The organism is Candidatus Nitrosocosmicus agrestis (assembly GCF_008389435.1).
Classification (GTDB): domain Archaea; phylum Thermoproteota; class Nitrososphaeria; order Nitrososphaerales; family Nitrososphaeraceae; genus Nitrosocosmicus; species Nitrosocosmicus agrestis.
The window spans coordinates 1-57671 of record NZ_VUYS01000004.1 but is presented as its reverse complement, the minus strand read 5'-3'; the positions used below and the strand labels follow the sequence as shown (position 1 = coordinate 57671).

Annotated in this window: 55 protein-coding genes and 1 pseudogene; 37 read left to right on the top strand and 19 right to left on the bottom strand. The window is 33.8% G+C overall.

Translation table 11 applies throughout. The annotated features are described in order from the left end of the window. Positions 1-453: 453 nt before the first annotated feature. From F1Z66_RS03050 to F1Z66_RS16370, 8 genes are all read left to right on the top strand, one after another. Positions 454-1086, top strand: coding sequence for a histidine phosphatase family protein (locus tag F1Z66_RS03050; RefSeq protein ID WP_149862136.1), 633 nt, complete (start codon positions 454-456; stop codon positions 1084-1086). A 124-nt stretch (positions 1087-1210) separates the two neighbouring features. Further along, positions 1211-1486 carry a heme transporter CcmC gene (locus F1Z66_RS03045; protein ID WP_149862135.1) on the top strand — a complete coding sequence of 92 codons (276 nt, stop codon included), beginning with the start codon at positions 1211-1213 and terminating at the stop codon, positions 1484-1486. Further along, positions 1486-2445 carry a cupredoxin domain-containing protein gene (locus F1Z66_RS03040; RefSeq protein ID WP_149862134.1) on the top strand — a complete coding sequence of 320 codons (960 nt, stop codon included), beginning with the start codon at positions 1486-1488 and terminating at the stop codon, positions 2443-2445. The genes F1Z66_RS03045 and F1Z66_RS03040 overlap by 1 nt, the downstream gene beginning before the upstream one ends. A 188-nt stretch (positions 2446-2633) precedes the next feature. After that, a complete protein-coding gene (locus F1Z66_RS03035; protein ID WP_149862133.1) occupies positions 2634-4166 on the top strand; it encodes a cytochrome c oxidase subunit I in 1533 nt (510 codons plus the stop codon). Continuing rightward, entirely contained in the window at positions 4135-4662 is a 528-nt protein-coding gene (locus F1Z66_RS03030; RefSeq protein ID WP_149862132.1) for a cupredoxin domain-containing protein, read from the top strand. The genes F1Z66_RS03035 and F1Z66_RS03030 overlap by 32 nt, the downstream gene beginning before the upstream one ends. A 38-nt stretch (positions 4663-4700) precedes the next feature. Beyond that, positions 4701-5204: a COX15/CtaA family protein gene (locus F1Z66_RS03025; RefSeq protein WP_201448604.1), complete on the top strand. Its 504-nt coding sequence runs from the start codon at positions 4701-4703 to the stop codon at positions 5202-5204. A gap of 97 nt (positions 5205-5301) precedes the next feature. Then, positions 5302-5895, top strand: a complete 594-nt coding sequence (locus tag F1Z66_RS03020) for a hypothetical protein (RefSeq protein ID WP_195907457.1) — start codon at positions 5302-5304, stop codon at positions 5893-5895. 908 nt (positions 5896-6803) lie between these two features. Then, positions 6804-6986 (top strand): DUF167 domain-containing protein, encoded by a 183-nt coding sequence (locus F1Z66_RS16370; protein ID WP_201448603.1) that lies wholly within the window; start codon positions 6804-6806, stop codon positions 6984-6986. A 144-nt stretch (positions 6987-7130) separates the two neighbouring features. Here the strand turns inward: F1Z66_RS16370 and F1Z66_RS03010 are convergent, their stop codons facing one another. Further along, the gene (locus F1Z66_RS03010) at positions 7131-8072 is read right to left on the bottom strand and encodes a D-2-hydroxyacid dehydrogenase (RefSeq protein WP_149862129.1); all 942 of its coding nucleotides are present in this window, start codon (positions 8070-8072) and stop codon (positions 7131-7133) included. 178 nt (positions 8073-8250) lie between these two features. Between F1Z66_RS03010 and sufB the strand changes: the two genes are divergently transcribed. From sufB to F1Z66_RS02995, 3 genes are all read left to right on the top strand, one after another. Beyond that, positions 8251-9651, top strand: coding sequence for a Fe-S cluster assembly protein SufB (gene sufB / locus F1Z66_RS03005; RefSeq protein WP_149862128.1), 1401 nt, complete (start codon positions 8251-8253; stop codon positions 9649-9651). Between the two features lie 49 nt (positions 9652-9700). Then, the gene (locus F1Z66_RS03000) at positions 9701-11209 is read left to right on the top strand and encodes a SufB/SufD family protein (RefSeq protein ID WP_149862127.1); all 1509 of its coding nucleotides are present in this window, start codon (positions 9701-9703) and stop codon (positions 11207-11209) included. Between the two features lie 89 nt (positions 11210-11298). Continuing rightward, a complete protein-coding gene (locus F1Z66_RS02995) occupies positions 11299-11622 on the top strand; it encodes a Rieske 2Fe-2S domain-containing protein (protein WP_149862126.1) in 324 nt (107 codons plus the stop codon). Between the two features lie 82 nt (positions 11623-11704). On the opposite strand, the gene F1Z66_RS02990 is transcribed toward F1Z66_RS02995, so the two are convergent. From F1Z66_RS02990 to F1Z66_RS02975, 4 genes are read right to left on the bottom strand one after another with little or no spacing between them, the layout of a single operon-like run. Next, complete coding sequence (locus F1Z66_RS02990; protein ID WP_149862125.1) at positions 11705-12562, bottom strand: uroporphyrinogen-III synthase; 858 nt, start codon at positions 12560-12562, stop codon at positions 11705-11707. A gap of 44 nt (positions 12563-12606) precedes the next feature. Continuing rightward, positions 12607-13374, bottom strand: a complete 768-nt coding sequence (gene cobA / locus F1Z66_RS02985; RefSeq protein ID WP_149862124.1) for a uroporphyrinogen-III C-methyltransferase — start codon at positions 13372-13374, stop codon at positions 12607-12609. Beyond that, positions 13371-14327 (bottom strand): hydroxymethylbilane synthase, encoded by a 957-nt coding sequence (gene hemC / locus F1Z66_RS02980; protein WP_255437883.1) that lies wholly within the window; start codon positions 14325-14327, stop codon positions 13371-13373. The genes cobA and hemC overlap by 4 nt, the downstream gene beginning before the upstream one ends. A gap of 7 nt (positions 14328-14334) precedes the next feature. After that, positions 14335-15633: an aspartate aminotransferase family protein gene (locus F1Z66_RS02975; protein WP_149862122.1), complete on the bottom strand. Its 1299-nt coding sequence runs from the start codon at positions 15631-15633 to the stop codon at positions 14335-14337. A 660-nt stretch (positions 15634-16293) separates the two neighbouring features. On the opposite strand from F1Z66_RS02975, the gene F1Z66_RS02970 reads away from it, so the two are divergent. Beyond that, entirely contained in the window at positions 16294-16893 is a 600-nt protein-coding gene (locus tag F1Z66_RS02970) for a hypothetical protein (protein ID WP_149862121.1), read from the top strand. Positions 16894-17002: 109 nt separating this feature from the next. Beyond that, positions 17003-17917, top strand: coding sequence for a 6-bladed beta-propeller (locus F1Z66_RS02965; RefSeq protein WP_159357530.1), 915 nt, complete (start codon positions 17003-17005; stop codon positions 17915-17917). Between the two features lie 54 nt (positions 17918-17971). Here the strand turns inward: F1Z66_RS02965 and hemB are convergent, their stop codons facing one another. Genes hemB through F1Z66_RS02950 form a run of 3 tightly spaced genes read right to left on the bottom strand, consistent with a single transcriptional unit; the run spans position 17972 to position 21019 of the window. Then, on the bottom strand, positions 17972-19060 hold the full coding sequence (gene hemB, locus F1Z66_RS02960; RefSeq protein WP_230207424.1) for a porphobilinogen synthase: 1089 nt from the start codon (positions 19058-19060) through the stop codon (positions 17972-17974). Next, complete coding sequence (hemA, locus tag F1Z66_RS02955) at positions 19047-20333, bottom strand: glutamyl-tRNA reductase (protein WP_149862119.1); 1287 nt, start codon at positions 20331-20333, stop codon at positions 19047-19049. Before hemA ends, hemB begins: the two co-directional genes overlap by 14 nt. Next, positions 20330-21019, bottom strand: a complete 690-nt coding sequence (locus F1Z66_RS02950) for a precorrin-2 dehydrogenase/sirohydrochlorin ferrochelatase family protein (RefSeq protein WP_149862118.1) — start codon at positions 21017-21019, stop codon at positions 20330-20332. The genes hemA and F1Z66_RS02950 overlap by 4 nt, the downstream gene beginning before the upstream one ends. Positions 21020-21186: 167 nt before the next feature. Here F1Z66_RS02950 and radA point away from each other — a divergent pair, with 167 nt between their 5' ends. The 6 genes from radA (at position 21187) to F1Z66_RS02920 (ending at position 25414) form a co-directional block, all read left to right on the top strand. Beyond that, entirely contained in the window at positions 21187-22212 is a 1026-nt protein-coding gene (gene radA / locus F1Z66_RS02945; RefSeq protein WP_230207423.1) for a DNA repair and recombination protein RadA, read from the top strand. A 68-nt stretch (positions 22213-22280) separates the two neighbouring features. Further along, positions 22281-22565: a 50S ribosomal protein L21 gene (locus F1Z66_RS02940; RefSeq protein WP_149862117.1), complete on the top strand. Its 285-nt coding sequence runs from the start codon at positions 22281-22283 to the stop codon at positions 22563-22565. A 19-nt stretch (positions 22566-22584) separates the two neighbouring features. Then, positions 22585-22956, top strand: coding sequence for an RNA polymerase Rpb4 (locus F1Z66_RS02935; RefSeq protein WP_149862116.1), 372 nt, complete (start codon positions 22585-22587; stop codon positions 22954-22956). Between the two features lie 44 nt (positions 22957-23000). After that, on the top strand, positions 23001-23603 hold the full coding sequence (locus tag F1Z66_RS02930) for a DUF655 domain-containing protein (protein WP_230207422.1): 603 nt from the start codon (positions 23001-23003) through the stop codon (positions 23601-23603). Positions 23604-23669: 66 nt separating this feature from the next. Then, positions 23670-24446, top strand: a complete 777-nt coding sequence (locus F1Z66_RS02925; protein WP_149862115.1) for a ribosomal RNA small subunit methyltransferase A — start codon at positions 23670-23672, stop codon at positions 24444-24446. Between the two features lie 650 nt (positions 24447-25096). After that, positions 25097-25414: a hypothetical protein gene (locus tag F1Z66_RS02920; RefSeq protein ID WP_195907456.1), complete on the top strand. Its 318-nt coding sequence runs from the start codon at positions 25097-25099 to the stop codon at positions 25412-25414. Positions 25415-25542: 128 nt separating this feature from the next. On the opposite strand, the gene F1Z66_RS02915 is transcribed toward F1Z66_RS02920, so the two are convergent. Further along, positions 25543-26022, bottom strand: coding sequence for a universal stress protein (locus tag F1Z66_RS02915; protein WP_149862113.1), 480 nt, complete (start codon positions 26020-26022; stop codon positions 25543-25545). A 230-nt stretch (positions 26023-26252) separates the two neighbouring features. Here F1Z66_RS02915 and F1Z66_RS02910 point away from each other — a divergent pair, with 230 nt between their 5' ends. After that, positions 26253-27224: a hypothetical protein gene (locus tag F1Z66_RS02910; RefSeq protein WP_149862112.1), complete on the top strand. Its 972-nt coding sequence runs from the start codon at positions 26253-26255 to the stop codon at positions 27222-27224. Between the two features lie 552 nt (positions 27225-27776). Next, positions 27777-28337 carry a cupin domain-containing protein gene (locus F1Z66_RS02905; protein ID WP_159357529.1) on the top strand — a complete coding sequence of 187 codons (561 nt, stop codon included), beginning with the start codon at positions 27777-27779 and terminating at the stop codon, positions 28335-28337. A 112-nt stretch (positions 28338-28449) separates the two neighbouring features. Here the strand turns inward: F1Z66_RS02905 and F1Z66_RS02900 are convergent, their stop codons facing one another. Together F1Z66_RS02900 and F1Z66_RS02895 are read right to left on the bottom strand one after the other, a co-directional pair. Beyond that, the gene (locus F1Z66_RS02900; protein ID WP_149862110.1) at positions 28450-29775 is read right to left on the bottom strand and encodes a hypothetical protein; all 1326 of its coding nucleotides are present in this window, start codon (positions 29773-29775) and stop codon (positions 28450-28452) included. A gap of 107 nt (positions 29776-29882) precedes the next feature. Continuing rightward, positions 29883-30683: an enoyl-CoA hydratase/isomerase family protein gene (locus F1Z66_RS02895; protein ID WP_149862109.1), complete on the bottom strand. Its 801-nt coding sequence runs from the start codon at positions 30681-30683 to the stop codon at positions 29883-29885. Positions 30684-30808: 125 nt separating this feature from the next. Between F1Z66_RS02895 and F1Z66_RS02890 the strand changes: the two genes are divergently transcribed. The 8 genes from F1Z66_RS02890 (at position 30809) to F1Z66_RS02855 (ending at position 38870) form a co-directional block, all read left to right on the top strand. Next, entirely contained in the window at positions 30809-31195 is a 387-nt protein-coding gene (locus F1Z66_RS02890) for a PPOX class F420-dependent oxidoreductase (protein ID WP_230207421.1), read from the top strand. 185 nt (positions 31196-31380) lie between these two features. Next, positions 31381-31749 (top strand): translation initiation factor, encoded by a 369-nt coding sequence (locus F1Z66_RS02885; protein ID WP_159357528.1) that lies wholly within the window; start codon positions 31381-31383, stop codon positions 31747-31749. A 182-nt stretch (positions 31750-31931) separates the two neighbouring features. After that, on the top strand, positions 31932-32918 hold the full coding sequence (locus tag F1Z66_RS02880; protein ID WP_149862107.1) for a phosphosulfolactate synthase: 987 nt from the start codon (positions 31932-31934) through the stop codon (positions 32916-32918). Positions 32919-33072: 154 nt separating this feature from the next. Further along, entirely contained in the window at positions 33073-33384 is a 312-nt protein-coding gene (locus F1Z66_RS16365; protein ID WP_149862106.1) for a VOC family protein, read from the top strand. Between the two features lie 60 nt (positions 33385-33444). Then, on the top strand, positions 33445-33936 hold the full coding sequence (locus F1Z66_RS02870; RefSeq protein WP_149862105.1) for an SRPBCC family protein: 492 nt from the start codon (positions 33445-33447) through the stop codon (positions 33934-33936). Between the two features lie 260 nt (positions 33937-34196). Continuing rightward, complete coding sequence (locus tag F1Z66_RS02865; RefSeq protein ID WP_195907455.1) at positions 34197-35102, top strand: CAP domain-containing protein; 906 nt, start codon at positions 34197-34199, stop codon at positions 35100-35102. A gap of 500 nt (positions 35103-35602) precedes the next feature. Next, positions 35603-36280, top strand: coding sequence for a uracil-DNA glycosylase (locus F1Z66_RS02860; protein WP_230207420.1), 678 nt, complete (start codon positions 35603-35605; stop codon positions 36278-36280). A gap of 277 nt (positions 36281-36557) precedes the next feature. Beyond that, positions 36558-38870, top strand: a complete 2313-nt coding sequence (locus F1Z66_RS02855; protein ID WP_149862103.1) for a sensor histidine kinase — start codon at positions 36558-36560, stop codon at positions 38868-38870. A gap of 88 nt (positions 38871-38958) precedes the next feature. Here the strand turns inward: F1Z66_RS02855 and ahr are convergent, their stop codons facing one another. After that, positions 38959-39966: an NADPH-dependent aldehyde reductase Ahr gene (gene ahr, locus F1Z66_RS02850; protein ID WP_149862102.1), complete on the bottom strand. Its 1008-nt coding sequence runs from the start codon at positions 39964-39966 to the stop codon at positions 38959-38961. 219 nt (positions 39967-40185) lie between these two features. On the opposite strand from ahr, the gene F1Z66_RS02845 reads away from it, so the two are divergent. The 3 genes from F1Z66_RS02845 (at position 40186) to F1Z66_RS02835 (ending at position 42719) form a co-directional block, all read left to right on the top strand. After that, entirely contained in the window at positions 40186-40833 is a 648-nt protein-coding gene (locus F1Z66_RS02845; RefSeq protein WP_149862101.1) for a DJ-1/PfpI family protein, read from the top strand. 106 nt (positions 40834-40939) lie between these two features. After that, a complete protein-coding gene (gene htpX, locus F1Z66_RS02840) occupies positions 40940-41836 on the top strand; it encodes a zinc metalloprotease HtpX (protein WP_149862100.1) in 897 nt (298 codons plus the stop codon). A 115-nt stretch (positions 41837-41951) separates the two neighbouring features. Then, complete coding sequence (locus F1Z66_RS02835) at positions 41952-42719, top strand: AAA family ATPase (RefSeq protein ID WP_149862099.1); 768 nt, start codon at positions 41952-41954, stop codon at positions 42717-42719. Positions 42720-42865: 146 nt separating this feature from the next. Here F1Z66_RS02835 and F1Z66_RS02830 read toward each other — a convergent pair whose 3' ends face one another. Beyond that, a complete protein-coding gene (locus F1Z66_RS02830; RefSeq protein WP_149862098.1) occupies positions 42866-45103 on the bottom strand; it encodes a CDC48 family AAA ATPase in 2238 nt (745 codons plus the stop codon). A gap of 508 nt (positions 45104-45611) precedes the next feature. Here F1Z66_RS02830 and F1Z66_RS02825 point away from each other — a divergent pair. From F1Z66_RS02825 to glnA, 3 genes are all read left to right on the top strand, one after another. Next, entirely contained in the window at positions 45612-45851 is a 240-nt protein-coding gene (locus tag F1Z66_RS02825; RefSeq protein ID WP_149862097.1) for a hypothetical protein, read from the top strand. 688 nt (positions 45852-46539) lie between these two features. Beyond that, complete coding sequence (locus tag F1Z66_RS02820) at positions 46540-47190, top strand: ferredoxin (RefSeq protein ID WP_159357525.1); 651 nt, start codon at positions 46540-46542, stop codon at positions 47188-47190. Positions 47191-47481: 291 nt separating this feature from the next. Further along, positions 47482-48960, top strand: coding sequence for a type I glutamate--ammonia ligase (glnA, locus tag F1Z66_RS02815; RefSeq protein ID WP_149862095.1), 1479 nt, complete (start codon positions 47482-47484; stop codon positions 48958-48960). 17 nt (positions 48961-48977) lie between these two features. Here the strand turns inward: glnA and F1Z66_RS02810 are convergent, their stop codons facing one another. After that, positions 48978-49187 (bottom strand): hypothetical protein, encoded by a 210-nt coding sequence (locus F1Z66_RS02810; protein ID WP_149862094.1) that lies wholly within the window; start codon positions 49185-49187, stop codon positions 48978-48980. 355 nt (positions 49188-49542) lie between these two features. On the opposite strand from F1Z66_RS02810, the gene F1Z66_RS02805 reads away from it, so the two are divergent. After that, a complete protein-coding gene (locus tag F1Z66_RS02805) occupies positions 49543-50835 on the top strand; it encodes an MFS transporter (protein ID WP_149862093.1) in 1293 nt (430 codons plus the stop codon). A 257-nt stretch (positions 50836-51092) separates the two neighbouring features. On the opposite strand, the gene F1Z66_RS02800 is transcribed toward F1Z66_RS02805, so the two are convergent. From F1Z66_RS02800 to hsp20, 3 genes are all read right to left on the bottom strand, one after another. After that, entirely contained in the window at positions 51093-52307 is a 1215-nt protein-coding gene (locus F1Z66_RS02800; RefSeq protein ID WP_149862092.1) for an Nre family DNA repair protein, read from the bottom strand. A gap of 117 nt (positions 52308-52424) precedes the next feature. Then, positions 52425-54299, bottom strand: coding sequence for a helix-hairpin-helix domain-containing protein (locus F1Z66_RS02795; protein WP_149862091.1), 1875 nt, complete (start codon positions 54297-54299; stop codon positions 52425-52427). Between the two features lie 325 nt (positions 54300-54624). After that, positions 54625-55293, bottom strand: coding sequence for an archaeal heat shock protein Hsp20 (gene hsp20 / locus F1Z66_RS02790; protein ID WP_159357524.1), 669 nt, complete (start codon positions 55291-55293; stop codon positions 54625-54627). A gap of 249 nt (positions 55294-55542) precedes the next feature. Between hsp20 and F1Z66_RS02785 the strand changes: the two genes are divergently transcribed. Further along, positions 55543-55818 (top strand): hypothetical protein, encoded by a 276-nt coding sequence (locus F1Z66_RS02785; protein ID WP_149862089.1) that lies wholly within the window; start codon positions 55543-55545, stop codon positions 55816-55818. A 103-nt stretch (positions 55819-55921) separates the two neighbouring features. Here the strand turns inward: F1Z66_RS02785 and F1Z66_RS02780 are convergent, their stop codons facing one another. Continuing rightward, the gene (locus tag F1Z66_RS02780) at positions 55922-57460 is read right to left on the bottom strand and encodes an MFS transporter (protein WP_201448602.1); all 1539 of its coding nucleotides are present in this window, start codon (positions 57458-57460) and stop codon (positions 55922-55924) included. Positions 57461-57497: 37 nt separating this feature from the next. Then, positions 57498-57671 (bottom strand): annotated as a pseudogene (locus F1Z66_RS16360) (hypothetical protein); the annotation flags it as partial.

The window sequence follows — 57671 nt, the reverse complement described above, 5'->3', positions numbered from 1 at the left end:
TCTTCATTGTTGTTAACCATGATGTTATTGGGTTCAACAGAATCTGTAAAAATAAAATGATGGTATATCGAAAACTACTTCTTTATAATTTCTTAAACTAATTCCTATTGTTAGTTACGCAAATATTGGATTTTTACAAAATAAATTTAGTAACGATCCATAAGTTTTCATATATTTGTTTCTTTAGCAATGATTGTAGTAGAAATTGACCATATTATACCAATAATACATTAGCATTCACAACGATGTTTATATCTCTACTTGTAACTATTCAAAGTAATTTCTCTTATATTGTTAGAAGGATTTGATGAGCAGGTTTTTTAACAATCAGTTTAACAATCCACACATACCTTAATACAAAATCCCTTTCTAATACCAAAAGAATCTTGTCTTTATCATTTTAGTTCTGCATGATTAATATTGAAATAATCTTTTTAATATTTCTATCAGATTATGTCGCTGCTTATATTTATGAGACACGGTCAAGCATATAATAACGTAAAACGGCTACTTGTAGGGAGGAATCTTGAATCTCACTTGACTGAAGTAGGGCGAGAACAGGTAACTCAAAGTAGCGAATTATTAAAATCTATACCAATTCACAAAATTTATTCTAGTCCTGTTATTAGGACTGTTGAGACAGCTGAGATTGCTTCTAAAACCTTGGATTTGCCTTTTGAAATTGATGAAAGACTATTTGAAATTGAACTTGGTAAGCTTGTTGGACTATACTATGACGATGTCATCTCTGCTCATGGTGATTTATTTGCAAAATTCTATTCGGATAATGAAGAGGAAAATTCTTTGTTAGAATTTGAGGTAGAATCTTTTGGCTCCGTCAGACAACGAATTCGTCATTTAATAAATGAGATGATAAGAAAACATGAAAATGAGAACATTCTATTTATTTCTCATTTGGATCCGATCAAAGCTGCAATATCCTTGGCAATGAACATAAAACCATCATCGGTTTACAGTGTACAAGTTCCTAACGCGTCGATTAATGTATTAAAGAATTATGATAATAAACTTTCCTTATGTGGTATGAATATTTTAAACATGAAGCGCTATCTTTCTGAGTTTTAACGTGCTACTATTACTTTTAAATCTAGTTACACCCAGATAGGTTAAGCGTCATAAAATCTGCAGCAACAAAAACCTTAAATGACAGAAAGATTCACCAATCCAAAGAGAGTGGAGATTAAGAGTTATGGCCTTTTCCTCTGTTAACAAAACGTTGTTGATTTTTATTTTAAGTTCTTTGGCTGTCATCGGCATCGAGAGCATACTTCAAATGGCATATGCTGCAGAAGGAGGTGAAACCGTAATACGTAGAGTCGTAATATGGGATTTATTTTATAGAATGATGATAGCAGCCTTCATGGTAGGTGCTGTTGTCCAGGGATTGAATGCTTACATTTGCTGGCATAATAGAGAGAGTAATCCGAGATGGAAGAAGATTAGCAATACTGGAGGTAAGATTTAGTGGGACACGGTACACCTGAATGGGTATTCATTGGAGTTGTGACTGCCATTCTAATTTGGGTAGGGGCAGAATCATGGCAAGTTGAGCATAGCTTGGAGTATGCTCCACCTAACTCCGAAACAGTGAGAGTAATAGGTCAGCAGTGGTTCTGGTCATTCCAGCATGCTGATGGTACTCAGGAAATAAACGAACTTCATGTTAAACAGGGAGTTCCTTATCGATTTGAGATCGTATCAAATGATGTAATTCACAGCTTCAATATCCCTGACTTTGCTATTCTTATGGATGCAGTGCCGGGTCGTGTAAATACAATGTGGAATATCTTTGATGAAACGGGGGAGTATCTGATCGAGTGTAGAGAGTATTGTGGTATGCTCCATATGGATATGAGAGCAAGGCTTTTTGTAGAGCCAAATACTGAAAATAGTACCTCAAGTACCTCATCAACTGAGTCCGAACCAACTATCTCCCAAGGTACTGGTACTGCTACTATTGTATCACCTGGAGGTAGTGAGGTTGGATCAACTGGTACGGGTACAATGAGAGTTGTAGAACCTGGAAATCTTACTCAAACTCCGAGTGGAGGTACAGCAAATGGATCTGGTGACACTTCCTCAAACGGCACGTCTGGTGACAACGCAACTTCAGGAGCAACAGCAGGCGGTCCCTCTTTGTCGATACCTGCAGGAGCATCCACACCTGGCAATCCTTCATATTCGCCTGCAACATTAACCGTATCAAAAGGTGATGTGATCACTGTCTCTAATGATGACACTGCACCACATACTGTAACTAATGGTGCAAGTCCAAGTGATGCTGATGCGGGAAAGTTATTTGATACGAGTATCATTATGCCCGCCGCTACTGCGACAATTGATACTGCATCTCTGGAAGCCGGAGAACACCCATTCCATTGTACTGTTCATCCGTTTATGACGGGTTCATTGACGGTACAATAGGATTTAATTTCTACTTTTTCTAAACCTTTAAAATATAAGTTTTATATTAAAAATACTATTTCTTTTAGAAAATTCGTTTTATTTATGCTGTATAATATATTTTAGACGATATTGTAAACTATCATAATCCAAATGCTTTTATAGACTCATTCTGATTTTATGACTATAGGGGTGCTAATAGCGAGAAAATGGTACTAGAATTAAAAAAACCTCGTCCTTTATGGGAGATTATATTTTCTACCCACCATACTGATATTGGCTTATTATATATTATAGCCTCAATGGTGGCGTTGTTTGCTGGAGGCGGTCTAGCAATGGCAATCAGAGCAGAATTATTTTTGCCAGGACTGCAAGTTTTTTCCGGCCAAGCAGATTTTTCGAGATTTTTCACGGTACACGGAACAACACTTTTATTTTTGTGGTTAATTCCATTTGCAGCAGGAGTAGGTAATTACCTAGTTCCTATTATGGTCAGGTATAAAGATATGGCTTGGCCAAAGCTTAATGCTGTAGCTTTTTGGATGATTCCACCATGTATGATCTTAATTTGGGCGGGATTTTCTGATACAACTTGGAATGCCTATCCACCTTATTCTATCTTGAAGGCTCCAGGCCCTGCGGCGGATATGTGGATAGTTGGTTTGAAAATTTTAGGTTTATCATCAGTTTTAGGAGCTATAAACTTTACTGTTACTATGCTTAAGATGAAACATCCTGATCTACCCTTGATGAAAATGTCTTTGTTCTGTTGGGCTACTCTTGTCACATCTATGATGATTATAGTCGCTATTCCGACATTTGCTGCATCGCTAGTTATGCTTTATACAGATAGGTTGGGCGTTACTGGATTCTTTAACGCTGAGATGGGAGGAGATCCAATAGCATATCAACACTTGTTCTGGTTTACATTCCATCCAGAGGTTTACATATTTACGCTGCCGGCTATCGGAATGATGTATGAAATTATTCCTACATTTTCCAGAAAGCCTCTTTTCAGCTACTATTCTGGTGTAATAGCGCTGGTAGTTATAGCGGTAATTGGCTTTGGCTCATGGGCACATCACATGTTTGCCGTGGGTATGAGCTTTACTGAAAAAACTGTCTTCATGGTGGGAACATTGGCTGCAGTGCCATCGTCTGCTATGCACGTGTTTAATTTCCTAGCTACTATGTGGGGTGGGCGAATTAAGTTTGCGGCACCAATGCTCTTTGCAGTTGGGGGAATATTGCTATTCTTCTCTGCTGGGGCGGGTGGTGTCGTAAATACTGCCATGCCGCTTGACTTTCTCACACATGACAGCTACTGGGTGGTAGGGCATATGCACCTGTTTATTATGGGTACAATTTCCTTTGGATTCTTTGGATTCATTTACTATTTGTTCCCAATGATAACTGGACGTATGTATAACACAAAGTTGGCGAATATACATTTTGTATTACTCTTTGTAGGGGCTGTGCTCGTATTTGGAGTCCAGCACATCTTAGGTCTATATGGAATGCCTAGAAGAGTCGTTGACTATTTGCCTATACCAGAGCTGATAATCATGAATCAGATAGCAACGTTTGGAGGATGGATGATGGGAGCAGGAATGGCGATATTCCTTTACAACATGATAAAGTCCACAATGTTTGGTAAACTAGCTGATACAAAGGACCCATTCGGATTAGGAACCGGAGTTGAATATTACTATGACTACGCCAGACGAGAACCACATCACTAGAACATCACCCCAGCGATTCGCAAAGGGTTTGGTGATGATCATCATCCCTTTGATTTTCGTAGGATACCTTGCAATATTCCACTGGCATGATACCGCAAGTGTGCCTCCACCTGTATCCGCGCCTCCACCTGCACCTCCTGCAACGACAGGATCGGAAGCATCTACTTCTGGTGGAGGGTCAGCTCCTGCAGCTGCCTCAGCTACCTCAATCTCTATTCCGGCTGGAGCGGCAACACAAGGTAATCCATCTTATCAGCCTGATACTATTACTGTGTCAAAAGGAGATGTAATAACAGTGACCAATGATGATACTGTCCCTCATACAGTTACTAGCGGTACAGGGCCAGAAGATCCAAACTCGGGAAAACTATTTGACACAAGTCTTATCATGGCTGGTGAATCAGGAAAAATCGATACGGCAAGTCTTGATGCAAATGACTATGATTACCATTGTACTGTTCATCCCTTCATGAAAGGAACTTTAACAGTACAATAATTTTTTAGTCTGGTTTAGCCCATCGCCGTTTATCAAATATGAAGACTAATTATGATAAATTTCTTCAAATTTTTTCAGTAGGATCTCTTTGTGTTCTATTCAGCTTAATGACTCTTGGAGGATATGTTAGTTCCTCTGGTGTTGGTTTGTCATGTCCTCAGTGGCCATTATGTCCTCAGGGATTAGTCCCTTCATATGAATTCATAATTGAATATATTCACAGAACACTTGCGGCCACAACCGGTTTGGTAGTTTTCTTGACCATGGCTTTTGTACTAAGAGGACGAAATTCTCTAAAGTCTACTAAAATATTCTCAGTAATCGCAGCTGCTGCAGTTGTGGGACAAATAACTCTGGGTGCCATTGTTATCAATGAGAAATTGCATGCTGACTTGGTTACTGCACACTTGGCTTTAGGTTTGATACTGTTTAGTAGTATGATATATGTTGTAATAAATATCTTTTATACTAATCAAAAACTGAAATCTCAAAACCCAGCCAGCCTTTCAACCCCAGATCATCCCTCAAATGTTAATCTTTAAGTTCTTTTTATATATAGTGGCAATCCAAGTGTAGTATAATAATGGTAAAATAGTTTATAGGGTGAAAATGGAATTAACTCTTATATCTTTTTGTATCTTGATATTAGTAATAAATGTGATTTGCTTTATTTGTTCCCCGTTTCAGAATGTGGATGGACATTTTGATCACATAACTTATTACAACAGTGAGAGCTTTGGTGTTGGAAATAAGTATCATATTGATCAGGAATTAATGCCTGAATATGCAAGACCAAATGAGTCATCTAGAATTCTTTTTAGTATTCAAGATACAAAGGGCAATGATGTTTCAAACATTTTTGTGATGGTTGAAATTTACTCAGCAGACGGCCACCGTATCTATCTTTATCCATGGACTAATTTGGCAATTGGTGATTTTGATGTACCATATACCTTCAATAAAAGTGGCAATTATCAGGTAGTTTTAAGTATCTTAAACGAGGATGCAGCCCGTCCACATGGATCTGATGCGATACCCGAAGAGAGAATAATGCTTACAAATAATATGGGTTGCAATTGTGAAAGAGCCGTATTTAACCTTTCCATTTCTGAAACCTATGGATTAATTTCTACTTTGACAACATATGGAATTATCTTTAGTATACTTTTAATAATTACGGTTACTATTGTATGGATATTAAAACAAAGGCGAAAAAATAAGACATCAAGTTAGAGTATTAAAGATTCAATAAATTAAGATGGCATATTATTTGTTTAATCCTTTATTAAAAACATTATTATCCACATTCTTGATTACAGAATCTTCCATAGACAGAGCTCATGAGACGAAAATAATAAACGATGATTCCTAGATGTATTTATATTATATTGTGATACTATATTCATATGAATAAATTAAAGAAAATTACTATTATATTCATAATTAATACTTTAATTGTTTCATTGCTAGCTGTTATTACATTGAATTATATATTTATCGTTGGTGGTATTGCTAGCTTTGCTATTGCTTCTTTTTATCTATATTTAAATAAGGCCAGACAAACGTTCAAAAGAGATTTAATAGACAATATGAGATAGATTGTTATTTTTCTAAATTTTAAATATTGAAATAAACATTTGTATTACCTAAATCATATTAGTATGCTTCTAAAAATTGGTGAGTATGATATTTTAAAAGGAGAATACAAAATCTTTATGCAGAAGTGAACTATTGTTAATATTTTGCAAGTGTGGAATACGTAACCCAATAAATATTATGTAATTAAATCGATATATTGTCAACTATTCTTTTTATCCATTTTCTGCTAATTCATTATCAGACAAATTTATGAAATTTTTATATCGTACTTAAATAAATCCGGTAGTAATATCTTGGAGTCGCACTACAATCTTGCAAAAAACCCATGTTATGATGTTTCTTGATATTTTTTGGTTAGGCTGATTGAGCCTACATTTGACAATAAATTGAGTGGTAATATGTGTTCTTGTAACAAACTTGAGTGTTTACTAAGATATGCATTGCACACAAACTTAAAATATGTTTTCTTATAATGGTAGGGGAGAATCAAGATATCAAAGGTCTATAAAGTTAGGGTTAGATTTAGCCAGATTCAAAAATTGGTGATTAATGAAAATGCTATGGAAATAGATATTTCTATAAATGTATTACCTATAAAAGGAAGGGCAAACAAAGAGATTATAAAAAAGTTGTCAAAATACTTTAATGTAAAATCATCCAACATCGAGATTATCCATGGCAAATTTAGCATTACTAAAAGTGTGAAAATTCAAAATGAATTATGACCTCAAAATTTTAAAAACTCATGTAAGTAAATAAAATCTATTTGAAGTCAAATTCGATCTACATATTGAAAATTTCCATTTTAATCATTTTTTAATCCCGACTTAAAATGATTCTAACTATAGAACCCTCATGTTAAATAGAAATTAGTTGTCTATTTGTTTTTCCAATAGTTTTTGAACAATTTTCTCTCCAATAACCATGGACGCAAGCTCTTGTCCTTCTCTAGTTTGGGCGGCTATGTGGGGAGTACATATAATGTTATCCAACTCTAGCAATTCTTTATTTGTTGGTGGTTCTACTTCATATACATCCAAAGCCGCTCCACCAATTCTTTTATTTTTCAAACATTCTATAAGTGCTTGTTCATCGATTACCTCACCTCTAGACGTATTAATTAAAAATGCATTTTTTTTCATTTTTGATAACATGTCCTTATTTATCAAGTGCTTGGTTTGTTCAGTAAAAGGTACATGACAAGTAACAAAGTCTGAACTTTCTAATAGTGTTTTCAAGTCAGTAGTTATCAGCGATACTTCCTGAGTAAAACTATTGTCTATGGGAACTACATCATAGCCAATAAGATTCATTCTTAAACCTCTTGCTAATCTTGCAACATTTCTGCCAATTTTTCCCAGACCTATGATTCCTAAATATTTACCTTTCAACTCTCCCCCCATTAGGTCTTTTTTAATCCATTTACCATTCTTGGTTGCATTATTTGCTATTGGTATGTTTCTACTTAATGAAAACATAAATCCTAAAACCAGTTCTGAGACTGCAGTTACTGAGGCTTCACCAGCATTGATTACCTCAATACCTCTCTTTTGTGCTTCATTGACATCTATATTGTCCAACCCTACCCCAACTCTTGCTATGATTTTAGCTTTGACTGCACTAACAATAACATCTTTTGTTATTTTTGTCCTACTACGGACTATAATTACATCGTAATCTTTCGCTCTGGAAATGAGATCTTGATTTGTAATTTCTGGTAAATATTCTACATGTAATCCCGCATTTTTTAATATTCCTAATCCTTTTTCATCAATTGTATCACATACTATTACATTGCCTTCTAACTGCATATGTGAAAACTCTTTCGTGTAGGAATATATTGATTACTTTTTATATCAGTCCAATTGTTTCTGTTATTAGGTAGGCCTAATAAATTTCAATCAACATAGATGTTATTTATATAAATTTGATTGATTTATAATGTTTTTAATAAAAATATTTATAATCCATAACGCCGTTATGAACACTATGACCGCAAAAGAATTAGATATGGATTACAGCAAATATGATTTTAAGGATTCAACTGAGATTTATGTCTATTTAAGTAAAAAAGGTCTTTCGAGGGGTACTGTCGAGGAAATAAGTAAAATGAAAGGAGAACCTGACTGGATGCGTGATTTCAGGCTAAGATCTTTTGATGTTTTTAATAGTAAACCGATGCCAAATTGGGGCGGTGATTTATCTCATATAGATTTTCAAAATATTTATTATTATGCTAAAGCTGCGGAGAAACAAAGTAAGAGTTGGGATGATGTTCCAGAGTCAGTGCGAAATACTTTTGAAAAATTAGGTATTCCTGAAGCAGAAAGAAAATTTCTAGCAGGAGTAGGAGCTCAATATGAATCTGAAGTTGTTTACCATAACCTTCGAGAGGACCTTGAAAAGCAAGGTGTAATATTTCTTGATACAGATACAGCGGTGAAGAAATTTCCTGATTTAGTTAAGAAGCATTTTGGTAAGGTTATCCCACCAGAAGATAACAAATTTGCCGCGCTTAATAGTGCAGTTTGGTCTGGAGGATCATTTATCTACGTCCCTCCAAATGTAAAGGTCGATCTCCCATTGCAAGCATACTTTAGGATAAATGCACAAAATATTGGACAATTTGAAAGAACCTTGATTATAGCTGATGAGGGTGCTGATGTACACTATATAGAAGGATGTACTGCTCCGGTTTATTCGACTGAATCTTTGCATTCTGCGGTTGTAGAATTAGTTGCAAAAAGAGGGGCAAAGATCCGTTACACTACAATCCAAAATTGGAGTAAGGATGTGTATAACTTGGTCACAAAGAGGGCTTACGCATATGAGAACGCATCTGTAGAGTGGATAGATGGCAACCTGGGAAGTAAATTGACAATGAAATATCCTGGAGTTTACATGCTTGGTAAAAATGCACATGCTGAAATCGTCTCGGTGGCATTTGCAGGAGACTCACAGCATCAAGATGCAGGTGCTAAGGTAGTTCACCTTGCACCAAATACAACTTCGAGGGTTACAAGCAAATCTGTCAGCAAGGATTCTGGGCGAACTACCTATAGAGGACTGCTTCATGTAGCCAAAGGAGCCTATGGTGTTAAATCCAACGTTCGATGTGATGCTCTTTTGTTAGACGAGTTTTCAAGGACAGACACTTATCCCTATGTAGAAGTTAATGAGGAGGATGCAACGATCACTCACGAAGCAACAGTGGGTAAGATTGGTGATGAACAAATATTTTATCTGATGAGCAGGGGATATTCAGAATCCGATGCATTGAGCATGATAATCGGTGGTTTCATGGAGCCTTTTACAAAGGAACTACCAATGGAATATGCAGTCGAATTGAATCGACTGGTAAAAATGGAAATGGAAGGCTCAGTAGGTTAATAATACCTACTTTTTATTTACACATTATTACAATTTGAGGATGATTTGATTGATACCACTATCATTACTATCAGAAAACAATATCACTGAAATACTACCTGAGCAAAATAATGAACCTGAATGGGTACAGTCTTCTAGAAAATCAATTATTTCAAAATTTACTAAGTTGCCGTCAGAAGTTTCGCCTCTCTATTCAAAGTATACTGGACTCACGGTTTTAGAACCCAGTAAAGTCTATTTTTCAAACACACAAACATCTTTTGTTTCAGATGATCTCAAAATACGCTTGGAGGAGATAAAGTCTTCACCAAGTATTCTTATGGTTGGATCAACTGCTATGCACATATTTGTTCCAGATGAATTGTCAAAAAAGGGGCTCGTCATCTCTACTATTCAAGATGCCCTGAAAAGTCAGCCCGAACTGATTAAAAAATACCTGATTGATGATTCGGTTAACTATGAGGAAGATCGATATCTTACATTAGGATCATCTGCATTTCAATCTGGATTTTTTATTTATATTCCAAGAAATATGATAATTGAAGATCCAATCCGCGTAGTTTATTCTTTGAAAGGAGATAGTACTTCATCTATATGTAGAAATATTGTAGTATCGGAGGTGGGTTCTAAGGCAACGATAGTTCAAGAACTCTATTCGGCGTCTTTATCTTCTATGTATAATTTGCGAAATAAATTGTCGCATACGAGAGAAGGTGAAAGTGTCGTAAAAGGAGCGACGATAGATCAAGATGTGAATATGATGGGTAAGCCTTTCCAAGAATGTTACTTTGAATATCTGGGATGCCATCTAAAACCTACTGCGGAATTAGAATTTATTACTCTTCAAGCAATGAACTCTGACTCTATATGTGTGTCAAATAGGAAGGCATTTGTTGAAAAGGATGCAAAGATATCTTGGTATTCTGGAATGTTTGGTAGTTTGCTTAGTAGATTCAAAACAGACAGTGTTATGAATGGTTCTGGTGCTCAATCTGAAGATGTTCAAATCGTATTTGGTACAAATAACCAACTCTTTGATATTTCATCTAATCTTGATCATTCTGGATTTAGTACGCGAGGCAGAGTATTGGTTAAATCTATTGTAAAAGATTCTGCCAAATCCTTGTTTAAAGGTATGATTAAGATCCGAAAGGATGCGCAGACTTCGGAAGCTTACTTAGCAGGACATGCTATTTTATTAAACAAGGGAGCACAAGCAGATGCAATACCTGGATTAGAAATTGAAACTAATGAAGTGAAGGCCACTCATTCCGCATCTGTTTCCCAAATTGATGAGGAACAGATTTTCTATCTAATGTGTAAGGGATTGGATCGGGAAAGTGCAAAACGCGAAATCATCAACGGTTTTGTCGAACCTTTATCCCGGAAGATGGGCCCATTTATACGAGCTTGGATTAGTTATTTATTCGAAAATAAATGGACTGGAAAACCATTGTTGTTGAAAGGTGATGAAGTAATGGAACAAATTTTGGAAGTTGAAAAGTCTCGCTATAAGGAGACCGCTGATATATTTGAAAAACACTACAAATACAGATAATAACAATTTTGGGATCTTGTATTTTATTCCATTACTGATGAATTTTACTTCATTCAGTAGTTCTACATTTAATCAGGTTCGACTTGAATATGTCTGAAATACAAAAGTGGGTTGATATCACTCAATTTCTGAGTCTTAAAAAGGGAGAAATGATTGATTTTGACTATGAGGATAAGAAAATAATGATTTTAAATTTGAATGGTGAATTTGTAGCATCTGATCGTATATGTACTCATGCTTACGTAGATCTTACAGGCGGTTTCCTCGATGAGTCTGAAAAAAGGGTCACATGTCCATTACATTTGTCATCCTTCGACTTAAAAAGTGGTGATGCCTTAAATCTCCCAGCCGAAAAGCCTCTTCGTATTTACAAGATTAAAAAGGAAAAAAACAAGCTATTTATATTGATTTAAAAGTCTAATTTATTAAAATTATTTGTATTTTGTTTTATAGTAACTTCTAATTTGAATAGTAACATTAGAAGACTTATTTTTTCTAAATGAATTTGCGGATCAACTCAAAAACACCCTTTACAGTATGATTTGAAGATTCATTATATTCAATTCCTCGTTTTTCGAGTTCAATTGATGTTTTTGGCCCTATGGATAGTATAACACTAGCATTCAAATGATAGAGTATCTCTTTATCTCTCATTCCTATTACCTGTGGCAGTTCTGATATAATATCTTGAAAGAAAGTCCTAACTGCAGAAGGGCTCGTAAAAATTATAAAATTTTTTTCATAATCTTTTGATCGGTTGACAATTTTTGCCAGTTGTTCAAAATTACCTAATTTGGTCTTGTCCTTGATTTTATAAAATAAAACTTGGTCTAAAAAAATTGTGTCGAAATTGAGTTTAATATAATTGTCTGACTTGAGAGACTCTGCACTTCTCGGCAATAGTATTTTAGTTAATTTGTCTTTCTTTTTATGTTTATTCTCCTCTTCTAGTTTCATGAGGAAATGAATTATTTTTGAACTTGAATAATTGCTGTTGTTGTTATTAGCCAATTCTGAAGTAATTCCATATTTTGATAACGCCGTCATTGTCTTAGGTCCTATAACAACAAATTTCATATTGGTTAAATTCTTGAATAAAGTTTTAAAATCGCGTTGTTCCCGCAATATTTCAAAAAAAATATTTACAGCATTTGCGCTTAGTAAGATTATTATATCATAGTAGTTTTGTCTAATTCTTTCAATTGCGCATTTTACTTCGTTAGAATCAATTCTTTGAAATGATAAGAGTGGTAAGGTGATATAATTAAATTTTATTTGTCCATCATGATTCCAATTAGGTAAATCCTCTTGAGATATCGATGCTCTTGTTATAATGATATTTACTTTTTGCAAGTCACGCGTACACTCTGATCAGGGAAAATTTGAGCAAAAAATAACTATTTGTGATCACCGAACCAATTTATTGTTTCATTAAGCTTTACAATATTCCCAATTATCACAATGGCTGGGGGTTTTACCTTTGATTTTCTTGCTATTTCGACTATATCTTCCAAGGTTCCTTTTATTATTTTTTGATTTTTAAGTGTTCCATTTTGGATTATTGCTACAGGTGTTTTAGCATTGTTGTTTCCTGTATTAATTTTTTCAATGATAATGTTTAACTTTTCTGTTCCCATATATATGACCACAGTATCAACCGCTTGTAATAGCTTTTCCCATCTTACTTCTGGTGTTTTTTTGTCAGGATCCTCGTGACCAGTAACAAAAGCAACAGTCGAACCATATTTTCTGTGTGTAAGGGGTATGCCGGAATAAATTGCTGCGCCAATTCCAGAGGTAATGCCTGGAATAATTTCAAATGGGATGTTATTCTCTTTTAATATTTCTGCTTCTTCGCCTCCCCTTCCAAAAATAAACGGATCTCCCCCTTTTAGTCTCAAGACTTTTCTGCCCATTTTAGCATATTTTAGCATGAATTGATTGGTCTTGTCCTGATGTGTTGTAGGATCTCCTACATTTCTCCCAACATAAATCTTCTCAGCATCATTTGGAAACAGATCAATTATTTCATCACCAACTAGTCTATCATATAATATTACCTCTGATTGTTTAATAAGATCGAGAGCTCTTAACGTTAATAATTTTGGATCTCCTGGACCGGCACCACAAATGTATACTATACCTGAAAATTCGTCTATACTCATTCTATCAACTCATTTAAAATATCGATATTCATATTAGTATTATTATTCCAATCCTTTGTTAATTCTTTGGCACCTTTTGAAATTAACTCTTTTGCAACTATTCGCCCCAATTTTTGTGGATTATCCAAATTAAGTTTTTTATTTACCTTAACAACTTTACTCCCATCTATAGAGTATACAATTGCAGACAATGACATGACTTTCTCCTTAGTTTTGATGGAGGCCAAGGCACCCAAAGGAACAGTGCACCCTGCTCCTATTGATTCTGTTATGGTCCTTTCTGCTACAATTTCTTTGGAAGATTTTTCATGTTCGATTTTTTTTAAAATTTTGATAATTTCAGTGCTGTCCTTCCTGCATACTATTGCCAAAGCACCCTGTCCTGGAGCTGGGACAAAAATATTTGTACTTAGACGCTGGGTAATTTGACTATTTAATTTCAATCTATCTATACCTGCTTCTGCCAATATAATGCCTGTAAATTTATTTTCCTTTGATCTCCTTATTCTTGTTTCAACATTTCCTCTTATTGATTTTATCTTCAGATGAGGATATTTAGTCTTGATTTGGATGGCTCGTCTTATACTGCTGGTTCCTATTATTGAATTTGGCACGAGTTGATCCAGTTTTTTTTGATCAAAATTATTTATAAATACGTCATTTGGTCTTTCTCTTTTTGGAATACATGCGATAACTAATTTATCCGATATACCTGCATGCAAATCTTTGAGACTGTGAACCGCAAAATCTGCTTCATACCTTAATAGTTTCTCATTTACTTCTTTTTCGAATACTCCAGTTTGATTCATTGCATAAAATGGTCTGGTGTCTCTATCTCCCTGAGTACTAATCTTTTCTGTTTTAAATTGAAATCCTTTATGAATCCTTTTTAAAGATGAAGTTATTATATCTGTCTGATAAGTGGCAAGTTTGCTTCCTCTTGTGGCAACTATTATTTCTTTAAATGTTCGTCACCTTGGATAGGGCAAATTCATACGCGTCAATAGTCTTTTCCAAATCTTCTTCATTATGAACTGTCGATACGAAACACGTTTCAAAAGGCGAAGGGGGAATGAAAATACCTTTACTCAACAAAGTCCTAAACAATCTGTCAAAACTTTTGCCATCAGTCGTTTTTACGGATGCATAATCTCTAACTGGATTCTTGGTAAAGAATAACTGATACATGGAGCCAATTGAATTTACGGTAACATTTAATTTCTTTCCTTCAACGATATCTCTTATCGCCTTGACCATCTTGTCACATGTACGTGCCACATTGGGATAAATTGTATTTTTTTTATTGGTTAGTATATCTAATGTCTTCAATGCTGCTGTTACTGATATTGGATTACCTGCAAAGGTACTGGCCTGATAAACCGAACCACTTGGCGCAAATCCTGACATTATCTCTTTGTTGCCTGCTATGAGGGAAATGGGAAATCCATTTCCCAATGTCTTGGCAAATGTTGCAAGGTCTGGTTTTATTCCAAAGAATTCTCCTGCACCTCCTAATGCTAATCTGAATCCAGTTATTACTTCATCAAAAATCAATACTATGTTATTTTCTTTAGTTATATTTCTTAAATCATTAAGATATTCTTTCTCAGGAAGAATTAGACCTGTATTTGCCAAAACTGGCTCCACAATAATACACGCAATATCATTCTGGTTTTCATCTTTCTTTATAGTCGACTCTAAAGCTTCAAAATTGTTAAATGGCATGGTAATGGTTTTGGCTGAGCTTTCGCTAAGGATCCCGTCAGCGTATTGTTGCACTGCAGCTCCGGACCCTGCTTTGTTAAGAACATAATCATACGCACCGTGGTACCCGCCCTCAAATTTTATAATCTTTGTCTTTTTCGTAAAAGCTCTTGCTAGTCTTATGGAATGCATTGTAGCCTCTGCACCTGTGTTCATGATTCTAACCATCTCAGCACAGGGAATTATTTCTGTACATACCTCTGCCAATTCTATCTCCTTCTCTGTTGGGATGCAAAAAAGATTACCCTTTTCAATTTGATGTTTAACTTCTGAACCTATTTCTTGATTACCGTGTCCTAGGAATACTGAACCATATCCTAAACAATAATCAATCAATACATTTCCATCATTTGTAAATAATTTGCTTCCATTGGCTGATTCCACAAAAAAAGGATGTGGTTGAAAGTATCTGACCGGACTATTGACTCCTCCGGGAAAAAGTTTTACTGCTCTTTCAAACAAATTACGTGATTTATCAAAGGTACTGTCAGTCATGGAACTTGATTATACATATTTCTCTACCGTCGTAGATATACGTTATCTAGATTTGTTTAGCGAATCTACTGATACGTGTTCAATCCCTGAATATTTAGATATTTGCATTGAGATCTTTGAGCAGATTTGACTCGTAGTTGTGAATAGTTTTAATAAGGTAGAATGAATATTTGCATTTTAGATTAGACATATATATCTTAATGATACTAAAATACACATGAGTCTCTTACAGCAACTAACTTTTTTGCTCGCTGTGATACTCGTATCGATTTTTGTTATATCTCTGGTATTCAATCAAACGGTTACTTATTTTCGAATATTGGAAAAAGCTAGAAAGTTTGTAAAGCGACCTGTTCTAATTAAAAAAGTAACTACAGTTCAATGATTTTGTCTTGGTATTTTACATCGGATGTTTCAGAATTTGTTCTGTTATTTATCTTGATTTATTGGTCCGTTTTATCGACAAAACTAAAAAATTTTTATTTTGATAAGTCCTGCTAATCTTCAAACATGCCTGAAAAACAATCTGGCTTGAATACTTTACCAATATTGAGGCTATTAATCTATGAAATGCGATTTATGATTTGATGGTGTTTAGTAATTAAACGATGATAACAAAAATTCATAAAAGATAATAATAACAAGGATGAATTTATCATAATGCAAAATTATATAGCAATAATCTTTACTGCTTTCTTAATAACTGGTTTTGGATCTTTAGGACTTAAATCTAACATATTAACTGTGGCTGCCTTACCTTTGGATTTTCTTGACAAGACATATGTTTTTGGGCCAATTGCTGGAGTCGCAGAAGACAAGAATGGCACAATTAGTTGGGTACTAGCTGGCGTATGGCGTTCAAGTTTGCCTTCTTCTAATGATACATCGGGTAATGATACTGGTGCTTCGTTTAATGCCGCTATTGAAATGGTTCGACCAGACGGTTCTGGAAGGCATACACATACAATAACAGATTTTACACTCTTAAATTCATCATCGCAAACAGATACTAATTCTGCTTTCTATAACGGTACTTCAACTGTGAGTCTCAAAGATGGCCCTGCATTAGACATTCCTACCTCGATTAAATTTTCAAATAATAATATCTTGACAATTTGGATGGATCCAAAGAGTGTAGAAGCCCACTTTGGAGAATTGCCATCTATATTTGGAATAGTCGAGAGCCCTGAATTCGACCTATCAATCTATGATCAAGTTTCAATGACAAATGGCACAAACCATAGCACTTTGGCTCATTAATTTTTTTATTTTTTTGAAATTCATTGGAAAAACTATTTAAATAATGATAGTTTGATATTACGCGATGAGGTTTTCTCGATTTGCTTTATTATGCATGCTAACCTTTAGTTTGTTGATATCGTCTACCTATAATTTACCTGCATACGCCTTGGAATTTGCTCACAAAACCATGTGGGGTGAGAAGGGTGTAGCACAGGGTCAGTTTAATCAGGCATCTGGCATTGGTATAGATTCTGAAGATAATGTATATGTTTCAGATTTTGCCGGTTACACCACCAAAATGATTCAAAAGTTTACTCCTAACGGTACCTTCATTTTGGGTTTTGGAACATTTGGAAATGGCCCCCAATATTTCACCAATCCTTCCGGCATTGCAGTAGATTCTGACAACCATATTTTTATTGCAGATTTTGGTAACCCTACATATGCGGTAAAGGAATACACTAATAATGGGTCCTTTGTCCGTTCCATAGGATCGTTTGGATTGGGTCCGGGATTGTTTATTAGTCCCGGGGGTGTAGGCATTGATAAAGAAAATAATCTTTATGTGACAGATTTTGGTGAGAATACAAACGTACAAAAATTTGATCATAATGGCAATTTCTTAATGAGTATTGGTTCACCTGGAACAGGTGACGGTCAATTTAACAATCCTGCCGATGTGGCAGTAGATTCTAATGGAAATATCTTTGTCACTGACTCTACAAACAACCGTGTCCAAAAATTTGATCCATCAGGTAATTTCTTAATGAAATTCGGTGTTTTTGGAACAGGTAATGGTCAATTTAAACAACCAATAGATGTTGCAATTGATCTATCCAATAACGTTTACGTGTCCGATAGTGGTAATAATAGAATTCAAGTCTTTGATAACAATGGAAATTATATAACTCAGTTTGGCAACACCGGTTCATCACACGAGAGAATTGAAAATCCCGTAGGAATAGCACTCAATTCTCAAGGTGATGTCTATGTAGCAGACGGTAGAGATGCAGATGTTCATGTGTTCTATCCAATCCCATAATTTTTTTTAATATATATGAGATAAATTAGAAAGCATCTATAATTTGTTAATTTGTTAATTTGAACTTAATATCTGTGCCATCCTTTTTGCATAATATGTTATTATTATGTTTGCTCCAGCTCGTTTGATCGAACTAAGGGACTCGGTTATGGCTGCATCCTCGTCCAACCAATTATTAAGGGAAGCTGCCTTTATCATGGAATATTCGCCGGACACACTGTATGCAGCAATAGGATGCAGGAAACTTTTCTTTGCCTCATATATTAAATCTAAATTCGATAAAGCGGGTTTGATCATTAATACATCAGCTCCCTCCTCAATATCAAACTCAATCTCTCTTTTAGCCTCTCTTGGATTTGCATAATTCATTTGATATGTTTGCCTGTTTCCAAATTCTGGGCTTGAATGAGCCGCATCTCTAAATGGAGAGAAAAAAGAAGATGCTTGTTTTGCGGCATATCCCATGATCAATTTATCTGTGAATCCATGGTCGTCTAATGAGTCTCGTATCTCCTTTACTTGACCGTCCATCATTGCTGAAGGGGCCACTATATCAGCTCCTGCTTCTGCATGACTTAATGCAATCTTTGCAAGTGTTAGTATGGTCTTATCATTGTCAATTTGATTTCCTGTGATGATTCCACAGTGCCCGTGAGACGTATATTGACATAAGCAAACATCTGTTATTATTACAATTTTATCCCCAAAACTATTTCTTATAGCCTTGATTGTATTTTGAATAATGCCTTTATCGGCATATGAGCTTTTTCCAAAAGAATCCTTATGTGATGGTAGTCCAAACAAAACAACTGATTCTATTCCAATTTTTATGCATTCTTCTATTTCTTTTAATACTGTATTGATAGAATATCTATAAACACCAGGCATTGCTTCAATGGGTAGATTTTCTTGAATTCCTTCTTGTACAAACAAAGGTAAAACTAATTCTTTTGAATTTAGTCTTACTTCTTGAAATAGATTTCTAATAGCAAGGTTCTTTCTCAATCTCCTTAACCGCATCTTTGGAAATATTTTATAACTCAGATAATTTGAATTGGCCATAGCCATTGACTTGTCAATTTCTATATTTTTGGATCTTTTAATGTTTTTAATTTTCGAACCCTTACTACTAAGGTTTTTCATAGTTGAATAGTTTTAATGCTAAATTTATTAATTCATTTTCATTCTTGTTATTTGAAAATTCTTTTCTTAAATTGTTCATTGGTGTTGACAAAATCCCTTCTACTAAGGCATAAGAAAATTGTTCTAAAATTCTAATGTCATTTTCAGTCATTCTATTACCAATTAAGGATAAAGCCTTTTTGAGTTCCTTATTTCTTATGGAATCTGCATTCTTAAATATTGTTATGACTGCTGGTTCAGAACTTTTTCTTTTTAGCATTTCCTTGATAGTTATTATTTCTTCATCAATTATTTTTTCAGCAGATTGGATCTCTTTCTTTCTTCTACCAACATTTTTCTCTACAATCTCAGATATTTGGTCCATATTAACTAATTTGATATTATTCAATGTAGCTATCTTGTCTTCAACTGTCCTTGGATTCGACAAGTCAAAAATCATTAATCCTTTCTTTCTATTTTTCATCATATTGGAGATTCTTTCGTAAGTCAGCAGATAATAAGGTGCAACAGTAGATATGAATACAATATCAATATTTTCATTTAGTTTCTCTAATGCTGACTCAAAGGGAATTGGAGCGCCTGCAACTGTGTCTGCAAATGACCTTGCGCGTTCAAAAGTCCTACTAGTTACAAAAAATTTCATACCTCGTTGCTTTAATGACTTGGCCACGAGACTAGCTCCTTCTCCAGAACCAATTAATAGTATCTCCTTCTCTTTAATATCGTCAAAATACTCATAGGCCAGGTTAACAGCCATTGATCCAACAGAAGTACTGCCTTTGTTAATACCTGTTAAAATTCTTACCTTACTACCAATTTTTATTGTCTTATCAAATAATGCATTTAGATTTGGACCTGCAAATCCATTTTTTCTTGAAAAATCTAAAGATCTTTTTACCTGACCCAATATCTGATCCTCTCCTACTACAAGAGAGTCTAGCCCTGAGGTCAACTTTACAAGGTGACGTATGGCGTCCTCTCCTTGGCTTACAACAATATTGTCTCTTACCTGGTCTAAGTTTAAATCGACTAAATCCGACCATCTCTTTATTATATTTTCAAACTGCGGATCCGATCCAACACCATAAACCTCCACTCTATTGCAAGTTTGTAAAATTATGCACTCATTTAATTCAGAAGAGTTTAGCATGTATTGATGAGCATTAAACATATCGCTAAATGCGAATTTTTCTAAGATGTGAATTGGGGAGTTTTTGAATGTTACTCTTAAATTGACGAATTGTGTAGATTGTGCCCCCAAGTATAGAGTCATCTGATATTATTCCCCTCCCATTTATCTAATGTGTTGATAATTAATTCTTTGACTTTATCAATGTTTTTTTTTGTGATCAATTCTTGAATTTCTTGGTCATAAAATAAGCCATACAAGAATCTTTTTCTTTCATTTTGATTCTTAATGACTTTTTTCGCTCGGTCTCTGGCAAATTCTTGAATTTTTATGTTTAATATGTCTTCTTGCCCTATTATATTTTTTAAATACTTTTCAATTTTCATTCTTATTATTTTGCTCATCAACGGACTTTTTCCGAATGTGGATACTGCTATCTGGATTGACTCCTCTATATTTATGAAAGAGGCGAACGATAGATCACCTAATTGAGAAGTTGTTGAGTCCAAACCGTAAGTTAAAACATGACTCTCTTTGGACTTGGAAATTATCATCTTGTTTAAGGACAAATTATTAGTTGCCGCCACTACCATGAATGTATCTTTGAACTCATTGAGAAAATTTGCATCATGGATTTTTCTCCTGAAAATAATTAGCGGATATTTGCCGCCTTCTATCTCAAAGATTGATTTATCAACATCTTCGCTAATTACGATAATTTTGGAACCATGTTTTATGAGTGTAGATATCCTTTTCACCCCTTCGCGGCCTGCACCAACAACTATAATATTCTTATCGGTAAGGTTTAGGTCTACAATCACATCTAGCATGACTTATTAATACTTTAATCTATTAGAGTTTTTTCCTTATTCCTGACAAAAATGGAGTTAGTTGAAAATTTTATTCCTTTCACTCATATGCTTGAGCCATTTCATTATTTTTACATGATAATATTTAGAATTATTGAAATATTGGGAATGACAAAGTTTATTATACTTTGGACCTTGGTTCTGATTCTCATACTGATTCTGCCGAACCTTCAAATGACAAAAAATCTACTGGGGGTCAGCTTTCTATCAAGCTATTGGAAGATCTACCTAACGAGCTAGCTTCTCAATTATTAAATGCAGGTTTTGGTTCGCTAAAGGATATAGTAATAGATGGACCGAACGCACTATCTACTAGGTCCGGAATTTCTAAAGACGACTCTCTTTTTATTTATAACCAAGCAATTTCATTTCTTGAAAGTATTGGAATAGTTGAGAAGCGCTTTGTCCGTGCTACTGCATTATATGATAGGAGAAAAAAAATAAGCAAGATATCTACTGGATCCAAAAATTTTGATAATCTACTTGGAGGTGGAATAGAGGCCAATGCAATAACGGAAGTATACGGAGAGTTCGGGACAGGTAAGACCCAGCTATGTCACACTGTTTGTGTGACGGTTCAGCTCGATCAAAATCACGGAGGGCTGAATGGTGGCGCTCTATACATAGATACCGAGAATACTTTTAGACCGGAACGAATTGCAGCAATAAGTTCCTTGAGAAATCAGGATCCTTCTGTTATACTTGACAATATCATCGTTGCCAAAGCTTTTAGCAGTTCTCATCTCGAACTGATCTTGTCTGAATCAAGCAAAATTATTGATTCCCACAATATTAAGTTGATAATACTGGACTCTGCGATTGCATTATATCGTTCAGAGTTTCTGGGTTTATCATCTCTTGCAATAAGACAACAACGGTTGAATAAGTTAATTCATACTTTAATGAGGATAGCTCAAACTCACCAAATTGTAGTTTTAGTGACTAACCAGGTACAATCTACCCCTGATACTGGATTTGGAAATATTTCATTCAAGGCTGCTGGAGGAAATATCTTCGCTCATTCTAGTACCTATAGAGTCTTTCTTAGAAAATCTAATAGAAATAGAATTGCAAGAATGGTGGATTCTCCCAACCATCCTGAAAGTGAAATAGTCTTTACAGTTGACGAGTCAGGAGTAATTGATCCTGCTTAATTTTTGTCAAAAACATCAGTAAGGGTCTGTAAATAATTTTTATTAGGGTATACACAATCTATTTTGTTATGCCATCATCACACGGAACAAGAAGAAAATCTAGATCAATACTCACAAAATCAAACAAGATTACCGGCGTGTCATATTTACTCATCGAGTACAAGCCTGGTGACAAGGTTGTAGTTGATATCGATCCGAGCGAGCATAATACGATGCCTCATAGGAGATTTCAGGGAAAAATAGGTATTGTGGAAGAGGTGGGAAGACGTACTTTAAGGGTGATGGTCAAATTTGGAAGTAAACCAAAATATCTACAAACAAAATTTAATCACATAAGGCCAATTACAACTTGAAAAAAAAGTGTGTTTATAATTGACCGAAGTAATAAAAAAAGAAATTATAACTTTATCTGAGGTAAAAAAAATTTTAGAGACCATCCCTGCTGAGGAAATGGATCAAATTCAGAGGTGGACGTATGATTATTCAAAAAAATTCTCAAAGGTTGATTACGATATATCCAAAGTAATGCTTGAACGACTTGTTGCAGAAGGTGATTTAACAAATGAAGAATCGGTCGAGCTCATGAACGTTATGCCTAAATCCATTGAAGAATTGAGGGCATTTACTTTTGGATGGAAGAAATTAATTGTAACTGAAAAATTGGAAAAGATAAAATCAATACTTCTGTCAAACTCTGGAGATAATGATGAATCGTCACAACCTCGATCAAATATTGAAAGTTAAATAAAAAGTCACTTCTAATAATAACTGTAAAGGTAAAATATATTTTGTCAAGGTACAATTCAAATAGAGATAATCATGGAAGACATGGTGACCATTTTTCACCACGAAAATTTGAAGAATATGCTTATATTCTAGATTATATGCAAAATGGCAAATCTTCGATTGTGCGAATGCGCGAAGGTGTAATAGTTCACGCAATAGGTGAGGAGCATTTAACCTTATTAGAATTATTGGGATCTAATAACGAGAGTTTCAGCATAGGAGAACGTCTTTATATAGGAAAAGATGGAAGGGAGAAAATAATAAGCGTTTTGGGCAGGCTCGATTATAATCATATTTCTCAATCAGCAAAGAATGAATTGCCCACAGTTATCGAAAAGATTGTAAATGTTAATGAGCAGAGATTTATAGAATATTTCAATTCTGCCCAACCCATGACTCCTCGGGTGCATTCATTGGAGCTTATCCCAGGAATTGGCAAGACTTACATGAAATCCATTCTAGACGAACGTGATAAACACAAATTCGAGTCCTTTTTGGATTTACAAAACCGAACTGGATTACGAGAGGGAACTAAATTAATAGCCAAGCGAATTTATGATGAGATCTCCGGAGAAACTCGAATGAATATATTTGTTAGAAAATAATCTTTATCGCATATTGAAATTTCTACTGCCAAAATTATAGTACACTAGATGATACGTAAAGCATAAATGAAAAAAACCGGTTCTTATCTAGGACAAAATTTTATTACCAATCCTAAATTAGTAAGAAAGATTATTGAATTGTCCAAAATTACTGTCGATGATATTGTATATGAAGTTGGTTCGGGGAGGGGCAGCTTAACACACGAATTGTGTAAAGTATCGAAATCTGTTCATTCATTTGAGTTAGATTCTTTGTTATATGCCTATTGCAAGGAGAATCTGCATTTTAAAAACTTAGATATGGTAAATGGAGATGGTTTAAATGAAAAACTAGGCATATCCTTTGATATATTCGTGTCTAACTTGCCCTATTATGAGAGTAGAAGGGCTATTTCTTGGCTTTGTCAAAAAAATTTTAAAAAGGGAATCATAATGCTGCAAAGGGAATTTGTAAATAAACTTCTGTCAAAACCTGGAGACAAAAATTATAGGGCAATATCTGTAATATGTCAAAATAGGTTTTCAACAAGAATTCTGATGGATATTCCTCGTACATCTTTTAATCCAATACCCAAAGTTGATTCACAATTAATAGAACTGTGTCCTAAAACTCTATCATTATCTAAGAATACTATAGATAATATTCAATTCTTGTTTTCATTTCGAAAAAAAACTGTTTCATTTGTCATAAATTATCTAAACAAAAATTACGAATCGAATATAGATCCAAATAAATATTCTGACGTTAAATCAAGTAAGATAGCGAATTTGCCACCTTACAATATCTTGAATTTGACCATGGAATTAAAGGCTAATGTCAGGGAAACTGTTACAATACATTGATTATCCAATCGAGAATATTTTAACAAAATGATAGCACGGGAGATACAAATACAGTCTCACATTACTATATAATTATTAAACTTTTTATGGATAGATCGAGTTTGCATTGACATAATCTGTTATAGATATTTGTTAATTATTAATCCCGATCAGAGTATACCCTACTGAATAAGTTACTGCGGTATTACATAAAACAAAAGATCTTATCTCTTGTGGTTGAAAAAAGTTATTGCTGTATGCTATGTCAATTAAAAGATAAATCATTTTCATTATCTTTTTTGTATGTTAATTAAAGTGTAGTTAAGGTATGATGTTTGACTACTTTAAAGTGTTATAAAGGAGAGAAAAGTATTCAATCTTTGATCCAAAACAAATGTTATTTATTGCATACATTTATTGTGTTGTTTTATTAACTTAGAGAGTCAACATGATAATTATTTTAGTTTTATTTAGTTTGCTAGTGCGAAACTAATCAGAAACATTTAGAAATTTGAAATAGAGAAAATTATCGTGTTTTGGTATTGTCCGGTGAACCCGTTGCATTTGTGATTAGTATACATATGATATTTTCTATTTTATGGTGGAGCACAACTCTTATCGTTATCTTCATTATTAGGCCTTCGAATAAGACTGGCAACTTATCTTCTATATTGCCTAAAATACGTAGACTTGTTATTATTGTGTCTAGCGTATCAATTTTCAGTGGATTGGTGCTATACGGACTATTTTCTAATCTTGATGTAGGGTCATATATCTATTCATATTCAGGATTTGTGATATTAATTTCTGGCTCTCTATCTTTAGTAGTATATTTTCATGTACTAAATGGAGGCCAACACAAATTCATCCTAGTAAAAAATTCGACGGGGATGGGTATGGGAAGATACATTCCTTTTGTAATGTTTGGACTTCTTACAATAACCTTGATCTTGATGATGATTGTATCTATAACATATCGTCTGTCATAGTATATAGGAAATGCGGAAGAATAACCATCCAATTTCTGGTCACATTTGCTTTGGTATTTGACTCTAAGGTGGCAAATCTGGTTAAAAATCCCCAAGGTAAACCAGTCTTATAGTAAAAATATTAGAAACTATTTTACAATCAATACAGGACAATGTGCATATGTAGATATTCCTGAAGCAACACTACCTAAAATCAGTTTTTTCCATCCAGATCTGCCTTTTGAACCAACTATGATCAAATCTATGTTTTCTTTTTCCGAATACGTTAATATGGCTTCTACGATAGAAATTACAGACAACACAACTTCAGTTTTAACTTTTACACCTTTATTCATTGCAGTTTCATTGATTTCATCAAACCATTTTCTTGCTTCAGCCTTAGCTTCAGCATTTAGGTCATCCAGCGAGCTCGTTGTGATGGTTCCAGTTGCTGTTCCGTTGTGAAAAACAAAACCCGATTGTGAATACAAAACATGAAGTACTATTAGATCAGAACCATATCTTTGAGCCATTCCAATTCCATATGATATTGCCTTCCTTGAATTTGGAGATCCATCTATTGGAACTAAGATCTTGTTATACCCATTGAAATGTTCTTGATTGTTCACCTTTTCCTGCTATTTCAATTGGCCTAAAACCTATATAAACAAATATGATCTTATACGTAGCCAAACGTTTGAGGGATCAATTTTTTAATCGATCATGATATCTGAAATTCAGAAGAGGTCTTTGTAGTATGACAAAATTTATATTTTGAATTCTGCACTTTACATTATGATTGTCAAAAAACTACAATCACATTCTATTCGGATTATTTAGTCTCGCTATATTTGTGTGTTTGACGTCTTCGTCTAATTATAATTCAAATGCTTATTCAGAAAAGCATAATAACTCTACCAATATTGATAATCCTAGAGCATACGTCAAAAATTCTTTCAAATATTTGAGTAATGACAATAATACTGTTATAGTAGGCGGGTCTGTAGCAAAATCCGACTCTCAAAATTTTCCTCAAAACGTTTCGGTTGGATTGCTAACGATTAATAACTTTACGGGTGAAGAAGAAATCTTGGTTGAGAGACCCTATAACTCAATTTTATATGAAAATAATGAGCCATTTCCGTTCAAATTTATGATAAATTCTACTATTTATCCCGATGTGATTAACTCTGCACCATTTATTTACAAGAGCGAGAATGTTACTCTGCCTTATACTAAAATAAATACTATTAATTTGAATTACCCTGTTCTTCCACAAGGCCCGAATAAGGAATTATATGGGAATATTACAAATACTGGTCTAGTTCAGTTAAACAATATTACCTTGTTTGCTATTGTTAATGATAAAAATAGTAGCCAGATCGACTCTGTAAGGACATTAATCCCTGTGTTGAAGCCAAATGAAACTAGGCAGTTTACATTTGTTCCAGATCCTGCAATAAAGGATATGGTCTATTTCTACAGCTGTGTCGGCGGTGATATAGGCGATATGAAAATAGATGACTATAGCATTGTAAACATTACAACTTCCAAGGTTTTGGGGTACAAGTTTTCCAGCTTAATACAAATAGACTCTATGAGTTATAATATTACTACAGACAAATTCGATTTTACTATAAATAATATTTATCCTTATCCTGGAGCGTTATCATTAGAAGTTATGCCTGTTCAAATGGTTCCTATTCAAGCGTACATTGATGGAAATCCTGTAGAGGACGTAAAAATGAGAAATATATCAGAAAAGACATTATTGGATTTGGCTATCCCGCAGGGAGTACATGACATTTCTTTGTCCAACTTAAACAATTAGAAATCTGACTTTAATAAATAAGATTGACATTGGCAGCCAGGATCAAAGTCTCAATTTTACGATCCATTTAAAAATGCAAACTAAATTAATAAACTACGCGATTTAATATTGATTGATTTTATAATAATATCATATTTCAAAAAAATCTAATGATGCTATTTTTTATTTTGGTTTTTTAGAAATACAATATAAGTCTAATCGCGATACCTTTGGAAATGCAGTTTTTGGTAATATCACCAAAATAGCCAAATTATCGATGACACTCCTCTAGAAAAATAAATAGGGTTTCAGATAGATTTGTAGTTTGTCTTTTATTTTTCTTTTGATTTTTTTGTATGGGGCGATATCTTTTATCTCATTTCTAAATACTTTAGAGTCTTATAATTATAATAATTGGTAACATTAAGCAAATAAAGGTATATGAAGTTTGGCCATTATTTGGTGAAAGGTGTGTATACCCTTCTTCAATAGTATACATTGAATAATTAAGATTTCCTGTCATAATGTTATTTATTAAGACTAGCCTTTTAAATAGTAATGAAAGGTGTTAAGATGAATAGTATAGAAGCAAATGATTTGATAAAGAAATTGAAACTTAAAAAGCATAAATTCGAAGGTGGTTATTACAAAGAGACTTATCGATCTATCAATATGGTTTCCTATCGTGAAGAGTCATCTTCCACTTTATCCGATAAATCTGATCCTACTAAGATAATATCGGGCACGAAAATCCGACCATCCTCAACCTTGATTTTTTATTTGCTCAAAGGTAATCAAATTTCACCTTTACATAAGGTGAACCAAGACGAAGTTTGGCATTTTTATCTTGGCAGTTCTTTAACCTTGTACATACTTAATGAAAACAGTACGACAAAATTGGTAAAATTGGGTAACAATATTTCCGATGGTTGCATATTTCATTATGTGGTCAAGAAGAACACCTGGTTTTGTGCCGAAGTCGATGACAAGACATCGTTTTCACTCTTGGGCTGTACTGTTGCCCCTGGATTCGAATTTGATGATTTTGAATTGGGAATAAGGTCTGACTTGTTGACTATTTTTCCACAGCACAAGTCAATTATTGAAAAGTTTACTGGCATATATACCAAATGATCCTTTGCTCATATGTCATAAGTATATTTTAAAACCTGACAAAAACCTAGGTATTTTAATTTTGATAGGCGGATGACAATTAAGACCTGATTCCGCTGCATTGATATAAGATCTATTCTGATCCAAGCATCAATTTGTACTTTTTTGTCGACAATCTTTGAAATTGTTCTTCGATATCCAATAAGTATGTCTTAATACTATTTTCAAAATCTGCTTTACTCCTTAGTAGATCACTCTTTCTTTGGTTATCAACTTCAAGTTGATCCATATTAATTTTATTTTCTGTTTCTTTTTCTTTGACTTTGTTTATGATAGAAACCTTATCCTTATCCTTTAGTTTTTCAATTCTTGCGTCAATTTTTTCCATTTTGGACTTGAATATTGGTAATTCATGTACCAAGGTATCGAAATAAGGGATCATTTTATTCGAATCCTTTAAAATGATTTTGTTTGTTTTGATAGATTCTTTTATCTCATTTAATAATCTTATATATTCTGACATATTGTTTTTTTTAGCAACTTCTTCAGGTTTATACACCAACAAATTAATTTTTTCTACGGTACTTTGAGTCAAACCATATGAATATTTGTTAGCTGCTTTAGTTAAATGACCAGAAATATCACTCAAGTTTGATTGCAATAATGCTTTTTCTTTATCAATGCTTTCTTTTTCCCTTAAATATTTTAAACCCTTTTCGTAATCAGAAGAAGATTTTAATTTGGAGATCTCGTCTTTATTCCTGTCTATTAATTCATTCAACTTCTTGCATTCGGTCTCAATCATTTTTATGGCGTTTATGGTATTGTTCATATCGTTATTTTTAGATTTTACATTGAGCAAGTCCGATCTGAGACTTTCAATAATAGCTTTCTCTTGTTTGATATTTGTATATCCATCGTTAAGTTTCTCAAGATAATCGCTTATTTTTTTAAGATCTCCTCTAAGACTATTTGCGTGTTTTTTCATAAATGTATTGACGATTCTACTATGAGAGCTAGTCACCTCCCCAAAACGGTTGATCGACGAGTCAAGCGAATTCTTGAAATTTACAAAATCTTCAAAATTCTTAGGCTTGGATAAGATATTTGATGATTCACGTTTTAATGCTCTTACGATAGTATTCTTTGTATTCTTTACCAAAGGTGTAAGCTTTTCTTCCTCAATCACTATTTCTTCTTTTTCCAAATCATCCGCCACATTGTTTATGTGTTTTAAAACTTGATTCGTATCATCAAAAATCTTGTCTAATTCAATTAAGAGGTTTCTTGTGATATCTTGTTCCATCTTTTCAAGTAGTATCAAAGCGTCGTTAATAGAAATTCTATTATCATGCTCTTGCTGAGTCGATGTTGATAAATTGGAATGGGATTCACTATCTTTGACATCAAAATTTGTAACAATTCTTTTCTTCCTCTTAAAAAAATTAAATGATGGCATGAATCTATATTGATTTTGATAAAAATAAGTATATATGTTGATATTGCCCCTGTCGTGCTCTCAGTACTCCTAACTCTGTAAAGTATGTACTATCATCTTGTTCAGACTCATTCTAATTTAGGTCCGTGCGACTTGTTATAAGCAAGATAGGATAAGAATGCCAATCTCTCTAGATACTTTCCACTACTGGTATTCAAATCTCTAGCCTTGTTGGTTAATGATTTCAAGATTTTTAGTGCATTTGAATCCAACCTTGTCATTGTCTCAGCTAAGTTTATACATTCATCGATTAATCTCTCATTTAAGACAACTTTCAGATCCTCCTCTTTGAAGTTCATTTTCTTTTGTTTGTTTTCGTCAATATAGATAACCTTGTTGACCAAGTTAATTCTAAAGGCTTCTGTAGCATCTATTATTTTACCCGTAAAAATCAATTCCTTTGCTCTTGAAACACCAATCAATCTAGCAAGTCTTTGAGTTCCTCCCCAACCTGGACATATACCTAATTTAACTTCTGGCTGTCCTAATTTCGATTTCATAGTAGCGTATCGTATGTCGCAAGCTAGGCTAATCTGGCACCCTCCACCAAGTGCGTACCCATTAATAGCAGCGATAACTGGTTTATTTAATTCCTCAATCTGATTTAAAAGTTCGTGAACATGGCTGGAATATTGAATTGCTTCATGGGGAGTTAGATTACTCACATATTTTATATCTCCACCCGCACTAAACGAGTCGTGACCCTCACCGGTTATTATAACAACGGAAACTTTTTCGTTTGATTCGGCCTCAGCAAAATCTTCTTTAAGCTGAGTTACCAGTTCATAATTAACCGCATTTCTAGCTTCAGGTCTATTTATTTTAATTAAAATTATATTATCCCTTTGTTCAACGATAGTATAGCTCAATTGTGACTTACCCTAACTGCTTTATATCCTTTAATTAAGTGTTAGAAATTCTACTTCCCTGAGCTACATCTATGTGTAATGTAATTTATATGAAAAGTGATGAAAATTGTTTATTAATTTTGAGAATGAATATCAATAATATGTCAGCAGATGTTTCTCGACTAGCGAATGAGTCTTATATAAGCCTTGAAACTTATAGAAAAAATAAAAAATCCGTCAAAACTCCTGTATGGTTTATTGTGAATCACGAGAATATATATGTGGTAACAAAAGAGAATACAGGCAAAGTAAAGCGTATTAGATACAATGGTGATGTCAAAATAGCCCCTTGCAATTTTAAAGGTAAAATCACAGGTGATTGGATCCATGGACAAGCACGGATAGTTAGTTCGGATGAACAAGAAGAGCTAATAAAGAAGAGGAATGAGAAATACGGTTTTAAAGCCACCCTTGCGAATCTTTTTACTCGAGGTAAAGGCAATTATGTAGTGATCGAAGTAAAAATTTTGTAATTAGATTACTTTGTTTTATATTTGGAATTGTAACCCTGCTGACACCTTTTTTTTTTATATAAAAATACATGTCTAGTATTCTCATTACTATGGGTAGATTAGATGAAGTGGATTTTCCTAACAATAATCTAATGATCACAAAATTGCAGATTGCGATTATCGAAGGACATAAAAATTAAATATCATTGTCAATAAATTACCTTATATCAGAGATTAAAAAAGAAAAACAAGAAAATTTGGCAAGCAAGAAATTTGAATCCATTTCCTTTGAGGATGAAAATTCATTTGACGGATTATTAAGACGACTTGACGAAGATCAATTAAAGATAATCGTTCAGCTGAATGTAATAAAAAGAGGAAAAAGGGTTACTAACATTAAAGGATTTACTGACGAACGACAAATGGCGTCAATTGCCCATGAGTTGAAAAAAACCATTGGAACTGGGGGAACATCTAAGAATGGAATAATAGTTCTCCAGGGTGATCATCGAACCAAAGTCACCGAATTTCTAAAATCTATGGGATTTTCAGAGGAATCGATCGAAGTAATTTGAGGATATAATCATGTCAAAATACCAATGCTCTTGTCTACTTACGAAAACTATATTCCTAACAATAATACTAAGAATGTAATACAAATAGTCCTGATTGTATCCTATTATTTGTGAGTAATTAGGCATTTCAATATTAATTTGAATTGGAATCATTCAATACTTGGCTAGAACTATTGTAGAATATGTTAGATCATTTATCTACAAAAAGAATCGACTGGAAAAAGCCTAGGACAGACGGGTTAACATACATAGTAGATAAATTTCAAGGATTTGATACTGGCAATTTTAAGTTAATGTCTCCATTAATTGATATGGTCAAGATATATGGCGCACTACCCTTACTAATGTCGGACGAACAGTTACAAGATCGCATTAATTATTATCACGAATACGATGTTTTAGTTTCTGTAGGTAGTTCTCTTACAGAATATGTCTTATTAGAAAAATCGCTTGATATATATATTGATGACGTCAAGCGTTTGGGTTTTGATATTATCGAGATAGGTGAAAATAATATTGAATTGCCACCTGAGAAAAAGAAACAGATCTCTGATAAATTGATTGAAAAAAAAATACAACCTTTATGGAAAATCGGCAAGAAGGATCCTAGAAGGCAACTTACATTTGAACAGACAATAGTAAAAGTGAATGAAGCCCTCAATGTTGGTGCTGAGAAAATACTATTGGAAGGTAATTTGGGATATGCAGCAGGTATTTACGATGAGAAAGGAAACATTAAATGGAATGCTTTAGGTGCAATTACATCAAAATTATCTCCCAACAGGATCATATTCGAAGCTCCACTTGAAATTCAACAATCTGCATTGATTGCAGAGTTTGGCCAAAGAGTAAATCTTGGGGAAATTGATCTTGAAAATGTATTTTCAATAGAGTCTCAGCGAAAAGGATTCTTGTCAAGATCTAGTTATGGAATTTCTAGTATGAAAAAAATTGCAAAAGGAAGTCCTGCAACAAAGTTTATCTATTATGTTATTAGGAATCGAAATTCGATGGAACAAAGCGAGTTAATTCATACTACAAACCTGCCACGCAGAACGGTTCAGACCGGGTTGGAAGAACTAAAAGAACAAGGGTTAATTGTAGAAAAAACAAATTTAGATGATATTCGTAAAAAGATCTATTACGCAGTGGATGACGAATGGATATAGTTGAAACTATCTTAAACTATAGGCAAAATTGGATTCAAGTTTCAAATTTAACACAACTATTGCTTCTAACTCTTTTATTTTTATTACTATTAGAAATTGTAGTCGCATTATTCTATCCAATACCTTTTTTGATCATTTGTACGAGAGATGAAAATTGATCAGTGGCATTTCATCTATAATTATATTTGTAAAAGATCAAAATGAAGCATTGGCCTTTTGGGTGGAGAAACTAAATTTTACAGTTCTAAAAGATATTGTTCTAGATCCAAAACTTAGATGGATTCAAATTATTCACCATGACTCAAAAGATACTTCACTAATTCTATACCCCAAATCAATGGTAACTAATAGGATGTCGAGACCTTTATCCACAATTATATTTGAAACATTGGATATAAAATCCACAATTGAACAGATGACAAAAAATGGCGTGTCTTTTCTCATGTGCCAATGCATTCTGAACTAGGATCATATGTGTTGTTTAAGGATAATGAAGGAAATGAATTTATTATGATGGAGCAATCCATTGACAATAACAAGAGATAAATCAAATTTGAGATTTGAGCATTCATTTATTGTAAATACTTGTATTGATTATGTCTGGAATTTTTACACTGATATCATGCATCTGGAGCGAATTACTCCTTCACAAATGCATCTTAAAATACTGTCAACTACGTCATCTGAATTGCATGCCGGAACTTTGGTTACTTTATCTGGTACTTTCCTATTTATTAAAAAAACTTGGAAGTCTCAAATTACATATTCTCAAAAATACAAGTATGTAGACGAAATGATAAATGGACCATTCCCTCATTGGAGACATACTCACATTTTTGTAAAATTGGATAATCACAAGACTATTATTAAAGATGAGATTGATTTTAAGCTACCTTTTTACCTTCAGGGCAGAATAATAAGTTGTTATATGATTCGATCACTTAAACGGATATTTGACTTTAGAAAAAATCAAACTATTGCATTCTTAATGGAAAAAAAGGATGAGAACAACATTTAATTTGTGTGGGTCTAACACATTATAACTTTCTGCAAAAATTATTAGAAAGATTTTACTAAACCTTTATTACAAAAAACAAAAATAATTATTTAGGCCAAAAAATTTTGTCTATGCTATGGAAATACCCTGCTTGGGTAATTGGTTCGTTTTTAATTCTTATGATATTTTGTAATCATGTGTTATTGTCATTTTCAACTAATTCTATAGCTATGACGAGTAAGGAACAATTAGATTCGCTTCAAAAGTTGAGGTCTTTTGCGTTGTCAAAAATAAATGAAGATCGTAAACATTATGGTTTGACATCTCTAGTCATGAGCAATAATACCGCAGCTCAAATACATGCTGATCAAATATTGAAGACAAAAACTCTGTCTCATTGGAGCATTGAAGGTTTTAAACCATATATGCTATACTCTTTATACAATGGAACGGGTTACGTACAGCAGAACGTGGGACAAATAAGCTATGTAATGCCTGACAATGATAAGAAATTCCGTCAGGTATCCGATCTATGTTATGATCATACAAAATTTTATTGTCCAGTTATTGATAAATACAAGGCTATTGCTGACTTGCAGCATTCTATGATGTATAATGATCTACAGTGTTGCAATGATGGGCATAAAAACAATATTCTAAATAAGTATCATACCCATGTGAGTATTGGAATTGCATATAATGAATATTATTTTGTAATGGTGCAAAATTTTGAAAATCATTATCTAAGTCCAGATTTGAAAATAAAGAAAAGTAATGATGATATTAAGTTAGAAGCACGAATAAATGATCCTGACCGATACAACTTTGTTATCAATCATGTATCTTTCTTCTTAGATGAATTTCCTACAAAACTTAATTATGATGAAAATAAGAATGTCAGTAGTTACCGTTTTGGTGACTTAAAGTTAATGGTCTCTAAACCCTTGCCCGCAAATTTAAAATATGTTCAAGAAGGAGATGACAATTCTTATAAAATTATTGAGGCAAAGAAATGGGAATTAGATAAGGATGATATCAATTTAGAGATCGAGATTCCAGACACCTTGGATACCAAGAATAAAGTTTTGACAATGGTCATATATGCACAGAGTATTGGTGATAATAGTCTAAATGAGATTTCTCAAGATTACATTCCCTTAACTTCATATAGTTTCTTTAACTCATAATACTTGCAGTAGTAAAATATCAACTCATGGAAACCTAAATTCAAAGAATCTCTTAATGCTAAGTTAATTTTTGTAATTTTAAAATATTTGTCCACTAATCTAAATCACAATTCTCATGAATTTGGCAATCTTTTATCTTAATCTAAAAAATAATCAAAAATGGGTCGGGTCATATGCTAGTCACGATTCCAAGATTAACTTGATTTGAGATTTTGCGAATGCCCGAAAGAAGCCATGTCGGTCTCATATATATTTGATCAAAAATTTTTTTGTAACGTCTTATGTTTATTACCCCAGTGAATATAATATTATCTGTATTCTCTCTATTAGGTTATTTCATATTTTTAAAACCATCAAGACAACTCTTACTTGTGGTCAAAAGGGAAAATTTTTTTTGGCGAATTTTTACACTTATTTTAGTTTTACTTGTCACCTCCAATTTTTTTTCTACCTTTCTTATTATTGCGCTAGCATGAATAAAATAAAATAGACGATGCGATTTGGATCAATTAGTCAAATTGGATGATTTAGCTAATCAAATCATAAATTGTAGGTTATGTCCACGTTTGATTGATTATATTGATCAGATGTCGATGAAGAAGCCAAAAAGGTTCCAAGCTCAGGAGTATTGGAATAGACCCGTACCTTCATTTGGAGACATTAAAGCGAAATTATTAATTATAGGTTTGGCACCGGCATTAAATGGTGGCAACAGGACAGGGAGGATGTTTACCGGAGATAGTACTGGTGACTGGTTGATAAAGGCTTTATATGAAACCGGATTCGCTAACTCTCCCTATAGTTATTCTGCTAACGATGGTTTGCAATTAAAAGACTCTTATGTGACTTCGGCCGTTAAATGTGCCCCACCAGACAATAAACCGACATTAGGCGAAATAGATCAATGCTCAAAGCATTTGAAGAACGAAATCAAATTGTTACGTCCTCATCTTAAAGTAATTATTACACTTGGCAATATTGCACTTAACGCATTCTCTCGAATTACAACCAATAAGAGACTAAAGTTTAAACATGGCGCAACCTACAAGATTTGCGAAGATGTAAATCTTATAGTTTCATACCATCCAAGTAGAAGAAACACCAGCACTAAAGTATTAACTTGGTCGTCTTGGATTGAGATTTTTAAGGAAGCTAGACGCCTGATTGAAATTACTTAAACGGCTAAAAACAGGCTTTTAAGATATCACTAATATTTGTAGAAAGAGGGTGGCTAGATAGACCTATTCCCATGGCTAACACCGGGGATCTTCATCCAACAACCTCAGAGTTTTTCGAAAGCCGCCTTATCCCAAAAAAGAATCAAAATAGGCCCTTGATTCAATTCAATAACTTGGGTTCCTTTTTCTAAATGGGCATATTCGCTCCTACTGTTTTCGATATGTATTATATACTTTCCAATAAGATATATAGACTGGATCTTAAGATCCTCTATCCTTGACGTCGACGGATTATGGTGAAAAGCCTTTCTCTTATGATGGGATCCGTCTCCTAAAAAATACCCTGATTTTGTATGGTGCAGAAAAAGCAGTAGGTAAAGGTGTCAAGTTCATGAAAAATACTAAACAAAAAATGGATATCACCTTTGATCATAGGGCACCTTCCATAGTAATTAAAATCCCTGAATATTATAATGGATATCGAGATATTTTGAAGAGGGGTGGTATCATAAGATGCATAACCATAATTACAAAAGAAAATTTGCCGTATTGCGAGGAATTGATCAAGATAGTTAGTGAACTAAGGCATTTGGATAATCTCAAAGGCGGCATTGCTGTAAATGAGTCTGAATACATGGCTACCACCGTATTGCAAGAAGCTCAACCTTTAACGGAAGTTATTTATAGTAATGTTGATGAGGTGGTGGAGCAGAATCAGTTTATCTTTGATACCTTATGGAAAAACGCGGTACCTGCTCATGTTAAAATAAGAGAATTAAAGGAAGGACTAAAAACTTTTGAAACAAAATTAATAACTGGATCTGATGGTTCGGGGGCAAAGGAAATGGTTTCTACGATTTTATTAAATGCCTCGGAACTGAATTTTTGTTCTTCAATAGAAGACTTACAGAATAGTAAGGATTATCTGATTAATACTATGATTAATTTGTTCAATGAAAAGAAATTGTCTTCTTTGAAGCAAACTCGAATTTTAGTTCCTATCAACCAAAGTAATTTGAGGACTATAAAGAATCTGATTGAATTGGGAATAGATGTTAAACACAGTAATGATATATTGTCAATCAATTATGCAGTTACAAATTTAGATTTGGCTATACTGATAAAAGGCACTGGGACAGGATATAGTATTCAGAATGATAGTATTTTACATAGTAATGATCCATCTTACATTGATCATTTTTCAAAGGTGTTTGATGAAATGTGGAAGAATGGAAAAGATCCAGAGAGAATAATTCAATCGCTTGAAAATGAAGTCGAGTTATCATTTATCCAAACCATCGAAGATCCAGAGGAAACCCTCGATCTTGCTCGTACGCTTATCTCCTCTGCTAGCAATGAGATATTGGGAATTTTACCCAATTTTGAGTCTTTTTTACAACAAATTGATGATGGTATGATTGGACTCATTAGATCAGTTGCTCAAATCCATGAGAATTTGGATATCCGAATTCTGATAGCAGAGGAAATTAATGATATGATGCAAAACCAAATTGTAGAAATCTTCAACCGGTATGATGATATTACAAGTATTACTGAGGATGACGATGATCTGAAGTTGCAATTCCAATTCCAAAATATCGACAACTTTCATTTAAAACTCTTGAATTCAAAATTACACACTGAAATTGGGTTTTTGATTATAGACAGAGAAAAGTCGTTATTAATAGAATCCAACAATATTTCTTCTGATAGCGCATTCAGATCCATCGGTTTATCGTCTTTCTCCAATAGCAAGAGAATTTCAAATTCCTATGCCTCGATATTTGATGCCATTTGGAATCAGTCTGAATTATACGACAAATTGAGGATTCAAGATCGGCTTCAGAAGGAATTCATTAATATCGCTGCTCATGAACTAAGAAATCCAGTTCAGTCATTATTAGGGTATTCAGATTTACTGATGAATTCTAAAGGTAACATTGAATCTTGGAATAGTTTTATAGTAACAATCAATCAAAGTACTAAGCGACTTGCAAAGCTAATCGATAAGGTGTTGGATGTAACTCAGCTAGAAAATGAATTACTACTCTTAAACAAAGATGTATTTGATTTGGAAAACTTGGTGAAAGAGATAGTTCGAGAGTACAATAATACCCTTCATTTATTAAATAAAGATCAAATAGAAATCATCTTGAAAACAAGAAAGAAATTGAGTGACGAATCTGATGATATAAATTCTCGATCAAAATTAGTATATGCTGATCGGGTGAGAATTATTCAAGTTATTATGAATATACTCGAAAATGCAGTAGAATTCACCAAGACAGGTAGAATCCTTGTTGAATTGTCTTCGAATGATGAATCAAATGAAATATGTTTGAGTATTAGAGACTCAGGAAGTGGTATTGACCCAAAGATATTGCCTAAACTTTTTACTAAATTTGTCTCTAAATCAAAGAAAGGAACCGGTTTGGGACTTTACATCTGTAAGAAAATTATTGAAGCCCATAACGGTAAGATTTGGGCGGAAAATTATTACAGCGATCCTTCAAAACAAAAGGTAATGGGCTCTAAATTCACAATTAGTTTGCCTTACAAAGGTAAATCCAACCATCCAGATACTCCTTAATTGGCTTTTCTGTCTTTTTATATGGGGTAGTCATCAGAATGATGTTTGTAACTCTGCTTTATAAAATATATTATATTTTTAAATTTATTCAAATATCGTTTTTTAAAATAATTCTATATCTTGCTTTGCCAGTCTCAAGATAATTTAATGCTTCATTTACCTCAGATAATTTGAATTCTTCTACAAGTGGTTTGATTTTATTGCGCTGACAAAACCTAAGCATCTTTTTTATTACTCCTGGCCCTCCAGTAGGAGAACCCATGATTGATCTCTCATGAGAAATTAGTGGAAACACGGTTGCACTTATTTTGTTTACTGCACCAACTATATGCAATTTACCACCAGGATTAAGTGCATTAACATACAAATCCCAATTCAGGTCAACATTGGTAGTTACTAGTATTAAATCTAATTTGCTTGAAATATTCTCAAGATCATTTACATTCTTTGAATTTAAAAAATGATGAGCACCTAATTTTCTGGCTTCGGGCTCCTTTTTTGGATTTGTAGAAAAGGCTGTGACTTCGCATCCCCATGCCTTAAGGAACAATAATGCAATATGTCCCAATCCGCCAATTCCTATTACTCCTACGTGATGGGTTGAGTTAATGTTGTTCTGTACTAATGGATTAAATACTGTTATCCCTCCGCAAAAAAGTGGACCTGCACTTTTGATGTCTAGCTTTTCAGGAATTGGAAATGCCCAAAGTGCTTGACATCGAACTTTATTTGCAAATCCACCATGTCTTGCAACTATTACGTCTTCTCCGTTAGGACAGCGATTGTGATAACCATTTAAGCATTGATCGCACGTTTGACAGGATCTCGATCGCCAGCCTACTCCTACTCGCTGACCAATTTTTAGATGGGTTACCATTGAACCAATATTTGATACTTTGCCTATGATTTCATGACCAGGAACAAACGGGTATATTGTCTGACCCCAGTCGTTTCTCCACATATGCACATCGCTATAACAGATACCGCAATACTCTACATCAATATCTACTTCATCCGGTTTAAGTTGTCCTAACTCATAATTGAAAGCCTTTAACTTTGATCCTGGCTTATTGGCTGCAAAGGCATTGACTGACACGACTATTCTTCAACTACAATGGATAAATAGTTAACCGTTTAACATTCTAGTTGGGTTTTTTCTTTACTGTCTGATAATCTTTTAACAAATGGTATCTGAAATACTAGACCTAAATCATACAATAGTGATTCTTGACTGGAGATCTATAATATCATGATTTCTTATGTAATTTGCAATGTATTTACGAAATTTAAAATGGATCATTTCTAGACTATTGTTATGTCCAATCTTGATGATGGGGATGCAAAAACAAGAACAGTTGGAATTTTGGTATTCGATAACGTCGAAGTAATGGATGTAATGGGACCATTTGAAGTCTTTTCGGTTACGAGATTAGATGAAACGAATAGGGACTTTACTGAATCGCCATTTAAAGTTCTATTGTTATCAAATGATATGAAACCTATCAAGGCTATAGGTGGACTAAAGTTGCAACCTGATTATATATTTGAGAATAGTCCATCTCTAGATCTATTTATTGTCCCTGGAGGAAGGGGAACTCGCACTGAAGTGAATAACGATAAACTGATCCAAAAAATATTAAATATCTCGCAGAAATCCTCTATTACAGCTACAATTTGTACTGGTTCAAGTTTATTGGGAAAAACTGGTTTGCTGGATGGGCAATTCGCTACTACTCACTGGAGGGCATATGGTTTTCTTGAGAAGTCCGCACCAAAAGCAAAGATTGAAAAAAAAGTCCTATTCACAATAAACCAAAAGATCTTTACTTCCGCCGGCGTGACTTCTGGTATATCACTTGCTCTATATCTTGTAAGTTATTTCTATGGATTAGAAGTTGGTAAAGCGACAGCAAAATTCATGGAATTTCCTTATCCTGATCATAATATCAATTTGAATATATAAGACAACACTCCAAGTTTATCATTATTTGTTTTTCTATCGGGGATAGTTATCTGATTTAGACAAAAATTAAAGATAAATACCAAAAGTGAGCATATATAATACAAACATGGATAGCTATTGGAAAAAAAGAGATTCTGGTATTACTATTAGGATCATTATTTGCTTAGGGATATTGTCCCTTTTATATATTGTATTTATTACTGTATTAGCCTATCTTGGGTTGGGGTTTTTTCCAATAATGATTATTTCAGCGATATTCATTCTCAGTCAATGGTTCTTTTCTGATAGGCTTGTAATGTGGAGCACAGGAGCTAAACTCGTAACCAAAGAACAATTTGGGAAATTGCACTCAATAGTTGAAAAAGTTGCCTTTGCCAATAACTTGCCAAAACCGAAAATTGCGATAGTAAATAGTCAAATTCCAAATGCATTTGCCACGGGGAAAAGTCATCGTAATTCTGTTGTAGCAGTAACATCAGGTTTGCTAGATATTCTTGACGACGACGAACTGGAGGGAGTTTTAGCGCATGAGATAACTCACATTAAAAATAGGGATGTTTTAGTAATAACCCTCGCAAGCCTCTTTTCTACCCTGGCATGGCAAATAATGCAATTTAGTTTCTTTGGTGGCTTGTATGGTGCTGGAAGAGATCGTAATAATGGAGGAGCAATCATCATTGTTGTAGTAGTTGCCTTCATAACATGGATAGCAAGTTTTCTTATCATCAGAGCAATATCGAGATATCGAGAATACTCTGCAGATAGAGGTGCAGCTCAAACAACACAAAAACCAGCTAGCTTGGCAAATGCATTGTTAAAAATAACAGGTAGGATGGATATGGTACCACAAAAAGTTATCAAACGAGTTGAAGGTTATAATGCTTTTTTTATTATACCAGCAATAAGCCGAGGTAGTCTTACTAGCTTATTTTCAACTCATCCACCCGTTGAAAGCCGTATACAAAAGTTAATGGATATGGAAAAATCTATGCATGGAATCTAATCTGATAAAATTCTTGATTTATCAATCGTAGTTTTTATTATTTATAAATGGTTGAAAATCTTCATGGTTACTATGTAAGAAAACTTAATTATGATCAAGTTACTTAATGACTTGAATGTTTGATGTAAAGGATCGAATAGCTCGGTTAAGACTTAACCGAAGCTCGCTGCTTAAAGAAAAATATGTTTCAAATTCACCACAGGAGCAAGCTAGTCTTTTCTTTTCAGAAATATGTGGTATGGATGGCATGAAAGAAAATCTATTTCGTGCCTTGACCTCTGAATTACAAGTAAATATACTACTGTTGGGTCCGCCCGCAACTTCCAAAACTCTTTTTATGTCAACCATTTTAAAGAAATGTAATAATGTTTTCTATTTCGATGCAGCAAATACAACTAGTGCGGGATTAATTGAGGATCTATATCATGACCGAAGCGCAAAATTGGTCATTATTGATGAGATTGATAAATTAAAAAGAAATGATTTGAACTCTTTGCTTGGATTGTTAAATGACGGTAGGATAGTAAAAGTTTTGAAAAACACTCGATATGATTTTACCCTTGAAAATGTTAAAGTATTTGCTACCTCAAACAGTTTATCTAGTTTGTCTAAACCTTTGAGATCGAGATTTCAGGAGTATCATTTGCGCGAATATTCTGATACTGAATTCCTCGAGGTAGTATGTTTTTGCCTACAAAACAAACTTCCTGCCGAGATTAATGAAATGATTGGCATGATATTATTGGAATTTGGAGTCAAAGACGTTCGAACGGCGATAGGGCTGGCAAATCTGATAAAGAATAATGATAGTCGGGAAGATGTCGTTAGAGTAGTTGAAAACTGGATTAACCATAAGATGGAAGGAAATCCTGACTTTAATTAAATATAATTATAAATAAGACAAATTCACTTCTGTAATATCTAGAAATTTTATCTTCGGAATTGTATTGTGTTAATTTGCAGTCAATATGTTGCAGTAAAGTTCAATGTAGGCATGAGTGAAGAATTTATTTCTTCATTTTTTCTATTCTAGATATCCATTTTTCCGAATCGACTAGCCACGTTCTTGTACATCTCTAATTCTTGACTTGACAATGGTCGAATCTTTTTCATTGCATCTTCAAAATTCTTCATGGTAATTTTTAAATCTGAAGTATTCTTTTCAGCTTCTTTAGAATCTGGATACTTTGCAATATGTTCTCTCAAAGAGAGCATTACTGCGGCAGATGCCAGTGAGGCAATGTCGGCTCCAGTATAGCCTTCTGTCTTGTCTGCTAGTTCTTCTAAATTTACATTTTCTGCCAACGGTTTTCTTTTGGTATGAATTTTGATAATTTGTAACCTGGATTCTCTGTCTGGTGGTGGTACGTAAAGTATTCTATCAAATCTTCCTGGCCTTAACAAGGCGGGATCAATTATATCTGGACGATTTGTTGCTGCTATTACTACTACATTTGTGAGTATTTCCAAACCATCCATCTCAGTCAGAAATTGACTAATTACCCTTTCTGTTACATGTGAATCACCATGATTCCCACCTCTCGTTGGAGCTATTGCATCTAGTTCATCAAAGAAAATTATACAGGGTGCGGCAGTCCTAGCTTTTCTAAAAACCTCTCTAACTCCTTTTTCTGATTCTCCGACCCATTTACTAAGCAATTCTGGTCCTTTTATGCTGATGAAATTTGCTTCGCTTTCATTTGCAGCCGCTTTTGCCATTAGTGTCTTGCCTGTTCCAGGGGGTCCATACAATAAGATGCCTTTTGGTGGCGTTGCGTCTGCATAGGTAAATACTCCTAAATACTTTAGCGGCCATTCTACTGCTTCTTGGAGCTCCTGTTTAATGGAGGACAATCCACCAATGTCTTGCCATTTAATGTCCGGAACTTCTACAAAGACCTCTCTCATTGCAGAGGGTTCAGTTTCCTTTATTACATCCATAAAGTCCTGCATTGTTACTATGATCTTTCTGAGAGTATCTAGCGGTATACTCTCGCTCGACAAATTTATATCTGGCAATACTCTTCGAAGTGCTCGCATAGCTGCTTCCTTGGCTAAGGCTTGTAAATCTGCCCCAACAAAACCGTGAGAAATATCTGCTAACTTTTCTAAATTCACATCCTTATCTAATGGCATTCCTCTCGTGTGAATTTGTAGGACCTCTAGCCTGCCATCTCTATTGGGGACTCCTATTTCAATTTCTCTATCAAATCTGCCAGGTCTTCTTAATGCTGGATCAATGGCATTTATCCTATTTGTGGCAGCGATGACTACCACTTTTCCTCTTGAAGTCATACCGTCCATCAGTGATAATAACTGTGCTACTATTCTTCTTTCAACCTCTCCTGTTACTTCTTCTCTTTTAGGAGCTATCGAGTCAATTTCGTCAATAAAAATTATGGAAGGGGCATTCTTTTCAGCTTCTTGAAAAACATTCCTTAGCCTTTCTTCAGACTCTCCATGATATTTACTCATTATTTCTGGACCCCCAATAGTGAAGAAGTTGGAATTGGTTTCATTAGCCACTGCCTTTGCCAATAATGTTTTACCAGTCCCCGGAGGACCATGCAATAATACTCCCTTCGGTGCTTCAACGCCTAGTCTTTTGAAGAGCTCAGGGTGTCTGAGAGGGAGTTCTATCATTTCCCTGACTCTTGCCACTGCATCGCCTAGTCCCCCAATATCTTCATATGTAATTGATGCTGCTGCCGCCCCTTGCTGTGAAATCTGAACAGCTTTAGAGGTTTCTTCTGAAACCACTATTTTTGTATTATCATTAATTATCACAGGTCCTGATGGATGAGTGGATATTACTACCAGATCTATCCTCCTACCCATTACACTTATTGGTATGGTGTCTCCCTTTGTCATCAAAGTTCCATTTAGATGCTCCGCTAGAAACTCTTCAGCACCCATAATTCTTAGGGGTTCGGTTGGAGCTAAAGTAATGTCATTGGCAATTTTTGATTCAACCACCTTTATTTCTATCAAATCGTTTATTCCAACGTCTAAACGGTTACGAATGAGGCCATCAATACGAATTAAACCTTTGCCTCTGTCAGTTTCCTTGGCTGGCCAGCTTAAAACTGTAGTTTTTCTATCTAGAGATGACAATTCCAATGCATCTCCACTAATGATATTGAGTGATTCTACAACATCTGGATCAACTCTTGCTATTTTCCTACCGACATCTCTTTGCTCTGCTTCGGCAACCTTTAAAGTTAAAACATTAGAAGTTAAATTATTCTCGTCAGATTTTGACGTCATGGATCACTATCTATTAAACAGGAGATTTAAACATTCCAAGTAAAATTTTTATATTTTACCTGAGATCGCTTATTTATATGTAGTTGTTTAGATACTCCTATTGAGTAGAATCTCTTAATGTTGGTAACTGTGGGTTTTTCTTTGTACTCTCGGCTTGAGATGTTGATTCGAATAAACTAGGGTAAAAATAAAATATATATAACATACTATTGAGCCATATCTCCAAGACAAAGTTGAATATTATCAAAAGAGTCATAAAAACAAAGGTATTTAACAATGAAACAAAAATCATGATTTGTCTAGTGTGATTGATATCTACTTGACCAATTAATTTTTGGATATTCAAAAGCTTAATTATTAAATGATTTGAGTTAGTCAAACTTTAAGGAGTTATCTTTAGATATCATGCACTGTTAGAAGCATAGTATCCCATAAATTAGCCACCAGCCATTATTACAACCATGATTATATCTTTTGACAATGCAATATTTGATACTGGTGTGTTATTATGCAAAAAATTATGATAATGGCGATGGAGCCATTGAAATCTCAACTTGAAGAAAAACTACGCTTTCAATTTGATGTGGAATCAATCGACATTCCCAACAATGGAATTTGTGAAATAAGGGCAAATCAAAAGAGAGATTGGATTACAATTTGTAGGTTCTCATCGAGTGAAAACCTGAGAAATATATTGACCATGTTTGAAGTTAATTATGAGTTAAAAATTCGAAATTCTAGATCCTAATAAGATAGTTATAGGCTAACATCTCTAATTTTCAAAGGTTTACACCAAAAAGAAAAAATTATTATCTTTATTGATAAAAAAAACTTTTTTGATCTGGTATTTTATCTACACTCTGTGTCTTGATTCTATCTATAATGTTTTTCCATAATTTGACCTGTTAAATTTTAACTGTTACGTATCGACTATTCTTATAATTTTACAATCTTTGCAATAGTATTCATTTTTACTAATTTTTTCCATCTTTCTTTTGCACCTTTCACAATTTGATAATTGTTCTTTGACTAATTGATTTCGAACCCTTTTTATAATAAAAGGCAGAATTATTCCAAGCACTATAAACGATACAAAACGAGAAATCAATCCATTTTTACCTCTGTTTGGATTTTGGCTACCTGACATTCTACATTTAACAATATAATAGTAGATTCATGTGCAATAAAGTTTTATTTCAAAGCCCATGAATATTTTAGTATTTATTCTCATATTGCCAATAAAATATTAATTCAATTATATTGATATTGATAAAATAGTTTTTAGATCTGCTTTGATCCTTAATTGACAATAATGGAGTCTGTATTGGATATTTCTGTATTATACCTTGACATATCTACATTCTATGCTTGAACCCCCTATGTATTGCATATGTATAAATACAATATGATTAGACTTGAATATATCGAATCTCTGTTTGACGAGCGATGATTATTATGGGATTTTAGATATACCTATAAGTGCAAATCAGAAGGAAATTAAAATAGCTTACAGACGATTAGCACGAAAATATCATCCGGACCGAAATTCAGCAGTTTCAGACGATGTTATGAAAAATATCAATATTGCATTCGAAACTTTGTCTGATATCCAAAAGAGGCAAGAATATGATGAAAAAATAAAGAGGTCAAAATCACCTACTATCGGAATGTCACAAGAAGATACATTTTCATATCAAAATCAAAACCAAAAGATGCGGAACTCAGACACTGAGGTAATTGATTATGAGTATCAGGATTCCAAAAAAGATGATTATGATTCAGGAACAGGCAACAAGCCAACAATTAATCCATCGGAAACTGTTGATTTGCAAAATGAATTTATTCCTGTAATACAAAGTCGCTATCAAATAATAGTCGAACCTTCTTTATGTTTAGCTTTTGGTAGTTGTGAAGTATTAGCTCCAAAAGTGTTTTTGGTAGAAAAAGACCGACAGTTTAATCCTAAAGCTGTGGTTATTTCCGAAACGGCAGAAGACTTTGAAACCATTTTAGACGCCGCAAAAACCTGTCCCACAAAAGCAATTATCATTATTGATAGATACACAGGAAACCATGTTTTTCCATAAAATATATTGAATAGTAAAAACTTTCGGAATTGATTCAATATTGATTTCTAAATTTAAATTATGTTTCAAATGATGCTTATTATTATACAATTTCTTTAATAAATTTCAGACCGTTCTTGTATTTCATTACTATCATTTATAAGATATCAAAGCGTAACGGATCTAAATGGGTATCAATTCTGATTTATCATTAATTGTTTCAATACATATGAATGAAAAAGGTAAAAAATGTCAATAGCATTCACAAAATTATTATCCTTTGAGATATACATCTAGTAGGGAGACTAACCTTTGGCAAATATTTCAAGAAATGAACAAGATGATTTTCCAGATTCCTCAAAAACAGACTTTATGCAGATTAGATATACCGATTTATTGGGGAAATTTCTTGCAAGATACATACAAATAGATGTTGATCATATACATGATATTTTTAGAAAGGGAGTTGCCTTGGATGGATCATCAGTGAGAGGTTTTGCAACCATTGATGAATCAGATATGGTATTATTCCCAGACAGAAAAACATTAAGAACTATTCCTTTGTCTGATTACACCATTTTATCCGTTATTGCTGATGTATATAACGGATTTTCAAGGGGAAGATCCCTACGCGATCCTCGAAATGTTTCACAATCTTTAGAAAATCATCTTGCTGTCAATCAACTATCATGCCAGGTCGGAGCAGAAGTAGAATGTTTTATTTTTGATGAAATTTTATTTAATACTAATGATGGCGATACTTCGAGCAATAAGCCATCATCTTCCACAAATAAATTCAAGGATGTATCAATTATTTCTGCCGAGCAATATGGAGTTGGTAAATACCCTATCAGAAAAAAATCAGGATATGACGTGCCAATGTTTCAGGATTCGCTCACTGAATTTAGGTTTGAAGTTTCTAATTTTTTAAAAAAATATTATGATATATCTGTAACCAATATGAATCACGAAGTTGCCAGCAGTGGACAAATTGAAATTAATTTTATGCATGATTATTTAACAAAATCTGCTGATAATGTGCAGATTTATAAGGATGTTGTACGAAATATAGCAAAAAAATATAATAAAATTGCAAATTTCATGCCTAAACCGATTTTCGATTCATATAATCCTGAAAATAGTGACAATGGATCTGGGATGCACGTAAGTCTAAGCATTTGGTCAAAGTCCTCACACAAGAATGAAAATCTGTTTTATGACGAAGAAGATTCCTACGCCGAATTGAGCCAAAAAGGACGTTACTTTATAGGAGGGATATTGAGTCATGCGACATCTTTATCTGCTATAGTAACACCTACCATTAATTCCTACAAAAGAATAGTGCCTGGATTCGAAGCACCTGTATATGTCGCATGGGCAAGAGGAAACAGATCCGCTGTCGTAAGGGTGCCTATAAATGAAAAACGTAGCGCTAATTCTAAAAGAATTGAATACAGAGCTCCCGATCCTTCTGCTAATCCATATTTGGCTTTCTCAGCAATATTAGCTGCTGGTCTTGATGGAATAAACAATAAAATAGATCCAGGCGATCCAATAAATGAGAATATTTATAAAATGCCTGAAGACAAACGCAATGAGTTGGGGATCAAAGTTCTCCCTGGAAGCCTCGAAGAAAGTTTGTCGGCACTTAAAACCGATTCAAACTTCTTGAAAATATGTTTCCATCAAGACTTGATCGATGCTTACTACGATCTCAAAAATAGGGAAATCCTAGAAATAGGTAGAGATCAGTCCTTAACAAATCAATTTATGTTTTATTATGATGTATAGGACTGACTTTACAATTATTATTGTAATTTTTTTCTGCGTTCTTTTGTTAATGGAATTAGTCCGTCTACGTTATTTGGATTCATATAGATTTCGCCACCCGTGGCCTCCTTAACTCCTACTATCGGCTCTTCGCATTCGGGACAAAGTTGGAAGTACAGAAAAATACTACTATTCCTTCTATTTCTACCAACCAATGCATTATTCATCTTGGGGTGAAATTTTGTCAAACATGTAGGACACTCCATTTGTCAATTAAAATTTGTTACATATATGAAGTTTAAGACCCCTTCGCGAGACTCTTTATCTTGATTATCTGATGGTTATGATAATTCATTTGCTTTATTTCGGTCCATAAGTAATACTTTTATAACTATTAAGATCGCATTCCAAATAAATTGCGGATTAATTGAGCTTTCTGTATCGTAGTTTGAATTTATTTAATACCTTTGCTTTATTCAAATGTTATGGGTCTTTATTACAGGACGAATTTAGAAAGACATTTGCTGTTTGGTTTACTTATATTGGAGTATCTAATCAGATATTGTTAATAACATAATATACTCTTGATGGCTTGATTGATTGATGTCCCCAAAGTCTCTGGTATTTTCATTACCTGTTTTCTCAATCATATTTGCCCGTATACTATATGCAATAAACTGGTTCAACATTTCATCAATATTTTATTTGATTCTCGTAGATTTTAGACAAGATGTATCTATGTTAGGATTGATAACCTCTAGTTTTCTTATTGGAATAGGTTTATTTCAAATCCCGGCTGGCATCCTCTCTGCAAAATATGATCCCAAGCTAATAATAGTTGGAGGTACTTTATTACTGTCCACCGCATCGCTTCTAACTGGATTTGTTTCTGAAATTTATCAGATGGTAATTCTTCGATTCTTAGTTGGCGTAGGAATGGCCTTTTTCTTTGGCCCTAGTGTAATCATAATCTCAAATTATCTAGGTAAGGGATCTGAAGGTCTTGGAGTTGGAATGTTGAATTCCGCTCATTCTTTGGGTGGAATTATTGGTGTGTTTGGATGGATAATATTGGCCGATTTGTTGGGATGGCGAACAGGTCTTGTCTTTGGTGGAATATTGGGTCTTTTTAGTGGCGTATTACTATCCTATTACTTATTTAAGCGACAATATTTGAATGATACTAATATGGGTAAAAAATTCCTGTCAAGTATGAGGAGAATTACAGAATTATTCAATGGTTCTATACATTATAAGTTTAATCACCGTATTTCAGTCCCAAATTCTCAGATTAGTTTAAAAAATTTGAAGAAAATTATGACAAACAAATCTATTTTGCTGGTGGCTTTATCTCTTTTAGGAGTACAAATTGGTTGGATGTTGGTTTCGACATTCATAATTGTTTATTTAAAAATTGATTTAGGTTTAACATCCGCGTTAGCAGGTTTAATAGGAATGACAACATTAATTGTCAATGTACTGTTTGCTCCTGTGTTTGGTAAAATATATGATCATTTTGTTAGAAAAAAATGTGTCAAACTTGATGTCATATCATTAGTTTCATGTGGCCTAATTATTGCAGTTTGTATATCACTGTTCTCATTGGCCCCATTACATTTATTGATACCATTAATTGTTATTATTGGAATATTTGCGTCAGGCGGTTTTGTCATCCCATATACTTTGGCAAGAAGAATAGTGGTCGAAAATATGGGGATGCCATATTATGATGTATTGGCCATAAGCTACGTTAATGGCATATCCCTTTTGGGTGCTTTTTGGGCACCTATCCTGTTTTCCTTCATGGTAAAAGGTTTTGGTTATTCTATTGCATGGTTAACAGGGGGATTATTGATTGCTGTTTTTATCATCCCTATTATCAGACTAAGACTATAGGTTATTTGCTGTTGGTTTATGATGTATGATACTATGGGAGAGAGGGGTAGTCAAACATTATTCAATACATCATCGGTGTAGGAAGATTAAGATAACTTTACAAATCTTTGAGATTTTTGCTAGTATATAAGATTATATTGATATTTTTGTTCCCTACTTTTATTTCCATTTAAAATACAGAAATTTGCTTTGATATTTTGTCAAATCTGCAGATATGTGACATTTTACGTATCAAAACCAATAACATGAGCAATATTTTATTGAGTTTTGTCAAAATAATCTTGGATTCTTCTTTGATTTTTGACAAATCTTAATAAATTACTATTACTAATCCATTCTTTCTTTGAAACACTCATTGTGCTACAAGCATAAATCAGGGCTTTCTCTAAGGAGTCAAAAACTCTTGGTCCTTTTCTCATTGCTTTTCTAATTCCCTCTCTTATTTGCCATACGCCTACAGGCAGTAAATATTGTGGTTGAATTTCTCTAAATACCATAATGCCTGCTGATTTCCTATTCTGAACTAGATATTCTGAAACAGCAACTCTTGCTGCAAAAAATGAGCCACCCATTTTTGGATAATTTCTCAATCTACCTGCAACTTCTATATCTGTTTCAATTTCCACATTTCCGGTATTATCTATCCATGCTTCATGCATTTCAAAACACCATGTTTTATCAGGAATTAATATAATTGAATAAGTGTTATCCAAATGGCTATAATTGTACACTTGGTAAAAATTCACAGAATCAAAATTCTTTATTTTTTTAATTAATTCGGAGGAAAGGATTTGATCTATAGCTGTAATACTCCATTTTGTAGGAACTATTCTTCTATTTTTTTGAATTCCTATCATTCCTATACTTAGAGCTTTGCTTAACTTGCTTATTTCAATGCCTTCATTATACAACTTGGTAACGGCTTCTATTGCTTTCAGATCCTTATCATAATACGCTTTTTCTATCTTCTTATCAACAATCAACCCACTAGGTAATTTTAGGTCGTTTATCTTTGAGGCCAAACCATAATGTATCGAATCTGAATCTGTAACCCCATTCTTTTTTATTTCATCAAAATTGAAAATTGGTTCCTTCGCAAAGTTTACTTCAATATTTGTAGACTTTATTGCCATGGTTAATTCTTGAAGTGTTTCAATTAACTTGTCATTATTTGATGCAATATTTACCGTGGTCGGATTTGTCCCTCGTATTAAAGATAATCTGTATTTTATAATATCTTCTAATGATTGGCCTGCCCATTCTTCAGGATGGTCGAATAATGCAGTATCTTCATTAAATGTGGAAACTAGCGGTCCAATACTTACCTTTGGATATGAATAACTGCCAATAAATATCGATGGTGGAGAACTAACTATCATTTTTTCTGATATTTTTTCCCTCATGGTTTTTTGTAACTGAATCCAATTCTTCATAATTGCTTCCTTTATTTCAGATGTTCTACGTGATTGCATGCATGACTAAATAGATAACAAATTACAATATTTGAAGATACGGAAATGAAATTTTAATTTTAATTTTAATATCTCAACTCTGTCTCAATATCTATAGATGTTTTTTTGCTCAGTCTATTATTTTAGACTACTCAAAAGTTCGGGTATCGGTTGGGTGTTTAGAATATCTTTTTTATTTGCCCATCCCCTTCTGGCCTGAGAAATTCCTAGATTTAGGAATGCATAGTGCATAGGATGGTGAGCATCTGAGTCTATGACTAGATTAACACCATTGTTGATAGATGTCCTGATCAATTCATCTCTAATATCCAGCCTATTATAATGAGCATCAATTTCAATTACCGTTTTTGTATCTAAACAAGCAGATAACACCTTAGAGATGTTAATCTGATACCCTTCTCTCTTATTTATTATTCTGCCTGTAGGATGAAATAAAATATCGACACTCGGATTTTGTGCAACTTTTATCAATCTTTCAGTTTGGATCTCTTCTGGTAGTGAAAAATTTGAGTGGATTGCAGCACCAACTAAATCTAGCTTGTCTAAAACATTGTTACTAATATCGAGTGTTCCATCTTTTAGAATATTGACTTCTGCTCCTGATAAAATCCTAAATTTTTTGTCAGTCTTTTTGTCATCTTTTTTTCTGCTCCTATAATTATTCCCATAATGATAAAACTGATTCTTAACAACAGATGTGTCCATATCTTCAAAGAATTGACTACTTTTTATCCGATCATTTATTTCATGTATTTTTATCTGCTGATCTAAAATCTCTTTCTCATCAAGGCCACCAGCAATTTTTAAACTTTGTGTGTGATCAGTAATTGCAATATAATCTAGATCAAACAACATTCTCGCATAATACGCCATATCTTCTATCGATAATTTACCATCAGTATAGTTTGAGTGAACTTGAAGGTCACCTCTCACGTCATTATAGTCTACTAATAAAGCCATCTTATGTTGCCATGAATTGGATCCTTTTTTAGCTAGCTCTATTTCACCATTGTCTTCTCGCATTTCCGGAGGTATCCACTCCAAACCTAACAAATCGTATACATCCGATTCTGACTCACCTGCTATCTTTTGATCTGTATTGTTTTCATACAAACCCCATTCATTTAATCTGTATCCTTTTACTTGAGCTAGTTTTCGTAGGTGTATTCCATGTCTCTTACTACCAGTAAAATACAACAATGCTGTGCCAAAGCTCTCTGAAGGAACTACTAATAGATCTGCATCCATATTATTATTGAGTTTTACAAATGCCTTTGTAACTCCTTTACTTAGAATCTCTTTTACATTTGGCATAGTTACAAATTTTTCTATTACCTTTTTTGGATCATTTGAAACAACTACAAAATCCAGATCTCCTACCGTTTCTTTCATTCTTCTGAATGAACCTACAGCTGCTGCCTTTGAAACTTCCTCATTATTCACTAGAAATTCTTCTATTTTAAGAGCCAGGGGATAGATATCTCCTAATAAGAACCTCTTTTTGCCGATGCGATGCATTTCAATTTTTTTTAAGATATCTGTCTCCTTGTTTGCAGAGAATCCTGGAAGTATTCGTAACTCTCTATTTCTTGCCAGTTCTTCTAATTCATCAAGGGTTTTGATATTTATTTTGCTGAAAATTCGCCGTAAGGTCTTTGGGCCAATGCCTTCAAGGTCTAAAAAATCATCAATTTGAATAGGGTATCTTAACTTAAGTTTCTCATAATAATCGACAGTACCTGTGTTCAAGAATTCTGAAATCTTTGTTGCAATTGCTTTGCCAATGGATGGAATTTGCAAAAGACCGTCAATGCCTTTTTCTTCATACAGCTGTTTGATATTGATTGGCAAGTTTTGAATTTGATCAGATGCCTTGATGTAGGCTCTACTTTTAAAGTTCAATCTGGTGTTCTCTGCTTCTGAATTCTCAGAGTCTAGTTCTATTAAGAATGCAATTCTTCGAAGCATCGTTGCAATTTCTGCATTTGACATAGTTACATTGTTAATTATTCTATGAACTTCTTTAAAATTACGTATCTTGATTATCTCAATACTTTTGCGTATCGCTAATAGCGGCCCTGGAGTCTGTACAAAGATTTGTCAACGGTTTTACATTTTTTATAATTTGTATAAAACCACATGGCATTCCTGCTCATATGCGTAAGGTAGGGACAAGATAAAAGGTGAGAGGATAATAGTTTCTGAACAGGGGAGTCCTATGATAATAGTCTTTGAAGAATCACAATAGATTTTATTACTATACTTTTGCAAATACAACCAAGTTCATAGAGGAAGTCTGATCTCGACTAAATTTTCGCTATTTAGTCAATTTTAATCTCTCGACCCTTTGATTTCGTCGATCTTTTTTTTTATCAAAAGTTATTTCTAAAATACCATTATTGTATGTCGATCTTGCTGAGTCTATCTCTGCATCTGAGGGAATTTCGAGGGTTCTTTTGTACTTTCTTTGTCCATGCATGGTAGAAATCTCTAAATTGTTACCATACAAGTCCAATCTAATATCTTCTTTTTTGACACCTGGAATCTCTAAAATCACTTTTATCTCTTTGTTAGTTGTATTAATATCCGCTAGAGGTTCCCTTTCACCTCTTATTCTTGGTGCTGCTCCTAGGTCTAATTGATCTCTCGACCCATTCAGTTGAGTTGGTCTACTTCTTTTGATGTGTCCAAATTCTCTAATACGTGGATATCCATCAGGACCTATTGTCATAGAGTATCCATAAACTATCGGGCCAACTTCTCTGACTTTACTTCCATCTTCTGTTTCATATTCTCTTACTAGTTCTTTTGGAGGGTTATAGCCTACATCATTAAATTGATTGTATATTTTTTCCATTTCTTCTTGCATTTGATTAAATTCTTTGAATAAATCAGTGTTAAAATTCATAAAATTTTTCCTATCTTTGAAACTCCTTTCAAAGAAGTCTCTATACCAGTCATATGGGTTGACTTCCTTATCGCTCATGGTAGACATTGAGTATGATTGCTAATATATTAAAATTTTATAATATCACCAAAATTATTTCTAAACAAAATACAAGTCATATTAATTTCATTTTTATTCCAAATAATGCATATTTACGTTACTAGTTATTCTTAGTAATGTTACAGTGTAAATGTTCATTGAATGTCATAGTATGGACCAAATAATCAGGAATTTTTTAGTTTAGATGATGATAGAGTTATATTTTATACGTTTAGAATGAACATTCAGTTGAAAGAAGAAGAATGTTGGGCATTACTAAGACCCGTTTGTCGAGAACTGGACGATTTGGTGAAAGAGGGACATTTGAAATTTGTTTCTGGCCAACACTGTGAAAAAGACGGAATCTATACACTTAATTTAGAAGGTGATCATTTGCACTTCGCCTCTCGTGGGATAAGAGATAGCATAGGTGATGTTATGTATGATATGAATAAGATTAGGATTGGTCTTCGATCTGGCGGTATTCCCATAAACGTATTTGTAAACATGACACATAACGTCTAATTTTCTGATTATCTGATTTCATATATTAGGTCTTTTCAAATATCTAAAAATTAATTGGGGCAAAATTGTCATCATAATTTAAAATTTTATTCAATCATTACTTTTATTCGCTTACCTGCTTTTTAATTATTCGACTCTTTAATAATGTCATACAAGGAAATGATAATAGTGATATTATCCCTGCTGACAAGAAAATTAATGTATAAGCTAGTGATGAAGGAAATGGTTTATCAGCTGGTCCAACCGACATATCTTGAAAAGTTTGCATAAACGTCGAGGCAATTACGGGGCCGATTGAACTTCCTATAAGGACCAAAACAACTGATATGCCTATAGAAACTCCGCTGAATTTGATAGGGGTGTGTTGTAATGTGATGTTAAAAGCTCCTACTTGAGTGAGAGATAGTCCAGCTGAAATCAATACAAGATTAATTGAAATAGCAGCTTGATTCGCATGAAAAATAAATAGACTAAAAAATCCAATTGATGTCAATATACCTCCAACAATGATAGGTTTGAAATTCCCTATTTTGGAAACGATAAAGCCAGATGATGGGGCAAAAATCAAAAATACTACCATGAACGGCAATTGAACCATAGCACTCTGTATAGCATCACCACCGAATCCATCCGGTGCAGGACTGGTTACTAATATTGGAATAGTTTGATAAACCATGAACATTGTGATCCCAAATATTAATAGAAGGATATTTGATGGAAGTAAAACTTTATCTGTGATTAGACTCAGCGGAATTAATGGCTCTTTTACTCTTTTTTCAGCAAGTATGAAAACAGTTAAGGATATGATGGTCAAGGTAATTAAGGTAATAAATACAAAACTATCCATATTTGATGATTCATTTGTTTGTCCATTCATATTTGCAAAATATGTTAATGTTAATAGGAAAGATGATATTGAAAAGGCTAATGCCAATGCTCCTTTAATGTCTATATGTTGATTGGCAGCTGATTTACCGACTTGATAACTTTTGACTTCGGATTTGAGAGTGTGCTTGTCGTCTGATTTGGGAATATTTGAGTTCTCTTTCATCGTAGTGTCGTCTTTGATCTTTTTTTGTATAATAAACCAGAGTAGTATTGCAATAGGAATGATGGTTAAGAACGTAGCCTGCCATCCAAAGTTCTGGACTATTGTACTTCCTATAGCCATACCAACAACGGCACCTGCAGCAAACATTGAACTAAAAATTCCCACACCGATCGCAATCTTAGATGATGGAAACTGATCCTTGATGATTCCAAACGCGATTGGGAACATTGAAATTCCAATACCTTGAATAACCCTTGCAAATAGTAACATATAGATATTACTTGAAAAACCTCCCAAAGTAATACCAATTATATAAACAACAAAAATTGCCAATACCATTTTTTTTCTGCCGTATATGTCAGAAAGCTTTCCTGCGATAGGTGTCATTACTGCTCCAGCTATTAAATATGCCGTCAGAATCCATGATGAGGTACTGTATGATATATCAAAATCTCTTATTATATCTCCAATTGCCGGTAATAGCATTGTTTCTCCGTACATTGTTATCAGGATAGTGGAGCCCAAGATGGCAAGCATTGTCCAAGTGGATACTTGAATTCTCTCAGACTTTTCTATTTCAGAGCCTTTCATTATTGATTAACCAAACCAGTTTGTTTTTATAAAGTAACTAGATAACTGGTATCTTTATTTCATTTTGTATTTTTTGTCTGTATTCCCTATAATCCTCATCAATTTCCATGGCAGCTTGAAGTATCTTGCTCTTCATTGTGTTAGATGAATTGATAAACATCTTTGTATCCTTTGGTAGACAGTGTCCACCAATTCCATCTCTTGGTTCAAG

Excerpts from the sequence above, each read along its gene's own strand:
- hemB (WP_230207424.1), bottom strand. The coding sequence starts at position 19,060 with ATGAAAAACCTTAGTAGTAAGGGTTCGAAAATTAAAAACATTAAAAGA.
- F1Z66_RS02900 (WP_149862110.1), bottom strand. The coding sequence starts at position 29,775 with ATGCCATCATTTAATTTTTTTAAGAGGAAGAAAAGAATTGTTACAAAT.
- F1Z66_RS02835 (WP_149862099.1), top strand. The coding sequence starts at position 41,952 with ATGTTTGATGTAAAGGATCGAATAGCTCGGTTAAGACTTAACCGAAGC.
- F1Z66_RS02975 (WP_149862122.1), bottom strand. The coding sequence starts at position 15,633 with ATGACTGACAGTACCTTTGATAAATCACGTAATTTGTTTGAAAGAGCA.
- F1Z66_RS02795 (WP_149862091.1), bottom strand. The coding sequence starts at position 54,299 with ATGTCAAATGCAGAAATTGCAACGATGCTTCGAAGAATTGCATTCTTA.
- F1Z66_RS02780 (WP_201448602.1), bottom strand. The coding sequence starts at position 57,460 with ATGAAAGGCTCTGAAATAGAAAAGTCTGAGAGAATTCAAGTATCCACT.
- F1Z66_RS03025 (WP_201448604.1), top strand. The coding sequence starts at position 4,701 with ATGAAGACTAATTATGATAAATTTCTTCAAATTTTTTCAGTAGGATCT.
- F1Z66_RS02940 (WP_149862117.1), top strand. The coding sequence starts at position 22,281 with ATGCCATCATCACACGGAACAAGAAGAAAATCTAGATCAATACTCACA.
- F1Z66_RS02970 (WP_149862121.1), top strand. The coding sequence starts at position 16,294 with ATGCAAAATTATATAGCAATAATCTTTACTGCTTTCTTAATAACTGGT.
- F1Z66_RS03010 (WP_149862129.1), bottom strand. The coding sequence starts at position 8,072 with ATGCAGTTAGAAGGCAATGTAATAGTATGTGATACAATTGATGAAAAA.
- F1Z66_RS02925 (WP_149862115.1), top strand. The coding sequence starts at position 23,670 with ATGAAAAAAACCGGTTCTTATCTAGGACAAAATTTTATTACCAATCCT.
- F1Z66_RS03035 (WP_149862133.1), top strand. The coding sequence starts at position 2,634 with ATGGTACTAGAATTAAAAAAACCTCGTCCTTTATGGGAGATTATATTT.
- F1Z66_RS02890 (WP_230207421.1), top strand. The coding sequence starts at position 30,809 with ATGAATATCAATAATATGTCAGCAGATGTTTCTCGACTAGCGAATGAG.
- cobA (WP_149862124.1), bottom strand. The coding sequence starts at position 13,374 with ATGAGTATAGACGAATTTTCAGGTATAGTATACATTTGTGGTGCCGGT.
- F1Z66_RS02880 (WP_149862107.1), top strand. The coding sequence starts at position 31,932 with ATGTTAGATCATTTATCTACAAAAAGAATCGACTGGAAAAAGCCTAGG.
- hsp20 (WP_159357524.1), bottom strand. The coding sequence starts at position 55,293 with ATGAGCGATAAGGAAGTCAACCCATATGACTGGTATAGAGACTTCTTT.
- hemA (WP_149862119.1), bottom strand. The coding sequence starts at position 20,333 with ATGACTCTATACTTGGGGGCACAATCTACACAATTCGTCAATTTAAGA.
- F1Z66_RS02825 (WP_149862097.1), top strand. The coding sequence starts at position 45,612 with ATGCAAAAAATTATGATAATGGCGATGGAGCCATTGAAATCTCAACTT.
- sufB (WP_149862128.1), top strand. The coding sequence starts at position 8,251 with ATGACCGCAAAAGAATTAGATATGGATTACAGCAAATATGATTTTAAG.
- F1Z66_RS02805 (WP_149862093.1), top strand. The coding sequence starts at position 49,543 with ATGTCCCCAAAGTCTCTGGTATTTTCATTACCTGTTTTCTCAATCATA.
- F1Z66_RS02830 (WP_149862098.1), bottom strand. The coding sequence starts at position 45,103 with ATGACGTCAAAATCTGACGAGAATAATTTAACTTCTAATGTTTTAACT.
- F1Z66_RS02950 (WP_149862118.1), bottom strand. The coding sequence starts at position 21,019 with ATGCTAGATGTGATTGTAGACCTAAACCTTACCGATAAGAATATTATA.
- F1Z66_RS02845 (WP_149862101.1), top strand. The coding sequence starts at position 40,186 with ATGTCCAATCTTGATGATGGGGATGCAAAAACAAGAACAGTTGGAATT.
- F1Z66_RS02800 (WP_149862092.1), bottom strand. The coding sequence starts at position 52,307 with ATGCAATCACGTAGAACATCTGAAATAAAGGAAGCAATTATGAAGAAT.
- F1Z66_RS03030 (WP_149862132.1), top strand. The coding sequence starts at position 4,135 with ATGACTACGCCAGACGAGAACCACATCACTAGAACATCACCCCAGCGA.
- F1Z66_RS02995 (WP_149862126.1), top strand. The coding sequence starts at position 11,299 with ATGTCTGAAATACAAAAGTGGGTTGATATCACTCAATTTCTGAGTCTT.
- F1Z66_RS03050 (WP_149862136.1), top strand. The coding sequence starts at position 454 with ATGTCGCTGCTTATATTTATGAGACACGGTCAAGCATATAATAACGTA.
- F1Z66_RS02905 (WP_159357529.1), top strand. The coding sequence starts at position 27,777 with ATGAATAGTATAGAAGCAAATGATTTGATAAAGAAATTGAAACTTAAA.
- htpX (WP_149862100.1), top strand. The coding sequence starts at position 40,940 with ATGGATAGCTATTGGAAAAAAAGAGATTCTGGTATTACTATTAGGATC.
- F1Z66_RS03045 (WP_149862135.1), top strand. The coding sequence starts at position 1,211 with ATGGCCTTTTCCTCTGTTAACAAAACGTTGTTGATTTTTATTTTAAGT.